Consider the following 57,671-nt stretch of genomic DNA (forward strand, 5'->3'; position numbering starts at 1 on the left):
TGCCGTGTGCATTCTTCGTTCCCCTGACCGGTCTGACCGGCGAGCCCACAAAATCATACAAATACCGGCTGCAATGTAAGGAATCATCGTAATGAGCCCAACCTGCGTGTTCGTGAGAATCGACGAAAATGATTTTATGATGGTAGGCATCCAAAATCCAATACCATACAAACCAATAACTAGCGTTAAGTAGATGAAAGAAAGTCTCCAAACCTGAGGATTAGTCAGCACATCACGAGCAGAATGGTGTTTGCTTCCTACTTTTTGCTCGTTTTCATGGCGAATTTCTTGAATCAGCCACTCTTTTTCTTCTTTTGTCAGCCATTTTGCCTCTTGTGGACGATCGGTTAAGTAATAATACGTAATAATCCCTATGATAATTGCGGGTATTCCTTCCAAAATAAACATCCAGCGCCATCCAGGCATCCCCGCCCAGCTAATCGTATCCATGATCCAAGTAGATAATGGGGCTCCAATAATATTGGAGGCGGCAAGTGCCGTCATGAATAAGGCAAACGCTCTAGCCTGCTCTTTCGCACGGAACCAGTAGGTAATATATAAAATGACGCCTGGAAAAAAGCCGGCTTCTGCTACGCCAAGCAGAAAACGTAAAATATAAAGATGTGTAGCGCTTTGAGCCCAAGCGGTTAAAATTACGACGATACCCCAACTGACCATGATGCGAGCAATCCACTTTCTCGCTCCAATTTTGTGGAGCAGAATATTACTTGGAATCTCAAACAGGAAGTAGCCGAAGAAAAAAATTCCAGAAATTAATCCAAAAGTAGAGCTCGCAAGTGCTAAGTCTTTATTCATATCCAATGCGGCATAACCCAGATTTACCCGATCAAGAAAAGCAACAATATACAACAAGAAAATAAAAGGTATGATTCTCCAAAAGACTTTTTTCGTTGTGCGCTCTCCAATCGTGGCAATTGGCTGACTCATAACATTCTCCCCTTTTCATTAAAATAACAGTATGATTGAAACGGTCTAGATTCCTCTCCCTCCGTCAACATTCATAATTTCACCAGTAACAGCTTTGGAGAGATCTGACGCCAGATATAAAGCCGCTTGGGCAATATCTTCAGGCTTGATCAGCGTTCCTAATGGAACACTGTCAATAAAGATCTTCTTTTTGTCCTCTTCTACTTGCTGAGCATCGCCAGGCAAAAATTTCCCTAGCATTGGTGTTTCAGCAGGCCCTGGATTAATGGCATTAACCCGTATTTTAAAAGGGGCTAATTCAAGCGCCAATGCTTTGGTTAACATAATTGCAGCTCCTTTGGATGCACAGTAGGCATTTAGTCCAGGCCGAGCCCGGATTCCTGCGATCGATGCGATATTTACAATCGATCCCTTTTCCCTTTTTTTCATATAAGGGACAAGATAACGGGTGGTTAGAAAAATGGACTTCGTATTAACGGACATAATCTTATCCCATTCACCGATGCTCATTTCTTCAATCGGGGTAAAGAATTGCGGCACACCTGCACAATTAATCAGGACATCTATATCATCAAAATGATTAAATGTTTCATTTACAAGATTCTGGACACTTTCATCATCTCCCACATCCGTTTGGATGACCAAAACTTGCCCAGAATGATCTATTTCTTGTGCCGTTTGGTCTGCAGCCTCTTTATTTAAATCCGCTAACACCACGTTTGCTCCTTGTGCGGCAAATAATTTGGCTGCAGCTTTTCCCATACCTGATCCCGCTCCTGTAATAATGGCTGTCTTTCTTTCCAGTAATCCGGCATTCACAGGTTCATCACCACCATTCGTTCATCTGTCATTTCTTGGATCGCATAATGGGGACCTTCTTTTCCAATCCCGCTATTTTTCACGCCACCATAAGGCATAACGTCATTACGGTAAGTGGATGCGTCATTAATAATGACTCCTCCGTATTGCAGAACCTTTGCTGCTCTCATCGCAAGCTGCAGGTCACGTGTGAAAATCCCAGCTTGTAAACCATAATCTGATTGATTGGCGGAGTGAAAAGCCTCTTCAATATCTTGATATGGGATGATGCAAACGATAGGAGCAAAGACTTCTTTACAAACCACCTTCATCGAAGGATTCGTGTCCACTAATACTGTCGGGAATAGGATAGCTCCTTCCCTCCTTATGGGAAGCAATGCTCTAGCTCCTTGTTCGACCGCTTCATTCACCCATTCCTCGGAACGAATCGCCTCTTTCTCACTTATCATAGGACCTACATCTGTTTCCGGTTTTTCCGGATCACCGACTTTCAGCTGTTGGACATACCCTAAATAGTTTTCTGTAAACTCATTCAATACAGATTGATGAACAAACAGGCGTTGAACCGCTATACAGGCTTGTCCTGCATTATGAAAGCTCCGGCTTGCAGTCAGTTTAGCAGCAAGATCCAGATCAGCGTCTTCATGAACAATATTCGGGGAGTTGTTTCCAAGTTCAAGGGCTACCGGCCGTAAACCGCTTCGTTCTTTAATGTGCTTACCTACTTCACCTGAGCCAGTAAACGTATACATCGCAATTCGTTCATCTGCTAATAACCATTCACCCACCTCACTTCCTGATCCGGTAATAATGTTCACATATCCTTTTGGCAGACCTGCTTCTTCCAAAAGTTCTACTAACTGAAAGGTAGCCAGCGGGGTTGCGGTAGCAGGCTTAATCACGATGGTGTTGCCCGCAGCGAGAGCAGGTGCAATTTTATGGACGCCTAATAACAAAGGGTAATTGAATGGGGTAATCACACCAATAACCCCTTTAGGAACGCGAATGGTAAACCCTAACCGGTTATCTGCCCCTTCTGTCGCCTGCAGTGGAATCATTTCTCCAGCAATCCGTTTCGCCTCTTCTGCTGACAAGCGGATCGTGTTAATCGTTCGATCCAGCTCCCCTGCTGCATCTTTACGGGTTTTTCCAACTTCTCTGACTAAAGAAAGCTCAAATTCCTCGCGTCGTTGTTCCATTAAATTTGCTGCTTTTAATAGAATAGTAGAACGTTGAAAAGCCGTTAACTGGTCCGATTGAAAGGTTCTTTCAGCTGCAGACACGGCTTCGTGCACATGATGTTTATCCGCTTTTGAGATGGATGCGATTAATTCTCCTGTGTACTTATGGTAAACAGGAATATGATGGTCGGTATAAATGGGTTTCCCGTTAATGTATAAAGGGTATTTTTTTTCATGTAAGAGAGAAGTTTTTGTCTCAGTCATCCTTTATTTCATCTCCTTAAATAAAATTTATACTTTTCTTGGTCATTTGCTGATGAATAGCTTCTCCAAATTCGCGGGTCGAATTTTTCCCTCCGAGGTCAGGGGTAGACACTTTTCGATCAATGAGGACCTCTTCAATCGATGATACGATCAAATCCGCTATATCAGAAAAACCAAGATGTTCCATCATTAAGCTAATACTCCAAATCTGCGCAATCGGATTGGCAATTTGTTTTCCGGCGATGTCAGGTGCAGAACCATGTATCGGTTCGAACATCGACGGGTAGTTTTTTTCCGGATTTATGTTTCCTGAAGGTGCAAGACCTAAACCGCCTACAATGGCTGCGCCAAGATCTGTTAAAATATCGCCGAACAGATTGCTTGCTACGACAACATCTAATTCTTCCGGTCTGGTAATAAAATAAGCTGCCAGTGCATCAATGTGATAGATGTCCGTCTGGATGTTTGGATGCTGCTTGCTCACTTCCTTGACGATTTCATCCCAGAATGGCATCGAGTGGTTGATTCCATTCGATTTTGTAGCTGCCGTCAACCTTCTCCCAGTTCTTTTTTCAGCAAGGGAATACGCATAATTGATGACTCGTTCCGTTCCGTATCGCGTAAAGACATTATTTTGGACCGCAAGCTCAAAGGGAGTGTTCTCATGTAAACGCCCTCCCATGTTGGAGTATTCTCCTTCTGTGTTTTCACGCACTACGATAAAGTCCAGATCTTTATGGGCTTTATAACGGAGAGGACTCTCTAAACCTCTTAATAGCTTAATGGGCCGCAGATTGATATATTGCTGAAAGGCTCGGCGAATTGGCAGGATCAATTCCCATACTGAAATGTGGTCAGGGACAGTTGGTGCACCGATGGCACCAAGCAAAATCACATCATAATCCCGGAGAATTTCCAGGCCATTATCCGGCATCATCTTTCCGTGTTTTACATAGTACTCACAATTCCAATCAAAAGTGTCGATGGAGAAATGAATGCCTCCGTGCAGTTCCTCAATTTTCTTTAATGTCTTTAACCCTTCTGCCATGACTTCGGGCCCAATTCCGTCTCCAGGTATGGCCGCTATTGAGAAATGTTGCAAGCTATCACCTCATTTTTCTGTTTGCTAATTACTAATGCAAGTTTCATGCCAATTCAGTTAATTTTAAATATTCTGAATTAAATAGGTGTGACAACTCATAAAAAAACAAAACTTCCTCTTCATTCGTTTCATTTTGCAACATCTGTTTTAATTTAAAACATTATAGCTTATATTCTTTGATTTTACGCCAGAGGGTCGAACGGTCTATTCCAAGAGATTTTGCGGCTTCTGATCTGCTTTTATATTGTTGAAGCGCACCTAGTATTAAATCTTTTTCATTCTCTTTTAGGCTCGCAGCACTAGCAGTAGTTTGGGACCTTTTCTTTCTAAGTTTAGGATAATAAAACGAAGCATCTTTAGCCCTTATGGCTGAACCTTGCTGAAGCAAGACGATTCGTTCTAAAACATTTCTTAACTCACGAATATTTCCTGGCCAGTGATAATCTTGTAATACTGAATAGAACTCTTTATCGATCTTTTCAATTTGCTTTTGATGCTGTTCATTAAATTGCTCAATAAAATGACCGGTAAGCAAGGGAACATCCTCTAATCTTTCTCTGAGCGGCGGCAGATCCAGTGAAAGAACATTTAAACGATAATATAAATCTTTTCTAAATTGTTTCTTTTCAATTTCGTCTTCGATGTTTGTATTGGTTGCTGCTATTATCCGTACGTTAACAGGGATGGTTCGTTGCCCTCCGACTCTCCGGATCGATCTTTCCTGCAGAACACGCAATAAATGAGCCTGAATTTGCAAGGGCATTTCTCCGATTTCATCCAAAAATAAAGTTCCGCCATGCGCCAATTCAAACAGCCCTTGCTTACCACCTTTCTTTGCTCCTGTAAAACTTCCCTCTTCATACCCGAACAATTCAGTCTCAAGTAAATTTTCAGGAAAAGCGGCACAATTCACGGCAACAAATGGACCGATTGCCCGGCTGCTTTCTAGGTGGATTCCTTGTGCAAATAATTCTTTTCCCGTTCCAGATTCACCTGTAATGAGTACCGTTGCATCTGTTTCCGCAAAGATCTTGGCCTGTTCTTTCGCTTCACGAATCCCTTGGACTTCCCCAATAATATCCTCCAGTCTGTACTTCGCTTCCAATCCGTTCTCATGTAGTTTTTTTCGTAGTTTCATTTCCATTCTTTGCAGGTCTGTAATTTCTTTAAAATTGGACACTGCTCCAACGACAGTGTTGTTAAGAATAACAGGGTATCGGTTAATAATGATTTGGCGATCTAGGATCTTTGCTACATCACCTATTTCTTTCTTACCGGTTTGCAGCACTCTCAGCATATCGGAATGTGGAATATATTCTGTAATGTTCCGGCCGACCACATCTCCTTCGAGTCCCAAATATTTTTTGGCATTATTATTGGAGAGTGTTATTTTCCCTTGCTTGTCTACCGCGATTAAACCATCATGAGCAGAATCGGCAATAGCCTGTACCTGGTATTTTTCTTTAAACATCTCTCTCGTCACTTCGGTTAAATTCATTGCCTGGAGTACTGCCGAAACCATAGTATCCATTGATGGATGAACATAAAAGATGTTTTCATTTATCCGTTTTGCAATGGGAGGATTACTATCCCAAGAAGGAACAAGAAAGATTGTGTTTTTATTCGCGTTACCGAGATTAACAAATTCTTTGCTGCAAATTTCAAAATGGTTATGATACATCAGAAAATTTTCAGTGTCTAACCACTTTTTTTCTTCATCAGATACCAAAATGCAGAGATTTTTTTCATGAAGATTTTGTTCTTTGATCGTTTTTTCGAAATCACTTAAATGAATGGAAAGGGGTACAATTGGGATAGAAAATGATTGAACTTCGTTTACATACGTTGAAGGAGTAATTAAAACAAAAGGGTTCATCATATGATCGATAATCGATTTTTTAGAATGGAAGAAAGCTGGTTGAATTCCATGTTCAATTAATAGTTGAGTAACGGTATCTTCTAGTGTTTTATTTAATTTATACAAAGCGATCATTTCCCTTACACTCCCTTCTTTGTTTTATAATTTAACATATAAATGCAAAAAAAAAAGAGGTTTGGTAAAGTATTCTTTTTATAAAGTCTGGCTCCTTGCCTAATGAGTACATCTAAAGCATCAAAAAAAATTATGTAATATTCTGGGCGAGAAAGATTATTTGACTATCTTTTTGCATAAAAAGGAAATTCAATGTATATTTTGGCTTATTTGCCGGATAAGCCCACATCGATGATCATAAACGGAATTTCTCCTTCCCTAACCAGTTGTACAAGCATATATATAAAATAATAGGAGGGAAAAAATGAACCATACAAATAAACTTGAATTGTCACCGTTCTTTGTGAACACTATTCCCAAAAGCGGTTCACACCTTTTAAGACAACTGCTGCAGGGGTTGCCTCAAGTTACACACGATTGGGATCGGCACTGGTACTTTGAAGGTCATTCCAATCAGATTCAAGAACACCAAAATCGGCTTCAAACATTAAAAAACAATGAATGTGCGTTTGGACATGTTTTTTATTCAGATAAGTGGGCAGCGATGTTGAACCAGCTCGGCATGAAGAGGATGTTCCTGTATCGTGATCCAAGAGATGTTGTCGTATCGTACGTATACTATGTGATGAATAAACTTCAAACGGATGTTTTTTACCCATATTTTTCTCGTTGTTCTACTCAACAAGATCGTTTCAGAGCCGTCATTGAAGGGTTCAAGGATGGGCCGTATCGACGGCCAGGCATAAACGAATGGTATGGGAGATTTATGAAATGGTCTAAAGATGAACATGCATTAGTTATTAGATTTGAAGATTTAGTTGGAGAAAATCGTACAAATGAGTGCGAGAAGATTATTAACTACCTGATTCCTTCTATAAAAGATGAATCAGCTGTCCGTTCTCTAATAGAAGGCATGAAAGCAAATGTAAAGCCAGAAAAGTCGCTAACATTCAGAAAAGGGAAAACAGGTGGATGGCGTGATGAGTTTGATGAAGAATTAAAGAATTTAACGAAAGAACATTGCGGGCAACTTTTAAAGGATTTAGGTTATGAAACAGCAGCAGATTGGAATTAAAAAAAGTCCCAGCTTCCAATAGTGAAGCGGGACTTTAATCATCTTTAAGGCTTCCCCTCTGCAGAATAATTGTTGGTATATTGGGGAAATCGCAGATTGTTTTAATTCCTTTGAATATGTAGGATCATCTTCTAATTCCTCTCCCAATGCCTTAACATTACAGGATTGGTCATGAACTCCTTAATATCCTGCTGTCTATTAAAGGAAGAAAATTCTGAAGGCTTTTGCTCCAAGGACTTAATTCTTCTTCCAGCTGCTTAGATGAAAGGGTTGAGTACCATTTGCATTTCTTTATCCATGCTTCAGTCCAATGAGCTTGATTTGCTCGAATACAGAGCCAGGCCAACCGTGCGTGATGATCAACAATCGTAATCAGTCGCCCAATAGTTTGCGAGTTTTTTCATTGTTGCGAGCTGCACGCCTTGCGATGTATCCTCAACTGTTTCCTGATCAGGTCATCTTGTAGCGTTTATGCGCCTTCGCAAATCTATAAGTTCCGCTTCTGGAACATTCACATGAAACGGATGGATGGCTTTTTCGTCTTTAGGTTTTTTTATATCCTCTTTATTAGCTTTGTATGTTTGGGGATTCTCTTGCGAATTCCCGTTTTTGGCACTGGCATTAGTGCCGTCTATTATTAATCCTAGGAACAGAGCAAAAATTATCGCCAAACGATCCAATATCTGCTACTCATAAACAGTAACACTCCATTCGGAAGGATTTTTATGGTTCTCTTCCTGTAGGTTTCATCCCGAGTGCATTTATTATTCCATTTCCTCAAACATTCCTAATTGGTCGAAAAGCTCCTTTGAAAAGTTGAATATTATGATATGTCATGAGAGATGTTTAAAATAATTTACATTTATCACTACTTTTCCCTTTTGGCATACAAAAAAGGAAGCAAAAGTGTAAATGAATACATTTTTTCTCAGCAACCATACTAAGTGTTGATACTGGTATAGGGAGAAACTTTGATGGTTAAAAATGATACAGATTCAGATACAAATACAAACCAAAAACCTATAGTAAATCACAGTACTTTTAAAGAAGTCATAGATGCTGCCAAAAAATCGAATGATTTCAAAGAGATCAGAAAAAACATCTCTACTTCCATGGTATTCATTTCATACTTTAATACATTAATTGATCGTGATATTATGCAAAAGGTTTTACTTCCCTATATCGCTGATTATGAACCAAGACAAAATGAAGTTTTAGACTTACATACATTTCAAAAAGACTTACCTCTTGAAGATGTCGTAAAGACGAGTGATATAAAGGAGATTGAAGATAAAATCTATAAAGGTTATGTACTCATTAAGTTGGAAAATGCATCAGATGAATGCCTTTTAATAAATGTAAGTAATTCATCTACAGGTATGAGACAATTTAATGAAACTGAGAACGAATTCAGTGTCACCGGACCAAAAATAGGTTTCGTTGAAAATTTGGATATGAATATATCTTTACTCAGAAAAAAATTAAAATCTCCCCTGTTAGTTACTGAAGAGCTGGTTATTGGAACACTGTCAAAGACAAGAGTTATGATGGTTTATTTAGACGGAATAACAAATGAAGAGCATATAAAAACGGTAAGAAAGAGACTATCTAATATAGACTTTGACATTGTCTGGGATGTATCTGCACTTGATCAAATCATTAGTGATAATTCTAATACTCCTTTCCCTCTTTACTTAACTTCGGAGAGAATAGATAGAATTTCTTATACTGTCTCTAATGGTCAGGTTGCTATTTTTAGCGATGGCTCCCCCTACGCAATTTCAGGACCATGCACTCTACTCGATTTTTTCATTTCTCCCGAAGATTATTATTATAACTGGATTATTGGTTCATTGTTTCGTCTTATCCGTATTCTGGGGATTTTCTTTTCAATTTTCACTTCATCTATATACGTTGCGGTGGTCACGTATCACTATGAAATGATACCAGGGGATTTGTTGGGACCGCTTATAAAAACCAGAGCAAATGTACCCTTTCCGCCATTAATAGAAGTGATTTTTTTAGAAATAACAATTGAGCTATTAAGAGAGGCGGGAGCTCGATTACCTTCTAAAATTGGTCAGACTTTAGGGATTGTTGGGGGTATAGTTATTGGACAAGCTGCTGTTGCTGCATCCCTGACGAGTAACATTTTGCTGATCATTGTAGCCCTTTCAGCATTGGCTTCATTTACAACGCCAATTATAACCATGTCCAACTCAATTCGTTTATTAAGATTTCCTTTTATCATTATGTCAGCCTTATTTGGTGGACTGGGCATCATACTCGGAATCACAATATTACTGTGCCACCTGTTTAATTTAAAATCGTTTGGTACTCCTTACATGGTTCCTTTATATCCATTTCGTATTAAAAATTTTAATGACAGTTTCCTAAGATTGTCTTATAAAAAAATAAACAAAAGGTCGGATTTTTTACACCCTAAACTTAAAATGAAATATTCACCTAAAGAAAGGGAAAAGAGAAAGGAGGATATCAATGACGAATAAGAAATTTGCCCAAAGAATAGGGTGTGTTGCTTTGTCTCTTTTCTTGTCAGGGTGTATACCCAAAAGCATTATTGATGAAGTCTCATTAATGCATTATATAGGCTTTGATAGAGAGAAAAAAATGTTAAAAGCAAGTGTTGTGTATCCCAATTATGCTACTGAAGGTAATTCTACTCTTTTAACAGCTGAAGCTAAAAATCCATCTAGTCTACAGAATGAGCTTGGTCATAAATCCCAATTCGAGTATGAAGTGGGCCAATTAAGGGTTATGATATTTGGCGACAAACTCAGTAGGTATGGTCTTGCAGACGTATTGGACACAATCTGTAAAGATCCTAAGATTGGTGTTATAAGAATTGTCATCTCAGATGGGTCTCCAGATTTAATCCTAAGAAAAACCCTGAATAAGAGTCCGCTATACCTAAAGAATTTAATTGATAAAAGTATTGAAGATGAAGGTATTCCAGATATTAACCTCCATGTAATGTATGATCAATACTTTGGAAGTGGAATTGATATGTCCTTTCCAAATCTTAAAGTGGATTCTAAAGGAGATATTAAAATCGATGGAATGGGAATTTTTAAAGGTGATAAATTAAAATTTAAGATATCAGATAAAGAAGCCTTCTTATTAAAATTAATGATGGACAGAAACAAAAATGGCGTATATAGCTTCAACTTAGACAAGAATGAACACAAAGGTAATATTGGAGTCAGAATTCTTTATGGAAAACATAAGGTGAAAGTCATCAAGGAAGGGAACCAAGAAAAAGCCAAGATGGATCTAACTTTAAATATAAAACTTGAGGGGTTGCCCAAGGGAGTCAAATTGGAAAAGGAAAGAGATCTTATTTTATTTAAAAAAGCCCTGCAAAAATCTATTTCAACCGAAGCGGAATCACTTCTTAAGGATTTTCAGGCAAATGGTGTAGATCCTGTAGGTTTAGGAAGAATATATAAAGTTAATCGCAGCAATTATTCTGAGCAGAATTTTTACAAAATGATTTATCGTAATATGAAATTTGATGTAAATACCAAAATTATAGTTAGACAAACTGGGGTTGGAAATATTGAAAGTTAACGTAGAAAAACATTTTCAAGTTTCAGCTTTTTTTACATTTTTTCTCATTCACTCTTCACAAACCGGTGTTGGAATTTTAAATTTCCAAAATCAAGTTATTAAAGGAGCCGAACAAGATGCTTGGATTTCTTTAATAATTACTGGTGTTATAACTCATATCATACTCTATATTATTTTTAAGCTTTTAGATGAGGAAAACAATGACTTAGTAGCGGTTCATCACTATTGCTTTGGAAAAACAATGGGTAACATATTGTCTGTCCTGGCAATGATCTATTTCTGGTTAGCTTCTCTAACTGTTCTACGCGCCTATATTGAGGTCATACAAATATGGGTATATCCTACAATAAAAACATGGCAACTTTGTATCGTGTTTGGACTTACATTTTATTACTTAATAAAAAGTGGCTTCCGTACTTTATCTGGTTTTAGTTTCTGGGGAGTTGTTTTACCTTCTTTTCTATTCTTTTTGATATATTTTCCAATGAAACATACCAATTATATTTATTTACTCCCAGCTTTTAGCCATTCCCTCAGTGAGCTATTTATATCTTCTAAGGCTTTTTCCCTGCTTTTTCTTGGTTTCGAGTGGATAGTGATTTATTATCCCTTCATTAGAAGGAATCCGAATTCAAAAAACATTTCGAAATGGGCATATTTTGGAAATTTATATACAATTATTGTTTATTTAATTGTAACTTTGATATCTTTCCTATACTTCAATCAAGAGGTATTACAGCAGTTACCATGGGCCACTCTAATGATGGTAAAAATTGTGCACTTTTCCTTTTTAGAAAGATTTGAATATGCGTTCATATTTATTTGGTTGTTAGTCGTTATATCCCCCATATGTATTTCTTTATGGGCCTGTACAAGAATAATAAAAAGAACTTTTTCAATTCCCCCAAAAGCGTCTTTAAAAATGCTTCTTCTTGCAGAGATGATTGCTGCTATTAGTTTGCAAGAATTTAAAAGTATTGATCATCTTATTAATCTTACTTCTAAAGTAGGAATTGGTTTTGTATATTTGTATCTACCGCTCCTTCTTATTATAAAATTGATTAAGAACAATTTTATAAAAAATAGGTTAAACAAAATCTAGTGAGAATCACGAGCATTGTTTTTGGGAGAGGAAATTCTCGCTTTTAAAATATTTTTCCAAATGCTTTTCTTAATTTTGAACTTAAAATCTTTATATTTCTTTTCTCCCATGTGTTTCTCAAGATGTGCTGTAGATCTTGTAAAACAGGTTCAGCAATTTTTGCCCATATTCAAAAGTATTAAAAGGAGGCAAAGTTGATGTGAAATATGAAATGAAAAGGTATCAGTCGAATATTCACATAAAAAGGTAGGATATGAAGGTTGATAAACAACCTTCATATCCTAAACTCTTTCATACTTTTTTAGTTTTTAGACTATTGATGAAACTTTATCTTTTGGTGCATAACGTTTCAATACTTTCACCATATCCACGCATTAACTTACTAATAGGTAAGTGTCCTTTGGCGAGATTTATTGTCTTACCTCAAAAGAATGATTTTTCAATGAACGTCGGTAGTAGCACATTAATAGATAAAATGGTTAATTTCGGTAATTAAATAACTGTTTAACATTCCTGTAACTACATAAACTATTTTCCATAAGAAACTTCTCAAGGAGACGTGTATTATGAAAAAAAAAGTAATGTGTATGTTTATAGTCATTGCTTCATTTTTATTTTTACCTGCTATTACGCAGGCACAAGTAATTTATGAAGTGAAATCTGGTGATACCTTAGACAAAATATCAAAACAGTACAAACTAAACAGAGACGAAATTGCAAAGCTAAATGGTTTAGCAAAAAATGCTCAACTCGTTTTAGGTCAAGCTCTTGTCATACCGGGCTCAAATTATTATGTGCAACCAGGTGAGTTTCTGGGAAATTGCTTACCGTCATTCCATTAACGAGGGAAACTTAATGCGAAATAATCAACTAAAAAGCAAAGTAATTGTCCCTGGACAAAAGCTAAAAATTCCTCACTCCAACCAAAAGAAAATTTGGACTGGAACTTATTTTGTTCCTAAGGATAAAAATACAAACCATTGGATTCTAAGTAATTACAGCAATACTCTATCAAGTATATTTGTTTTTGAGTATAAACCAGATTACTCTGGACGTATCATTGGGCTAGAAGAAAATGAAGCTCATAAGCTCGCATGGAAACAAAACCTGCCCCCTTACGCCACAATTTCAAATTTAAGTGAAAAAGGTTTTGATCCTGATTTAACCCATCATTTAATAAGTAATCCTTGGAGAAGACAAAATTTTATCAATAATATATATTCCCTTTTACACAGTAATGACTATAAAGGTGTAGTTATAGATTTTGAACAGGTAAGAGAGAAAGATCGTTCTAGCCTAAATCTATTTATAAAAGATTTAGCTAAAAGGCTGCATCCTTCTGGGATGGAAATATTGATGGCAGTTCCTCCTAAACAAGGAGATAAAGTGCCTCTTCATTCTACAGCATACGATTACAGAACACTTGGGAAGTTCTTAGATAAGATGTTTTTAATGACCTATGATTGGCACTGGCCTGGTGGTCCATCCGGTCCTATTGCTCCAATTGATAAAGTAAAGGAAACAATAAATTATGCAGTTTCTGTAGTACCACGATCAAAACTTGGTATTCCACAATATGCATATGATTGGACTATTTCTGAAGAAAAAAAGGTTGGTAAAGCTTACTCAACACAACGTGCAATAGATCTATATATAGGTTATCAGAGCCAGATTCATTACGATTTAAATGCTGCTGCACCATGGTTTCGCTATATCGATAAACAAGGAACTTTACATGAGGTGTGGTTCGAGGATCCCCGTAGTCTCTTGAAAAAACTTCGACTAATAAAAGAATATAACTTAGCTGGTATGGGGTGTTGGCATCTCGGTTTAACCATGCCCCAAACCGAAGAATTGGTATTAAATGAATTTAAAGTAAAATAAGTTAAAATCTATTATGGGTGATGATATAGACATCTCCCTTTTAAAACGAGGTGTATATGGTCATGAACCTAAATAGTTGCGACTTTTCACCACTCAAAGATCAGTTAATGGAAGGTCTAAAACTTGTTTCAGCTGAAATTAATAAAGGAATAAAATCATTAGAAAATGAAGAGTATTGTCTTTTAGGAAAATTAGAGGATATAAAAGGAAAATTTGAACAAATAGAAACAGTAGCTGCATCGTTTTATTTAAATTGTTATCTATCTCCATTTACTGACAAATATTTAGATTTATCTACCTGTATCCAACAACTATCAAATCAAAGACATGGTGCATTAATTGTAATTGAGGGTAAATATCAACTAGATTCTTTAATAAAACCGGGTACTCCTATTGGTGCAACTTTAACACATTCTTTATTAGAATCCATTTTTTACCCTGGAAATCCTCTTCATGATGGTGCAGTTTTAGTCCGTAATAATCTAATTTTGTCTGCAGCAAACGTTTTACCTTTATCAAACAGGATTGTAAATAAAAAAAAGCTTGGTACTCGTCACCGTGCCGCACTTGGCTTAACCGAAAAGAGTGATGCTCTTGTTCTTGTTGTTTCTGAAGAAACAGGAAGAGTTTCTTTTGCTGTTGATGGAAATCTTTATCCTATTATAACTACTAGCTCATTACTGGATTGAGTAACATTGCTTCTGATATTTTAATCTGACCTTAAATAACTTCATTAACTGAAAACAAAAGATGTTGCCTTTCATCCTCCCACCCCTGTTCTTGTATCTTCGGTAATTAAGAGCGATATGAAAAAATAACAAGAAAACGACCAAATTGTATGGTCGTTTTTCGAAAAACATTATTCCATTAAAGCAGCCGTTTGTTGAATAGTAATATTTTGCATTCAAGCTTTGTTCAATTCTTGCGCCCTATTACAGAAGATCAACAATATTATTAAGGTTAACACAATTGCTTTAACTCTTTTCTATTCTTTATTCCTCGCTAACTTGTACCAAACCTTTTAGCTGCTCTGACACGAGCACGCTCAGCTTCGACCTCACGATTGCGAGGTTCTGCACTGGTTTCCAGAGTGTCCAATAGATTCCTAGTAATCATTGCTACTTCATTTACTGTGCGATTAAACGCCTCTTCGTTCGCCTTTGAGGGCTTGTTATAGCCCGTTATCTTTCTGACGTACTGAATAGCTGCTGCATGAATCTCTTCATCGGTAGCTGGTGGGTCGAAATTAAATAATGTTTTAATGTTTCGGCACATAAATTTCTCCTTTTTGCTTTCATTTATCCTACATTCCATTCCACAAGGGATCCTTACTATCCTTTTCTACTTCCAATTTTTTTAGAAGCAGTAAAGTGTCCTGCACTACAAGGGCACCCGATTGTTGAATAAGTTTAATCACCTTTTTATTTTCTTTGCAATGAAAAAAATAACAAATATACCAATAGTAAGTAAAACTAAAAGAATTATATCTTTATCCGAGAAATTAAACTTTCCTTCATTAATAGTACCTTTTGAATTGTCTTCCACAGTACCGTCAAATGTATACTCCTTTTCTCTTACTGCTTTTTTATATTTTCCACTTTCATCTTCAACCGCTATTGATTCATCTGTACTAATATCTTTAATTGAATAATATTTAGTTCCTTTCCTATAAACGTTTGAGAAGTTTCCAGGGTACTGTTCCATGTCTGAATACTTCGAAACCTGCCCAATCTCCTTATCTATTTCTTTTACGTACTCATCTTTCAAAACATAAACATAACCGTCCCAAACGACAAACTTGTGAACCCATTTAATTGCAAATGATGTAGTTGGAAATATGAAGGAACATAAAAAAATAACTAATAGCAGGAAAGAAAGAATCTGCTTAATTTTTATATAAACTCCCCCTTAATAAGCTGTAATAAATGATTTTACGTTTCACTATATCTTATTCCGCTTTCCTGGCCGTTTGTTTAATAAGTTCAATAAATTGAGCACTTCTTCTTCTTGAATAACTGCACCCGTTTGTGGAATAACCATTACAATAAAAAAGAGCCCACAAACAGCTCCTGGTTCTTCAACTAATGCATTCGTTATTTGAAGATGTTAGAACAATATTAAAATAAATCTTTTGGATGCTTTCTGTTTCTTTTCTTTGCTCGATATAAGTAAATTATTATAAACAGCAAAACAATGATATATGCTAAATCAAAATAATCTGTATATCTTTTAAAGGAAAATCGACCAAGAACTACAATACCTAAAACGACCAGTAGCCATGAATAAAGATTGATATCTTTCCTCAAAATTGAAACTTCCCTTTTTGTAAAAACCATAATTCTAGCTTAAATTTATTTTATCATTCTTTTTTCAACAATACTTTTCTTTAGTGCAATAAAAAAAGAGCTAAAATCAGCTCCAGGATCTTCAACTACCCGATTGTTGAACAAGAGATTATTCGAATCTTTTTCTTTGGTTTTAACTCCATGTTGGCCATAACATTCGTCAACAAACCATACCAGGTGTTTGCGAAACTCAGCTGATTGAATATTTACTGGCTCGTATGGCAGAGTCATAAAGTTACTTCTGCACTATCTGAATAAGGTTGCCGCATGTATCGTCGAAGGCAGTATCAAGCAATCTTAACAAGTTCAATTCACATAATAGTAGTTTGAACCATTATAGAAAAATATTTAGATAAGAAGGTCAATTTTAAAGGTTCATTTTTTCATAACTGGAATCCACACTTCAGATCTGTAGCCTTCAGCCTCAGAATTACCTGGGGTATAAACCTCGATTTCGGGCAGTCCGGCATGCTGATATTCGGTTGCAGGAAACCATTCTTGATAAATTTGACGAAATCCATTCTGGATAGCTACGGGAAGCGGTCCAACACATGGGAAGACAGCCCAGGTGGAGGTGGGTATCTCCTGCAGTATTAATCCCTCCGTAGGGACCGCTGCCTCTTCTTTCTTTCCAATCATGTATGTAAAATTCTCATTAAAATTCAACGTTAGGCCGAGTAAAGGCGTATCTGTTTTCTGGGAATATATTTTCGCAAGTGTCCCGTCCCGCTGACATTCTCCCCAAAACCATTGTCGAGTGCGGCCTTCATTTCCACATGTTAACGAAGCGGATTTTCCGATTACGATAAACGACTCTTTTTCCTCAATGAGATAATCCACTTCCTTTTCTCCACGGATCGTGAGTTGGAACGAAATGCGGGGAAAAGCTTTTAATGAAACACCTGAACGTCGAGCTTCAGATGGTGAAATACCATGGATTTTACGGAACAATTTGGAGAATGATTCCGGCGAATTATATCCATATTTCAAAGCTACATCAATCACTTTCGAGGAGGATACGGCAAATTCTTGTGCAGCTAACGTCAATTTGCGTTTTCGTACATATTCGCCTACGGTCATTCCAGTTAACATATGGAACATCCGTTGAAAATGGAAGGGGGAGGAACAAGCAACCTTCGCGATCGCTTCAATATCAAGCGGTTCGTTCATCTTGCTCTCCATGAACTCCAAAGCGTCTTCCATCCGTTTCAACCAGTCCACACTTTATCACCTCTTTTATCCTTGTTAAATTACTTAAAATACGAATCTGGTCCAGCATTTTGGATAGATGTTATTACATTCTACACCGATTAGGTTCCAACCTGCTCTTTACGATGATATTGGTGATCTGTTCAGTAAAAGCACGGAATAACAGGATTCATACTATTGGCGTTTATATAATGAATGTAGGAAATCGAATAGAACAAGGAGGTAATTAAATTGTATGCTTTCGATACTCATGATACGAAAATAAACTTATATTTAAGAATGATAGACGAAAGGAGAGGTATTTAGATGAAAAAAAAGATATTTAGTTTGATGACTATAGGGGCGCTTTTTTCGAACAGTTCAGCAACATTTGCTTATCTTCCATCCGATCAGAATCATGAATATGTAGCATTAGGTGATTCGATACCGGCAGGGATGACCCCCTCTGGTTCATATGACCTCAGCTATCCAGATTATCTAAAAAATATGTTTGATGGATCCAGTTCAAAACTCGCGGATTATGATAATTTTGCTGTTTCCGGTTATACCTCTGAACAATTAAAGTACGATGTTGAAAACAACGAAACGATTCGGCAAGAACTAAGTGAAGCCACTCATATTACAATTACAATCGGTGCTAATGATCTTTTTCAAAAACTGCTCACTAATCCATCCACTGTTCACCAGGGTATAGCCGCTGCCAGCACAAACTTAGACTCTATCCTTACCACAATCGACACCTTAAATCCAGATGCCGATGTTTATGTAATGGGATATTACAATACTTTTGCCTATTATCCAGAACAAGTTCAGGATTTCCTTGTCCCCCTATCGAACGCACTTAATAACGAAATTGAAATGCGTACTGTAGAAAACGGTGATACTTATGTGCCTACAGCCCATGTGATCGATCAGAAATTTGAAAAGTACATGCCTAACCCAGATGATAATCATTTGAATGTAAAAGGATACAAAGTAATAGCAAAAGAATTCTGGAAGACAATTAAGCAAAACAGGTAGAAAAGCATTAAAAACGACTCGTCATAGACGAGTCGTTTGTCTTTACCGGAGCTGCCTATCTTCCACTATAGCACCCGTTTGCTGAATAAGAACCAAAGTACTATCATCAAGCTACTAAATCAAATGAACTACCAGCTTGTATGCAGTTCCCTACCTTGTAACGACCAATAAAGAAACACAACTCCTATATTTTATGCTTGCGCCCATTCTGAAAGACGGCGAGGGTCACGCTTTTCTGGTCGAACCCAGAACCTCCAAATAGTGCTGATTGTACATAATGCCTAGGATGTTCCCAAAGGGATCGACCACGGAAGCAGTGACGAACCCCTCGCCGCGCTCTGTGGGTGCCTCGTACTCTTTCGCTCCCATAGACAGCAGCTTCTTAAAAGTTACTGTTACATCGTCGACGTGCCAGTACACTATTGTACCGGCAGGGCCGGTTGCTGAACCATCGGGCGCATAGCTGCTATCGATCAGGCCCAGCTCGTGCTGGTAGTCGCCGAGGCGAAACTCGGCATATCCTGGACGTTCGAAGTATGGTTCGATACCCAATAGCTCGGCGTACCACTTCTTTGCAGCTGCTAGATCGTCTGTCCAAAAACTAACTGTGGTGAGCCCTCGTAATGTCTGTGTGTCGCTCATAATCGATTTCCTCCTTAATGTTGAGTAGTACGTCCCTATGCTCAAAACTAAATAACATCTTTGATTAACTTCGATTTACTTAGAATAATCCCTTCTCATATTCAAGAAAATGTCCCAATTTATAAAAAGAGTGCATATCTTGTTACAGATATGCACCCGATTGTTGAAGAAAAATATTTCTCAATCATTCATCTAGATTAAATTTGTTAGGATTTTGTTATCCTAATTAGAGGTTTCGCTGTATTTTTTAAAATTGTCTAGAAACGCCTGCCAACCAGCTTCTTGCATTTCAATGGAATTGGTGGCTTCTGCTTCAAAAGTCTCAATTACTTTAGTGTCGTTTTCTTGGTTTATAAAAGAAATAGTAACTTTTCTTCCATCATCAAGAGTGTAAGAAATAAACTCGTTTATTCTTACATCATCATAAACACCACCAAAATCAAATCCAAAGCTACCATCCTTAGCTTCCATTCTCGTAAGAAATCTTCCCCCAACTTTTAGATCATTTTCGGCATTTGGCGCATGCCAATCATCAGAAGCATAACTCCATTTTTTTATATGCTGTGGCTCAGTCCAAAATTTCAAACTTCTGCAACCGGTTTATGAACTGTTGTTTCTACGGTTATTGTTACTTTATTACTTGTCTCCATTTTAATTATCCACCTCACTATAATAAATTCATTTCTGTGGGAGTTCAGCCTATCTTGGTATTACATAAATATCATATTCAATAAAAAGATGCATTTCTCCTTCTTGAAGAAATGCACCCGATTGTTGAATACAACTATATTAGTTCATTACAATAAAAAGCTGCGAAAACAGCCCTTTGCTGGTTCTTCAATTAACGCATCAGTTAGTTGAAGAAGTAACAATTTATTATAACGAGTAACGTTTTGATAACTTCTTTTTATGTGAAAGAAACACATCTTCTAAAGGGATCTCGTACTTGTTTGCAATCACTATTAAGTTACCTAAAACATCACCTAATTCTTCGGTTAACTCCTGTTTATTATCCTCGAAAGAGCCAGTTACTTCATCAGGTCTATTCCTTCCAATTTCAAGAGCTCTTATAGCTCTGGCCACTTCTCCTGTTTCTTCTGCTAAAAAACCAATACGAATAAAGATATCTAAGTCTGACCATCCACGTTTTTCATAATATGCTTTAACCCAGTGTTGAAATTCTGTTACATTCATTTTTTAGCCTCCTTGTTTATCACTACTAAGTTTAACAAATCAATATTTTCTTTGTTATACTATTTTACGGTGGTTAAAAGAGGAGGAAGTACAACATGAGAAGTGTAGCTGTCTTTTGTGGATCAAGTAACGGAAAGTCTAGTATTTATGTAGAGGAAGCTGCTAAATTAGGTGAAGAACTTGCAAAACGTAATATCGGACTTGTATACGGTGGAGCAAGTGTAGGTGTTATGGGTGCTGTTGCGAATTCTGTCTTGCAAAATGGTGGTCATGTTACTGGAGTGATGCCACGCTTTTTGGAAGAAAGAGAAATATCACATAAGAAATTATCTGAACTAATTGTTGTAGATTCCATGCATGAAAGAAAAGCAAAAATGACTGAATTAGCCGATGGTTTTATTATGTTACCTGGCGGCCCAGGAACTTTGGAGGAGTTTTTTGAAATCTTCACGTGGGCACAATTAGGACTTCATCAAAAACCTTGTGGGTTCTTAAATATTAATCAATACTTTAAACCGCTAATATCTCTGTTTGATCATATGACAACAGAAGGTTTTCTACAGGATAAGTATAGAGGAATGTCAATCAGTGCCGAAAATGCTAACGAGCTTCTTAATAAGTTTGATAAATATGAACCTCCAACTGTTAAAACTTATATTACTGATCAACAAACATAAAAAAGTCCGAGCCTTTATTGGCTTGGGCTTATTCATCTAGATACATTTCAACTAACGCACCCGATCGTGGTATAACACTAATCAAAAAAACACATTTAGTTCCTAAAAAAAATGAAATCATACATAGTAAATTCATACGGATGTATCTACTTACTGTTCGACCAATGGTACCATCACGATCAAAAAAAAGCTATTATATCAAACACCACCAACTTTGTATTTTACAATTTTCCCTTAACTACAATTAAAAAGTGCATTTCTCCTCCTTGAAGAAATGCACCCGTTTGTAGAGCGAGTCTTATTGACTGACAATGCCTAAATAAACTTGAATTCTCTCCGCTTTTTCTCCATTCAATAAACGACTTAACCTATACTATCTGCACTTTATCGGGAGGATTCCTTAAAGAGCGAAGTATTGGCGTATAAAGATGAGGCTCCGCCAGAGTGCACGAAAAGGATGTTATCGTCCGGCTTAAAGGTGCCTTTTTGAATTAAATCAATGAGTCCTGCTGCTGCTTTACCTGTATATACCGGATCGAGCAAAATTCCTTCTGTTCTTGCCATGAGCTTGACAGCTTCCACCATTTCAGGCGTAGTTAAAGCGTAGCCTGGTCCGACGTACTCGTCAAAACAGGTAACAGCCTCACGTGGGATTGAACTTGAAATGCCAATGTGTTCAGATGATTCCTTAACAAGCTGAAAAACTTTCTCTTCTTGCTCTTGTTTTCCTCTGCTTACGTTTATTCCGATTACCGGTATTCTGCTTTGATTTCCATAAAAGCCAGTAACCAAACCTGCATGCATTCCCCCGCTGCCACTAACACAAACGACCGCATTTATTCTGACTCCTTGATCAAAGGATTGTGCCAAAATCTCTTGAGCGCAAGCAGTATATCCCGTGGCGCCGATGACATTAGATCCCCCAACAGGAATGATGTAAGGTTTATGCCCCTCATCCGTTACTTCTTTAGCTATTTTCTGCATTTCCTTCATCAAGTCCGTCCCATTCGGTACCACCTTGACTTTTTCAGCACCCAGTAGATGATACAAAAAATAGTTGCCATTAAAATCCGGCTCAGCATTTGTCAGGCCTTCTTCTAATACGAGGATACACCTCATTTTCTCTTTAACGGCAGCGGCCAGTGTTAAGCGGCAATGATTTGATTGAATGCCCCCGCATGTAATTAACGTATCCGCTCCTTTTTCTAATGCATCGGCAACAAGGAATTCTAGTTTTCTTGTTTTATTTCCACCAGCCGCAAGCCCCAGTAAATCATCTCGTTTCATATAAATGGAAGGGCCTCCCAGTACTTCAGAGAAGTGAGGTAGTTTCTCAATAGGAGTAAATGTTGGTGTATATCGCTGTCTTGGGAATTGTGCTAAATTCATAAGTATTCTCCTCCTGTATTTCTCTTTTTCAATAATTATTAATTAAATCACAGCAACCGCTTCGATTTCAATCAAAGCATCTTTAGGTAAACGAGCAACTTCTATCGCGCTTCTAGCTGGATAATTCTCGGAAAAAAATTCTCCATAAGAAATGCACCCGATTGTTCCAAAGCACCACGATGTCAATGATTCTCCTAATTCGAATGCTCTTCTTTTATGATTAAAATGTAATGAATTATAGTAATTCTATATACCCTTCTGCTCCATTCACCCTGATCCTTTGTCCATCCTTGATTAGCTTGGTAGCATTTTCTACACCGACAACTGCTGGCAAGCCATATTCACGTGCAATAACCGCTCCATGGGTCATCAGTCCACCAACTTCGGTGACTAGGCCTTTTATGGATACAAACAATGGTGTCCAGCTAGGGTCAGTAAAGGCAGTGACTAAGATATCTCCATCTTCTAGATCAGCATCTTCCATTTTTAAGATGACGCGAGCTCTGCCCTCTATAACCCCGGAAGAAACCGGTAGACCTACAAAAGCTTCAGCTGGTAGATTTTCTCGTTTGTATTCACCTACAATGATTTCACCATCAGACGTGATAACACGGGGGGGGGGAGTTAGTTTTTTATATAGTTTGTACTCGTCTTTTCGTTTGCTGATGATCTGGTAATCTAGTTTATTTGTGCGTACGACTTCGTGAAGTTCTTCAAAAGTGAGATAGTATATATCTTCTTTTTCATGAATAACGTTTGCTTTTACGAGTTGTTCGGCTTCTTTCAGTAAAGCCTGCTTATAAACGAAGTAGCGATTAACCATGCCGTATTTTGGATATTCCCGATAACCCATGAAATTCCGGATTAGGTCGATCATTCGTTTTGTTTCTTTGGCTTTTTGTTCACCATCCGGTAATTGCTTTAATCGATCTAATAACTCTTGTTCTTTTTTCAAAGCTTCCTGTCGCCCTTGCTCAAATTTCCGATTGCTAGCATTAGGCTCAGAGTTTTTGATATTACTAAGAATCATGGGGACGAGTGTAGTTGGTTTTTCGCTCCAACGAGTTTTAGTAATATCGATTTCTCCGTTACATCGCATCCCGTATTTGCTGAGATAATCATAGATAGCGTCTTGGGTTTCCTCCCCACCATCAAACTTTGCTAGTTCATCCAAAAAGTTATCATCTTTTACATGTTGTAAATAATCAATTACTTCAGGATAAGGACGAATCACATCTGCGACATCCAGTAGCGCCAGACCCATTTCCGAAGTGATATTGTTTGGTACAGATTGAGAAAGCGTATCTGCTACATTTTTGTCACCTAACCACTTGTTCATTTTTTCATTGATCCATGATGAAGCATCCATAGCAGCCATAATCACACCCAAACTTTGTGGATCAAATAAAATCTTCTTTAATTGCTGGATATCTTCTTTAATAAAATCAAATAAATCTGATCCAGATTTCATTTGGATGTTTTGCTTTAACTCTTCTATCGATGTTTGACTACTCTTAATCAAATCAGAAACGATTGTCGGATCGTTTTCGATTTGTGCTTGAAAACCCGCAGACGACATACCTTTATTTCTTTTACCGGGACTCTGTTCTTTTTTATCATTCGGTAACGATTTTATAAAATCTCCTCGCTTAATTATGGTCATAAGTGCGTCTTTTATGAGCGGATCGGATTGTCCCAAGGTATCTAATAAAATTTCTCTGCTTACAGGTGAAGCCAGATTATGTGTAATATCAACAAACAACCTTCCACCAGCTTTACGCATGGGTGCAAAAGTCGTTAACAGGAAAAAAGATAATCCCAATGGTTTCATGGGGTCGGTCATCATTTGTTGGTGACCGACAGATACATAAACGTGATTTTCCTGATCATTTACTTCAGGGATGGGGTATAAAGTAGTGATTGGCCGACTCTGGACAATATAAAATGTATCATCAACCAAACACCATTCGATATCTTGTGGGCAACCAAAATAAGCTTCAATCTGTCTTCCGATGCGTGCCAGTTGTAAAATTTGTTGTTCAGTAAGTGTTTGAGCCTTTTGTTGATCAGGATCGATCTGCTTTGTCTCCGTTCCGCCTTCTTTTCGTCCATAGATAGCCAATTTTTTGGTTGCTATCATCTTATCGACGATTGTATCTTCTTGAACCTTATAGCAATCGGCAGATACCAAGCCGGAGACAAGTGCCTCTCCTAGTCCAAAGCTAGCATCGATCGATAGCAGCTTTCGATTGGAAGTAATTGGATCAGCTGTAAATAAAATTCCTGAAGCGTGTGGGAATACCATCCGTTGAATGATAACGGATAAATGCACTTGGCTGTGGTCAAATCCGTTTTGTATACGGTAAATCACGGCACGATCCGTAAATAGGGAAGCCCAACATTTGCTAATGTGCCGCAAAATGGCTTCTTTTCCGATGATATTTAAATAGGTGTCTTGTTGACCGGCAAAAGAGGCATGTGGTAAATCTTCAGCAGTTGCACTGGAACGCACTGCATAAGCATGTTCATTGCCAAACTGTGAGAGATAGTGAGCAACAGCTTTCACAACATCTGAAGGAATCTCTACGTCCATAATGATTTTCCGAATCTTCCTGCTGATTTCACCAACTTGATCTCGATCCTCTACTTTTAACAGTGTTAGTTTATCCAACAAAGCCTGAAACGTTTCGTTTTGTTCGATGGCTTTTTGATATCCTACTGTTGTAATACAAAATCCTTTTGGTACTTGTATTCCTTGAATTTTTGATAATTCCCCTAAATTTAACCCTTTTCCGCCAACAAGCAAAAGCTGTGTTTTTTCCATCTCCTTAAGACCGAGAACCAAAGAACTCATTCTACATCTCTCCTAACCATTAAGGTTCTATTGATTTTAGCAGTAGTAAATGAGAATAAAAAGTCTATATTATCCATTTTTTACATGCTATAATTAAATTAGGAAGAGTTCAAAAAAAATAAAAATAGCTAGGCCTTACCATAAAGTAAGCTGATGCACCAGTTCATTCCCTCAAAAGCTCATTTTTTAACCCACAATAGGATCTTGATTAAAATCAACTTTTTTCCATTTAATCTGTTTATTTTCCCTAAAATATTGTCCTTATAGTCCGAATATTAAGCTATAAAAAAGAATTCACTAATAGTGTGTTCAACAACAAATTTAAACGATTCTTCATTTTTTTGAAATTTTACAAAAATTGCATGGAATGGATTATCCCCATTGAACGGTTAGTTGAACAACAGAAAAACCACACTGCTCGTTGAGTGTGTGGTTATACAAATTTTTTAAGTGTTTATCGAAACGACCATAGAAATGTTATCTTACATTACTTGATATCATTCAAGAAAGAATTGCCGATCGTCCCCACTCGTCTGATCTCACCATTGAGCTGAATGTTAACCTTTAAGTCCTCAAAGTTTTTATCCCAATCCTTTTTCAGTTTGCTCCATGCTTTTGGGTCGGTCCGATGGATCGCATCTCCAAATCCGAAGATATCGACTTTGTATTTTTCCTGGATCTGCTTCACACTTTTAACTAAAATCTCTTTCTTTTCTTTTTCATAGCTTTTCTCTAACATGTCGATCGTTTCTTGTTTCGATAGATCGACCTTACATTCAACTTCGCCAACGTTTCCCTCGACCTGTATATTAATATCGATCTCGGGTCTGCCGTTCCTAATCTTTCCCTTTACTTTTGAGTCTGATTTTGTCACTTGGTATACCGCTTTCCCGCCATCAGGACACGGTATGTTGACCACCGTACTTACCTCTTTATTCGTGATGATGTTGTACGTTTTGCTTTGATTCTCATTCAGCCAACCAATCAGTTTATCTTTCTTGAACACAGCTAACTGGTTAAAGTATATTTTAGCTGGAGTATCGATCAACTCTACGTTCTGCTTGCTTAAAGTTGTTCTTTTATCTCCCTTTATGTCTGCTGTGATCCCAGTTAATACCGGTTGTTTTCCAGGACTGACCATATCTGTGATCAGTTCATCTAACATAACGGCACTTGTAGCCGACCAAGCCTCCGCAGAGACTTCAAGGTTATCGAACATCTTATTGGCTGGTGTCTTCTCTAAAGAGGTAGGTACTTTTAATACCTCTTCCGCCCTAACACCTTTAGAGACAGCCACATAAAAATCCGAACGGAGTTCCCAGTCTCTTGAGAGCAGATCTAACGGTTTCCCGATTCCTTTTTTTGCTAACGATTCACCAATAATTAACATGCGAAGATGAGAAGGATAGATTTTTCTAGGTGATTCCTTTGTCATCTTCCGGATGGCCTCAAATACCGTCTCCCCTTTCTCCTGGTAGATGACCACCGGTGAATCACCTCCACCGCCGCCTTTATCCCCTGCTATCTCTGAAGGATTGACGACTTGGGCAGTTACCAGGTATTTCCCGTCCTTCGTAAGGTCTAATCCCATCGCTAACGTAATGGCGAGTTCATTCAGCTCGCGGCGATTCCAGCATCCTGTAGTAAGTGATAGCAATAAAGTTAGTACAGTAAGGATGGTTATTATCCGTTTCATGAACGTTACTCCTTTTTTGGCTGCTCCTTTAATCTTTAATTGTTATTATTAACATTTTTCACCATTATGAGATAAACCATTCTTTTGAGCATTTGAACTAAGCCATCCTTTATGAGGAGAGTGGCCTATCTATCGACCCGCTTTCTGATCCTGGCTGCTACGAGCAGCAATAATGGCATGAACAGACCCACGATCGACACGAAAGGGAGCCAGATATCTTTGTCATACGTGCCTGCAGCTTGGATGTTAGGATATAGAATCAAGGATAAGACAACCATAATCATACCGAGTGGTGAACATAGGTGACGATAATCTTTCACTTCAAATATGTTTGAAAAAACGACGACCGATACATAAAAATAGACCACCCCTCGTATGAATACGGTCATAATCCAGAACAAAGCCAAAAAGGACTCGATACGGGTTATGAAGTTCCCAATGTTGATCTTCCTCGCCAAGGCATAACTGGGAGCGATGTTTCTGGTCGTTAGATCAACACCTAACACCAGGATGTTAAGGCCCATCACAACGACAAGTATGATCCCTGCATAAATCGTGCCCTTTAAAAAGCCTTTAGCAGCCTTTTTCCTCTCGGTTACAAGTGAGGGATAGATCATCAAGAACATGACAGTAGACAATGAGAAAAAACTTACAAAGACTAATGCTGCCCGTATGATGGGTCTGATTCCGACTTCTAGTACAGGCTGAATGTTCATCCATTCTACTTCTGGGACGATGGCGATGATCAAAATAACAAGTAATAAGGTAACAGGCAGGAATAATATTTCCGTTAACCGGCTTATGGGTTCTATGCCGAGTCTTACTGCCAGAATAACAATGAAAGAAAACATGATATGTATAGCAAAAGAAGGGGTTTCCGGCATCCAGAAAGTTGCAACAAAATCACCAATATAAAAGACGATTTCTGACGAAGACACAAAAGCCCAAAAAAAGAAGAAGATGTTGACCGTCTTTCCGATAAATTTACCAAATAACCTTTCGTTCAATCGATCTAGTGAGAGGGATGGAAATAGGTTCCCGACCTTTATGTATAAACCCGTTAATAGGATTCCTGCTCCTGCACCGATGATGGCTGCGATCCATGCATCTTGCTTTGCAAAATGGGCCATGAGAGATGGTGTATGCAGGATCACAGTGCCGATGGAATATAAAAAGACAAGAATCATTAGTTGGTGGGAAGATACTTTTACGTTATCTATCATAGTTTCACCTTTTCATTCTTAATATGGCTATTCGCGCTTTTGTATCAATTGAGGATCATCCTTATTCTCATTTTTTCTCTTCCGTATCGCATGTACCAGCAATAATAACAGCGGTATGAAAAGGCCTACTGTGATGGAATAAAGAATCGAAGCCTTAACATCAAAATTCTGCTGCTTGACGACGTCTTCAAACATGAGTATTGATAGAGCTCCAACGATTAACGCCATAGGTAAGGTTAGAGGCCGGTAATGTTTCAAATTAAAAATTTGGGAAACACCTAGGACGGATGCAAAAAAGTAGAGTACCATCTTAAAGTAGATCGTTATAAACCACATGACCGCAATCACGCCCTCCGTCCGTTGGACAAAGTTACCCACGTTTATTCTTCTGGCGAGTATAAAACTAGGATATGCTTGTCTTGCTGTCGAGTCTGCTCCTAGGACCAAAATACTTAACAAGGTGATGACAATGATGACCGCTCCCCCGATGAAGTTTCCAATATAGAAGGATTTTATGGCATCTTTATACCGAGTAACTAAAGGAAAGATCATCAATAAGATCACAGAATTAATGGTCGATGTGACGACTAAGTTAATTGAAGCACCAAATATGGTGTTTATCTTTGACTCGAATACAGGCTGTATGTTCTCAAACTCGATGTTTGGCGAAACAAAGATGACAAGAAAGGCAAAAAGGATAAAGAAGAAAACTAGGAAGATCTCACCTGAACGAGCGATCGTTTCGATCCCGAGGCGCACTCCCATCGCTACGATGACCATCATCAACATGGTTAAGACCGGAAGTGGTGTATCGGGCATGATATGCGAGGTAAGAAAGCTCCCGTTGTAAATCATAAGTATGGACGTATAGATGAATGGTAATGAGATGAAAATTAGAGAAACAATTTTACCGATCCATTTTCCAAACAGTTTTTCGTTCATCTGAATGATTGTCATCTCCGGATAGCTGCGAACTAGAGCATGATAAATACCGATCACGATAAAACCGATTCCGGTTCCTACTATGGAAACAATCCAGGCGTCCTGTTTTGCTGCGGCAGCTAACCCTGATGGCACCACTAAGATGGTAGTTCCTATCGTGAATAACGTTACTAGAACAAGAAATTGATGCACGTTGATTTTTTCATTTATCAACTTAATCTACCCCACTCTTTCCTATCCTCCTTAAAGGACTCTTATAATATTCCGTCTTAAACAAAAATGAATCATCCATTCTTCCTTCTAATAAAGATGCCAGGATCGCTAAAAGATCCTTACCCTATCTTCACGATAAGTTCTGAGAACGGTTTAAAGATCCAGGTGATAAAATCCAATGGGTTTGGGATCTGGACACCTCGCGCCAGTGCTATACTTAATGCGGTCCCAAATAGGAGCAGAGACGAAAAAATCGCAAGTTCCTTCTTCCTTTTTTTCCTAACAAGAGGTGGGACATCAATCGCGATAATCACGGCGGATATGATAAGGATGCCTACAACTGCCATAACGACTACTCCCTTCTCTATCGATAAAAAATATGATCTCCAGTTATCTCATAAATTAAATATTAATTTAGATGTTTCCGTCACTCATTTCCTTCTTTTTGGGGCTTTGGAGCCTGGACATTCTCGCGTCTATTGTTTCTTTGACTGATAAGACGTGGACGGGAGACCATTGCCCATCGAGGTACTCTAAAGAATGTATCCTTCATGTCTTCGCGTATATGGGGACCCATTGGACTCATATACGGAACACCGAACGAGCGAAGGGTGCACAGATGGAGAACCAGTGCAATGAATCCTACAAATATCCCGAACAGGCCGAATGAGGCAGCTAACACCATCATCGGAAACCGTAACATTCGGATGGACATAGACAAGGTGAAGGCAGGAAGCACAAAGCTTGAGATGGCTGTCATCGCCACGACGATTACCATGGCCGCAGACACGATCCCCGCTTCTACGGCTGCGGTACCGATTACAAGTGTACCTACAATGGAGATCGCAGAACCGATAGCTTTTGGCATCCGTAGACCCGCTTCCCGCAAGATCTCAAACGCGGTTTCCATCATTAGGGCTTCAATGAACGCCGGAAAAGGGACTCCTTCACGTTGAGCGGCCAAACTAATCAGAAGTCCAGTCGGCAACATCTCTGCATGGAATGTGGTGATGGCGATATATAAGGATGGTGCGAGCAGAGCGATAAAGATAGAAAGGAAACGGACCAGGCGGATCATGGTGCTGATGTCAGCCCGTTGATAGTAATCTTCTGGCGACTGGATAAAAGATACGAACAGGGCGGGCACAACCAGTACGATTGGCGTTCCGTCCACCAATATAGCAATTTTGCCTTCCAACAGCTCAGCTGCGATGACATCGGGTCGTTCTGAATAATAGACGGTTGGAAAAGGACTGTATGTCTCATCCTGAATCATTTCTTCAATATAACCACTCTCAAGGATTCCATCGATATCGATTCGATCCAGGCGCTCGTGTACTTCTTTTAGGACTTCGTCATTTACGATTCCATTTATATACATAATACCTACATCGGTTTGGGTCTCCTTGCCAATCTTTTTGGTCTCGAGCCATAGTTTCGGTGTCTTGATCCTTCTTCGGATCAATGCCGTATTAGTACGTAGGTTCTCTGTAAATCCCTCTTTAGGACCTCTGACGACGGTTTCCGTTGTGACTTCTGTGACACCCCGGTCTTTTCCGCCACGCATCCCGATTTTCAGCCCCTGCGTACAGCCATCCAGTAAAAGAATGACGTCTCCTGATAGAAGGGGAGTTAATAGAGAACGGAAACTTGTAACCTCCTGTATATCTCCGACCTTTAAAATATGCTCTTTTAGAAAGGACAGAACATCATGTTTTGAGGTGATTGTTCGTGTCTTCTCGGCATGGTCACTCGATAATAGCGATTCCATAATAAAGTTTTGGATAGAATTTGTATCGACCAGTCCATCGGTATAAAAAATACAGGCCTTTATACTTTGCGGTAGATCGATTTGAAACTCTCTAACCACGATGTCGCTACTATTACCTACTAATAGCTTGATGTTTTCAATGTTTTTATTGAGGTCTTTAAGCAAAAGGTCAGTATGGTTGCCTTTGTCTGTTTGGGCTTGCTCGAATGAGATCTTTTTTTCCTTTTTCTTTTTCTTAAAAAAATTCATACACACCCTCTCTTCTTCCGTTCCTTCGTACTCATGTTTTCATCATTTCTTTTAGTTTGGTCATACAAACATAAGACTATGTATTCCAAGTTTTCTTCTCTTTCGTTTCGTGCTCGTTTGCTGAATAATAAAAAAGCCGCCCGATTTGGCGGCTTAAATATTCAAAAAATACTATTACTCAGCATCAATCGATGAGCTATAACATTTTGCTGCAATCGCACCCGATAGTTGAACATCAACCACCAGCAGATTTCTTTATCCCTTACTCTTAATACAGCAAATCTTAACGGATTGGAATATTATATTTATCGCAAAAATCACAATAACGATTTTAAACTGAAAAAATATCATCTTGTCCAATCACTTGGTCTTCTTCATCAAAATATTGGCCTCTGCATATCGCCATTGACCCTGAATGTTAAATCAAATTACACTTCCGCATGTATGTCTGTGACGAGTTAATGTTTGTCCATTTTTTTATCCTAAATAAGTATGTCCAACTGCCTGTTGTGAAATCAAAACGAATAGTTTTAAAGTGACAGTTCATTCCTTCTTCAACTCTTAACCGCAATTTTTAAGGCAGGCGTGATGTATTATTTCCGCCAAAAATTCGTATATTCTGCTTTATCTTGAATATTAAATTCAATCATTTTCTCAAGCAATTCGTAATTTACCGGCTCATTCCACGGAATTCGAAACAAGCCTTTGGTAGCACTGTAGCCAGCTTGTGCAATGTCATCGGCAAAGTGAGCAATGCCTACTTCTTCGGGTGAAACGCTCAAATGATGCTTCGCTGTGGAAAAGCCGATGATAAATGTGCCGTGATCGGAAAACATTGGCGTATTCCACTTGATTTGCGGTTCCAAATTTGGGAACTTATTAGCAACCCACCTCAAAATTTCCCCTGTTCGGTCGCGGTGGTCAGGGTTATCGATACCTGCTAAATATTTTGCAAAAACTTCCATGTTTTCCTCCTTCGATATTATGCTATTGCCGCCAAAAATTTGAATTCTCAGCCTATCTTTGATTTTAAATTCAAATATCTTCTCTTGCAATTCGTAATTAACTGGTTCAATCCATTGAATTCGGAACAAGCTTGAAGAAGCGCTGTAGCCAGCTTGGGCGATTTCATCGTCAAAATTCACCATTGTCTCTTTCGGGTAAATGCTCAAATGATTCTTTGCTGTGGCAAAAGATGACTCCCCCTGAACTGGAAGCTCTTCCATTCTCTATATAAAATACTACCAGAATTTCCAGTAATCAAGGCACCAAATACTTTATAAAGTCAAAATGTTACTCAACAATCTGGCCTGTTCGTATTATAAGGTTAACCAGTTCGATCTGGTTAGCCTATTCAATAAAAATTAGCAGCTTGAACAGCTCTTTTGATCTTCAACTTATGCACCCGTTTGTGAAATAACTCAATACTGGAATGCTGCTCTTTAGTTTAGTAATGGTCTGCTATAAAGGAAAGTTCAAAATGATAAATCATAGGACATCACCTTAAAAATTTATCAGGTCCAACGAATCGGTCACCATTTTCCTATTTAAATATGTTTTAGTAAAAAAATATAGGTTGATAGCATTATTTACCTTGGAATGTATTGTAAGTAAATTTTTTATGTAGTAATCTTACAGCGATTTAGATAGCAAACATCATAATGATTTAGTCCATTTGTTGTAAGAGTACTCTAATCCAAAAATGAGGAGGAATTTTATTGTCCAGGGTATACAAACATTTTATTCCAGTTATCCTTCTGTTTTTTTTAGCCTCAGGTTTCATGACTCCCTTACAAGCCCAAGCTGCTACCAACGGTGGAGGATACTGGCTCCCATATGACAAAGACAAAATTGAAAAAGCAACCGAGCTTATGAAGCAAGGGAAGTCCATAGGAGAGTTTGGAATCAAGCAAGATCAGCTACAGAAAAAGGAAGGATTTCAGACATTAGAAGAATTGAGAAGGCAAGCCCAACAAAGTAAGGCAACATACAAAGTAGATATGCGGCCGCCGTTGAAAACTACACAGGGCTGGGTACCACCGGAATTCGATTATGATCACATCCTAACCTCTGAAGAATGCCAGCAAGGCCCAGGAAGTGGTTCAGAATCAGGGTTTATTAAAAATCGTTATTCTTTCTGTTGGTCCCATGTAGCAACTTATGAAATACCGGTAAAATGTTATCTCGGTGTATGTTTTTACGAAGGAGTCCAATTCCAATTCACTGAAATAGGGTACGGTTCCAATCAAAGCCGGAAAATGAGAGTTTTTTATACCATCGAAGATATCCTTGTGACCGATCCTTCGCTTAACGGAGCTAAGCTAGAAGTAAATATCGTATGTGAAGCAAAACTGAACCCGGGTGACTGTAAGCCTGATCCTGATACGCCACCTACTGAAAGAACGATTGCCCAATGGAAAAACACGAACTTCGGAACTGAAATTTTCCTCTCAGATGCACCTCCGGCAACAGATAGCAATCCTGATCGTTTAGGGTACATGGATTTTTGGCCAGAGCTCACCATAAAGCATGCACCAAGAAAATTCACAAAAACCATTGATGGCATTAAACAAACGGTGCGTTTCGATTCAGCGAGTTACATGTTCGCCTTCCCTGATCAACATTTCTGGCAAGGTGCTGTATTCAACAAAGCGACGCCAATCTTTAATGTTCCGATCACAAAACCTGAATTTTCGATGTTATCTGAAGCTGGGCAGCATTGGAAATCCGCAATGGATAACCCAGAACAAACGAAACCTCAGATGATAGGAAAACAAATTCCCGGAGCAGTAGGTGACGCCCCACTGAAACGAATGTATACGAAACGTCATCCAGAAGAATACGCCCAAAACCGAGCGAAGACAAGAAGTGCTTGCAACCGGGAATTTAAAGATGACGACCGAACTGGCAAGCAGTGTGACGAGTACCCGTTTGCTTCAACCTGGCAAGGTTCATCCACAAATGGATCAGACAATTTTTCAATCAGACTCATTTCAGAGGAATCGAATAGTGCTTCAGGAAATTGGCTTGGAACCTGGTACGCATATGACCGCATTTTAGACTATGATCCTTTTCACGTAGAAGTCGAAGCACCGGAGAAAATAGCGACGATCCGTTCTGAAGGTGAACCTCAGGAAGGGCAAGACAACCGCTCAAGTGATAACTTCTCTATTAAAAACATACCGTCCTATGCGACCAAATTACAGTGGAAAATTATTGACGGACCTACTGATGCACGATTCGATATCATGCATGACGATAGTTTTGGCATTGATGAAACTATTTTCTATGACCTTCATGATGGCTCCGTAACGGAAATTGAAACAAGTGATGAATTTTATATCGCTAGACCAAAAAACACGGATGGGGAAAGCTTTACAGTCGAAGTTTATGCAATCCCTTAGTTACGGATGTTTAGTTTAAAAACGAAGACTGGAAAAAAGAGCTTGGATTAGAGTCTCAAAGCTCTTTTTTCTTGTTGTAACAAATGGCTTATCCAATAATCCCCCGTTTAATTAGTAAAAAGGAAAATTTGACAGATTTTCATCAGCACTATCCCTGTATGCTCGTGACCGTTACTATCGTAATACAAATTCCTTGTTACTCTCCCTCCATTCTTCCGTTAAAAATATTCGTCAAAAATATACATCAATGTCATTCATCTTTTATTTTTGAAGAAATGCACACGTTAGTTGAATAACAAAAGAGGACAGAAAAATTCTGCCCTCCTGCTTTTACATAGATTTTTTCTTTTGTAAGGTTACTATAACAACACCTGTCATAATTAAGAAACTACCAATAAAAAAGTTCACGTCTAACTTTTCTTTTAACAAGAGCCAACCTAAATAAGAACCTACAAGTGGCTGGAAAAAGAAAAACAATGAGCCTATTCCTGCATCCATTAATTCCATACCTTTATTCCAAAGAAAAAATGCTCCAGCAGTTGAAACTACCCCAAGATAAATAACACCGAAAATGATTAAAATGTTTTGATAATATACATCATTAGATTGAAGTTCCCATATCATTGCGGGCGTAGTAAAAACAAGTGCAAATAATACCGCATAAGTCGTTATCGTTAATGATGAAAAACGTTTAGAAGCAACCTTTACATAGACTGATAATAACGCCCAAGTAATTGCCGCTCCCACCAATATGATACATCCTACTAAGTAGGTTCCCACCTTTGTATCCCAACCAATTACAATAACAACACCTAATGTTGCTAAAAAAACTGAAGTAATCTTTCTAACGGTCAGTTTTTCCTTTAATATTAATCTTGCAAAGACTACAATAAAAGCTGGTGTAGCCGATGTAATCAAAGCTCCAGTGTGTGCATCAGATAATTTTGTACCAATGAATTGAAAAGCAATAGAAACGAAGTAGCCAATAAAACCAATCCAAGCTAATAGTAACCAATCACTTTTCTTAATAACTGTACGATTACCATTTTTTATATGAATCATTTTTAAAACAACAAACAAAAAAACAAATGCTATAACATACCGCACCCATACTAACGTTAAAGGCGGAATATAATCTAATACATATTTACTGACTACATACATACCGTCCCACATACTTGCGGCTAATGATAAACAAATTGCTCCAATAAAATTTTGCTTCATCAATAATACTTCCGTCTTTTTTAAGGGAATTTTAATAGAACTTTCCCTAAGACGAGGCATGACTTTTATATTTACTATTCATCCCTCGACTTAGGAATGAATAGCTGGTTGGTCATTTTCAAAAATATCTAAATATAATCTCATTACTTAATCCCCCCCTATTTATATTTTCTTATTTTTAACATATTTCTATTTAGTAAAATTATTCACATTTCCTTGTTCCACATTACTGCCTTTTGTTCAATAAAAAGATGCAGATCTCCTTCTTAAATTAGTTGAAAAAATATCAACCTTCTTTCACAATTTTTAACTCCTCAGAAAGAACTTCAATCAATATTAAAGATAAAGCTATGAAGAACTTGGAGAGACTCCATTTGTATTAGCATCAGAGTCTCCTGGATTCTTACCCAGAAACCTTTAACCTAATGAGTTTGTCTATACAAATGTTTTTTTTGAACATAACTTAATTAATAGGAACTTTCCTACACTGTATAGTGATGACAGACTAATATAAGCAACGATTTTCCTTATTGATTTTACAATCCTGCTGTATTCTAGTGATTATTGGATAATTCCAATTTTGTCTATTAACTAGGGCAACGTACTCATTTTATTTTAATAGCTTCTCTCTGTTCGTGGCAGTAGAGGTAGAATAACTTCAATAAAAGAAGCCTTGTTTTCGTTTATTGTTTTAATGTTAGAACTCGTAACGCCCGAGTTTTTATAAACTTATAAATTTTAAAAAGGAAGAGATTGAAAATGTCAAACGGATGTAATCAAAATCCAATTGGAGCTTGCTCAGAAGCCGAAGGATCCAGCACGATAGCGAATGGTTTTGCTTCTCATACAGAGGGATACCAAACCCAAACCAATGCAGGTGCAGCCCATTCTGAAGGTTTCCAGTCAAGGGCAAATGGTTCTGCGTCACATGCCGAGGGATATGACACACAGGCTAATGCAGACGCCTCTCATGCCGAAGGAGGACAAACAAAAGCAAACGGCTTGTATTCCCATGCCGAAGGAGCATCAACAACGGCAAGTGGAATGGCTTCTCATGCTGAGGGAAATCTGACAACAGCCTCTGGCATTGCGTCCCATGCAGAGGGAGAAAATACGGTCGCTACCGGGCTTGTTTCTCATGCGGAAGGACAGGGTACGATGGCTCTTGGAGAATCTTCGCATGCTGAAGGCGACCAGACGGAAGCAAGCGGAAGAGCGTCTCACGCGGAAGGAAACTTGACAGTAGCTAGCGGCATTTTTGCGCATGCGGAGGGGCAGCGCACCGTCGCTTCCGGCGATCTTTCCCATGCAGAAGGAAATCAGACTCAAGCGCTCGGCCAAAACTCTCATGCCGAAGGCGCTCTTAACATTGCCAGTGGATTTACTTCGCACGCGGAGGGAGTAAACACGGTTGCTTCCGGATTTTTTTCCCACACAGAGGGACAAGCGACGAATGCGAATTCTTTGGAAGGGGTTCATGTCATGGGTAAATTCGGTGCTGCAAACGAGCTGCCGTACTCGTGGTACCTTGCTAATGGTATCGATGCCTCGACTCCGGGTTTGGCCGCTAAAATATTAAGCAACGGCAACATTAAAATTGACGGAACGGTAACTAGCCCGGCAGCAGATTATGCAGAAATGTTCGAAACGACTGATGGGAAAGCGATCGAATTCGGCTATTTCGTCACGCTGGAAGAGAATAAAGTGCGCATAGCGAATGGTCAAGACGATTATATATTGGGCATTACAAGCGCAAAGCCGGCTTTCTTGGCCGATAGTGGAGAGCTAAGATGGAAGCATAAGTACTTAACTACCGAATGGGGAGAAATGAAGTACGAAACCATAACCGTTCCTTCAACATCAGATGCTGGTGGCTATTTGATCGTACCGGAGAGATTAGAGTATAGGCCGGTATTGAACCCTAAATGGGACTCTTCTAAGGAATATATCCCACGCTCCAAAAGACCGGAATGGGTTGCAGTTGGTTTAATAGGAAAACTTCTAGTTCGTGATGATGGCACATGTAAGGCAGGTAGTTATTGCAAACCAAACCATGAGGGGATTGCAACTGCCTCGGATCAAGGATACCGAATACTTGAGCGTATCCATCAAAATCAAATCTTGGTTTTGATTACTCCAGACTATCGAAGGTCTACTAAAAATAACGCTGAACAACTTGAAAAACTAGCAAAATTAAAAGAACAGGGCTACCTTACCGAAGAGGAATTTCAGAGAGAAAAACACAATCTATTAAACTCATAAAAATCTAGATTTTGGTCTTGCTAGCAAGTTATACTTGCACTTAATATCTAGCCCGTTTGCTGAATAAAAAAAGAGCTCACCGGAGATGAAAAAAAGTAACTGACATACAAAAAGCCCTTCACAGATGAGAGGGCTTTAATTGCACTTAAGTTCTCTTCTAGATAATAATTTTAAAAAAGGTGTTCAAAAATTCGGGCATCTTCGTTTAAGCACCAACATTAAAGCAGTGGATTACAAAATCTCACTGCTTTTTTGGTTGTATCCTTGCTGAAATGCTAACTTATTAGAGTATTGTCGCAAACAACCCTTATCACTTTCCAAACGAAGAGAGAAACTTAACCCTGTCTCCCATTGGCGGAACATTATTATCTGTTAAAACGATCTCTAATATAGAGGGCCCTTTTTTACTTTCTAAAGAACTAAATAGATCGATGTTAATCTCATCTAACCTTTCCACCCGGACACTTGGAATCCCAAGAGCCTCTGCCATTTTTGATAAGTTTGTTGGCTCCTGTTCGAAACTCGGGTGTGAACGATTATACTGAAGGGTATGACCATGATAAACCATACCGAGCCGAGCGTTGTTTATGACCACGAATAGGATAGGCAGATTGTATTCTTTTGCGGTTAACACTTCCATACCGTGCATAAAGAAACAGCCATCCCCTGTTATGCAGGTTACCGGACGGTCTGGTTGAGCGAGTTTCGAACCTAAAGCAGCACTGATACCGCTTCCCATTGCTCCAAAATGAACATTGATATCAAAAGTATCAGAATTGAAAACTTTCATATGGTGTATGACGTACGACATGAACTCACCGATATCGATCGTATACCGGTTTGTTTTCGGAAGGTATTCTTGTAATCTTAACAGTACGTTCTGTGTGTTGTAATCTCCATCCGATTGCCTTTCCTTTTTTGCTCTCCATTCGATCGGTGTTCCTTCCATGCCAAGTCGCCTTAATTCCTCGTTCAAGACATTTAAACTTACATCAACGTCCCCTAGGACAGGAAGATCGACTTGATATTTTCTATTAAAGACTGTTTGATCGTTGTCGATCTGAATAACCTTCCTGTTTCTTGTTAGGTTCATGTTCCAGTTGTTAGTAGCTGTTTCTCCAAGGCTTGAACCGATCACCAAAAGCGTTCGACCGTCCCCATCGTTTATCAGTTGGGACGCACTCTCATGACCCGCAAAGCCAAACACTCCCTTATTTAGGGGATGATCTGTTGGTATGAAGCCTTTTGCCTGAGGGGTCGATAGAATCGGCCATTGAAGCAACTCTGCAAGTTCCATTAATAACTCTACAGACCCCCTTATCCCCTGACCGATAAAGATATAACCGCCATCTGATTCATGAAGCATTTTCGCCACATTTTTAATAACTGAAGATTCAGGGACTAAGACCTCTCTTATCGGGAAAGACGGTAAATCGGTTTGAGTAACATTGTCAAGTTGAACATCTATCGGCATGGCTACATGGACAGGGCCAGGAACACCTGATAAAGCAATCTCCACCGCTTTTGCTACCTCATTTAGAAGCACCCTCGAATCTTTTACGGTCACACTGTATTTTGTGACAGGTCGGAACAAAGGCTCCGCATCGAGTTCTTGTGAAGCATTCAGGCCCTCTGTGTTTACTGGCACAGCTCCTGTGAGAAACAGGACCGGAAGATGTTCCCTCATTGCGTTCGCAGCACCTGTTATTAAGTTCGTCCCACCCGGGCCGCTGCTAGCTATACAAACCCCTAAAGAGTTTGAGTACTTTGCATAAGAAGCCGCCATGTATGAAGCAGCTCCTTCATGTTTCGTAATGATGGGTTTGATTTCCGGCATATCATAAAGTTCATCGAAAAAAGCATTGACTGAACCCGCCGGTATCCCAAAAACGTACTCAACACCACCTAATCTTAAAAATTTTAATATCGATCGAACTGCCTTCAAACAAATCACTCTCCTTTTAAATTTTCTTAGAGGAAAGAAATAAATTTTCTACCTCTTCTTTGCACACAGGGGGACTAAAATAGTAACCTTGCATAAAGGAACATCCGTTCGATAATAAAAAGTTGATTTGTTCATGTGTCTCTACACCTTCTGCAATTACATTTAAGTTCAAGTTCTGTGCTAAAGAGATGATGGTATTCGTGATAGCAGCGTTATTCTTGTCTTGTACGATATCCTGAACAAAAGTCTGGTCAATTTTTAAGATATCGATCGGAAAGTTTTTCAGATATCCGAGTGAAGAATAACCTGTACCAAAATCATCTATCGCAATTCTTATACCTAGTTCTTTTAATTTTTTCATGATACATAATGTTGATGCTGTTTCTTGAATGATTGCGTTCTCGGTGAGTTCTAGGACAAGAAACTCAGATGATAGTCCTGTCTCATGAAGCGTTTGTTGGATCAGAGAACTTAGAGTTTTCTGATTAAACTGTTGTGCTGCTATGTTCACAGATAAGTAGACTCTTGGAAATCCTTTGTCATGCCATTCTTTGATCTGCTTACAAGCATTCTTGAGAACCCATTCACCAATCGGTACAATCAAGCCTGTCTCCTCAGCAATAGGGATGAATTCTAAAGGAGAGATCATTCCTCTCGTCGGATGGTTCCAGCGTAATAAAGCTTCAACCCCGACTATTTCTTTGTTTTGTAAATCTACTTGTGGCTGATAGAAGATAACAAACTCGTCATTCTGTAACGCCTTGTTCAGATCACTTTCTAGCCTTATGCTATCCAGGGATTTGAAGTCCATGCCACTTTCATAGAAACAGTAGTTACCCCCAGAGGATTCTTTTGCTTTATACATGGCTGTATCAGCGTTCTTTATTAAAATGTCTGAGGTGCCGCCGTCTCGAGGGTACAAACTTATACCCATGCTCGTCTTTATAAAGACTTCGTTGCCGTCCAAGTCAAAAGGACTTGAGAAGGACTCCAAGACTCGTTCTGCGAATCTTCTTACTTCATCCTCATCACTCACCTTAGGTAGAATGATCGTGAACTCATCTCCCCCTTGACGAGAGACCATACAATCTTTCGGTGTGAATGATACAAGACGTTCTGCTACTTTTCTTAACAGTTCATCGCCAAAACTATGTCCCATGGAATCATTGATTGTTTTAAACCGGTCAAGATCCAAAAACATAACCGCCAGTTTTTCATTATGTAACTTAGCCTGAAGGAGCTCTTGTTTTAATTTGTCCCTGAATAGGACCCGGTTCGGAAGGTTGGTTGAACTGTCATAATAAGCATGATATTTAATCTTCTCTTCCATCTTTTTACGGATCGTGTTGTCTTTGAAGGTTATGACATAACCTACAACTTCATTTTCTTCTTTTATAGAAGATGCGACGAACTCTACCGGAAAAGGAGCTCCATCCTTCTTAAAGAAATGTTTATCCGTATACAAGCAGTTCTCAGGTAGGATAAACTTCTCTTCTTCATTATGGATCATATTTTTATAGATCTTGTTGAAAGATTGGCCGATCAGTTCTTCTTTTGACTCATACCCCAGCATGCTAGCCGCAGCTGGATTGCAGAAAGTAAACTGTCCCTCAAGGTCTAATCCAAATATACCTTCTCCTGCTGAATCGAGTATCAGTTCGATCTCCCTGCTCAACCGTTTCAGCTGACTTACTGCCTCGTTTAATTCATCATTTTTTTGCATGAGCTCAGATGTACGTTCTTGTATGATGATCTCTTGTTTTTCAAAGAATAGAAGGTTGAATAGAGCAAGTGCAGTAGCATCCACAATAGATTGAGCGAGTTGAAGATCCCATTCAGAATAGACACTATTGTTCTCGTCTAGATTGACCACGGGAATGGTTCCGAGTACCTCCCCCATGGCAACCAGTGGCATCATGTATAACCCTTTTATTCCAAAGTTCCGGCATGCATCATGGTTAGGTCTTGGATCAGAGTCTACATCAGGGATATATACTGCTTTTTTTGTCGTGATCACTTCCTGAAAAAGTTTATCCTTCTTATAATCGATCTTTACTTGGCCATGTGTTTTTTTCCAGTCTTCTTCTGTCCAATCGCTTTCCTTGCTTAAACTTGCGGGACGTAATTTTCTTTCTGCGATCGGATCGATGATGTGCGCTCCGATATTTGAGTTGCCCAGAACCTTACCAACATAATAAAAACATTTGTCTAAGACTTCTTGCATGGTCGAACATTGGGATAGTTCTCTGTTAACATCTAACAAAAGTTGCTTTTCTCTTAGCAGTTTTTCTTTTCTGTTGAGACTGTTTGCGTTTCTAATCGCGACAGCGGCCATATTAACAAAAGCCTCAACGGTCTGTATCTCAGATTGTGATAGATTCATTGGAACACCATAATCAAACAAGAATACTAGTCCATACGTCTCCTCACCGTTGAAGATAGGTACACACAATAACGATTTGATGCTGAACGCATGTATTGGACCAGGATCTGGCCTGTTATCTTTTGAAGTATCTGGGATATAGATGGCTTCTTTCGTAGCTAAGACTTCCTTAGCCAACAGATCAACGTTTGGATCGATGATGAGCTTATCTAACGTTATACCGTTTATAACATCAGGCTTTCCTACAAAACCCTTAAAAGTGCCATCACCCTGAGGGAGATAGATACCTATAGAGTCACATCGTACGATCTCTTCAGAGATAGCAGAGACAACATGTTCTAAAACATCTTTTAACTCAAGTTTTGTATTGATCAACTTTGTAATATATGCTAGCCGAGAATATCTTGATTGGTTCTCTGACATAATATTCCTCCAAGTATAACGTTCTTATTTCTTAAACTTTTTTAAGGTGTTAATCCTTTTAATTTATCGGACTACAAATCATTATTTAAATAGAGATTAAGAAATTTAAATATTCATAAAGAATAGATTTTTATTTATCCTTCTTAAAGAATTCAAGAACTGTATAAAGATGAATGATATTAATGGAGGGTTTACTTTCTTTTCATTTTTAGATTTCTACTGAGATTGTTAATTCAATAAAAAATGCACTCCTCCTTAATGAGAATAAGCACAAAAATTTGTAGGTAAGTTGTAGGAAAATTTTTTTCATCAAAAAAGTGCACTTCTCCTTTTTAGAGAAATGCACCAGTTTGAATAAAAACAGTTTAAAAAAGCAGCTATAACTACTATTTTGATAAATCTCTTGTTTTTGTGACGACGTTAATTTAAATTTCAAAGCAATTGAAGCGATAATACTGGACATCCCTATTAAGAGGAACAGATAGAGTGTATTGAATAATAAAAGTCATAACATTTCCTTCCATTAGGTCGTTATTATAACCACATTTCACCATAAACGGATGACACTGCTTTTAAAATTTTACCTACGCTTTAACTTCAAATAACTATTAAATGGACATGTCCCTCCATATCATTTATTAAGATTTCTTCTTTTTATAGAAAAACCCAGAAAGAAGGATTAATGAATATGCCCATAATAACCAAGAACCAAATATTCTGTCAGTCTCTGGTTTCAAGTTTGTAAAAATGTCGGAAAAAAAAATTAAAACGATCGTATCAAGTAACATTCCAGGTAATGCTATGAAAATAGCTGCTTTTAATTGTTGGTTTGAATTTAACTTTTTCCACCGATAAATAGGTAGAGTAAGGACAATTATTAAAGGAATAACAAGAATATAAGAAACAATTAATAAAACTGGACTAGTAAGGATAAAGAAAAATTGACCAGTCAACCTAAATATCGCAGAAGCACTTAACCAAACTAAAAATCCCCAAAATAGAAAAAACATCTTTTTCACTCCATACTATTTATGTGATTAATATAGTTAACAATCTCTTTTATTCATTATATATGTTCTATAACTTCTTAATTTCCCCTTCTGTTTTTACCCAGTGAAAAATGATTTCTTCTTTCACAAACCGGTACAATTCAAAAACACATATCTTTTTACAGATATGTAATTGAAAGGATCTTCCATACTTACAAAAATGCCTCCGCAGCATTTGCTATGGAGGCACAACCTACTAAATAAATATTCTTATTGGTTCAGTGTTCTTGTTAAGGATACAGCTCCTGCGCTTACATCAAAGAAGTAATTACCTGAACCGCTGTAGGAAGAAACTCTAATCTTATAGTTTCCGGTTACAGTAGGTTTAAAACTGATGGTTTCTTGGCGTTTCGTCCCTTCAGCTTTCGATACGAGTGTCCCAGAAGGATTGTAGACATACACGTCAAAGTCAGGACTTGAAGAGAACCAGCTAGATGTCCAATTCGGCATTATCGTAGTGATGGCAATGGGATAGGAAGTGGTGTTCACGCTTAACAAGAACTCATCTGCTTTGCTTTTACCTGCAAGCGAGTCAGATGTAAATAAATGATTAGGCACCGTTATGTTTGTGCCGCTATAGCTTCCCGCACTTTTGATCGCTTCATAGCCATCGAGCCTGCCATTTCCGTAATCGATGTCTTTTCCTGCCGGTCCAAAATCGATAGCGGTACTATAGAGTGTGTTTGCAACTTGAGAGGGAGTAAGGTTTGGATTGGCATCTAACATCAAAGCGATCGTTCCTGCTGTAAATGGAGTCGCCATACTTGTTCCGCTGTAAGCAACATAACCTGTTGTTGAATTAGCTTGTGGTGCTGTAATATTGTAGCCTGGCGCGACGATGTCCGGTTTGATCCGGTTATCAGCGGTGTATCCCCGACTTGAAAAATCAGCAAGAAAGAATCCGTTCTCTCCTAGATCAGCCGCAGCTCCGACCGTTATTGCTTTATCCGCTGCGCCTGGAGATCCGATTGTATACCGAGCTGGACCTGAATTTCCAGCAGCTACTGCTACAACCAAGCCAGCATTAACTGCATTATTTACAGCTACTGAAGTGGAGTCTGTTCCGTCAGAACTTTGGCTTGTGCCAAGGCTTAAATTTAGTACCCGAATTCCGTAAACATCCTTATTTTGTACCGCCCAATCGATTCCAGCCGTTACATTGCTCATACTTCCGCTTCCGTTTGCATCTAATACTTTGATGCCTACAAGCGAAGAACCTGACGCCACTCCTTTATTTGCTGGAGTGACTTCACCTTCCCCAGCGATAATTCCTGCTACATGTGTACCATGTCCTTGATCGTCATAAGCTGTAGTACGATTATTTACAAAATCTTTGAAACCGATTACTTTTCCATTATCTAAATCTCTATGTGAAGCGTCGATCCCTGTATCTATTACTGCCACTGTAACGTCATTTTTAGTATAAGAATTGGCATTGCCATCTCTGTCGCCGTTTAATCCGAAATCTGTTCTTGCTTTCTCTGTACCAAACCATTTATTTGCTGTACTCATTGTCGTTTTGAACTCAACATCTAGCTCTGCGGTTTTAACAAAAGGTATTTTTGCTAATTTGTTCAGTTGTTTTTTTGAAAGAGTTGCTGCCATCCCGTCAATGATCGAGTATTCATATTTTATCTCAAAACGGCCAATTGCCTTATCCAATGCTTTACTTCCTTTTTCTGAAAGTTTACTTGAATCAAATTGGATAATAACATCAACCCGATCTTCATCCTTCATTCCTTTTATTTTCTTTTCCAAGTTGTCAAAGAGCTTATTTTTGTTTTGATCGATTAGTGAAACCTCAGGTTGCTTTTCTTGTACATACTTCTTGATAGGAGCGCTTTCTTTTCCTTCCGCATACACGGGAACTACGAGTAATGCTGCAATCATAGGTACACTGATCCATTTTGCTTTTTTCAAATAAAATCCCTCCAATAAGAAAAATAGCGTCTGTCATTTTCTCGTGCTGAATGGGAGAAAACACAAACGCTACTACAAATATGTTTGAAAATCTAAATTTATTTGGGACCAATTGCAGGTTTATTTTCACTTGATTTTCAGGTCTTTTACCACGTGCGAAATATAAAAAGTTGATACATTAGATGGGTCTATTGTTTTAGAAGAAGCATTCTTTTGGTGAAACCCGTTTGTAAAGAGTAATTATGATTATATCTATGACTTATTCGCAACTTTATCAGACTCAGCAACCGTGTTCGTTTATTGAAGAAGTAAACATCTCTTGGATATTAACTATTTACTATGATATTAGATTGAAACCAAGCTCTAAGCTTATCAGCATGCGATAAGCGTTCAGAGGGATCACTTAAACTGCCATGGGTCAAATAAAGATTATCATTGAAATATCTAGGGTATACATGCAGGTGGTAATGCCAAACATCCTGACTTCCACCGGGTTCATTATGTTGTCTTGTTGAGATACCATCACATTCGTAACACTCCTTAAGTGCAAAAGAGACCTGCTTGGATAACGTATGAATTCTAGTGGCTATATCTATTGGTAAATCAAATATATTTTCATAGTGATCATTCGGTATGATAATCACGTGACCTTTATTATTCGGCCACCATAATGTAGCGATCAATGCAGTTACGTGATTGTCTTTATAAATTATATCTTGCTGCTTAGTCTGAACTAACTTGTTATCTTCGTCCTCTTCCCCTTTAACAATCAAACAAAAAGGACAAGTGTAATTAGAAGGCATATGTTTATACATAAATTTTTTTCTCCTAAAAGTAATGTGATTATTAACTTTTCGATAGTACATAGATAATTCCTTTAAAAACCTAGCCACTTACTTTAATAAAAAAATGCATTTCTCACTCTTGGTTGAATATCATCTTAGACATCCACATTGCATTGATATATTAGAAAGCCCTCTTTTTTGAATTTACCTTCGTTAAAGGAATCATAGGTTTTTAACTTGAATAATAATGGGTGAGGAATCTTTCAAGTAAGAGGAGGCTTTTCGTATGAATAACCAAGTAAAGGAAATGTATGATTATCACACCTGGGCCAACGGAAAAATCTTTGAACGACTAAAAGAATTACCAGAGGATTTATACAAAAAAGAATTGAAGCCAAGTATTTTTCCATCTATTCAAATGGTGATGATCCACATTTATCTTACTGATACTTTATGGTTGGAGGTGATGTCCGGCAAAGACATGAAGGAAGTCTGGGGTGCTAATGACCAGGTAAGGCTGCAGGCTGAGACCTGTACGCTGGTGGAAATGGAAACGAAGTACAATGAACTCAGCGAGAGATACAATGCCTTCATCCAGCAAAACGATATGGAAAAAGTATTCACTGTTGATAACCCATACGCTGGCCTCCTAGACACCACGCCAACCGAAACGATTTTCCATATCTCCACTCACGGCAACTATCACCGTGGGAATATAGCTGCCATGTTAAGGCAGGAAGGGCATGCTTCTGTCATGCAGGATTACGGATTGTATTTGTATGTGCAGAGAAACGGGTTTAAGAGTCCAGTTTAATAAATCGTGCAGCCCTCTTTTTTAGGGGCTGCTTTTTTTTAAAACATTTTTGTATTGATAACTTAAATTATCTCTCTAACTGATTCTCTTCCTTCCCAGAACCTTTTCTTAAATAAAAAAGCATTTCTCCTTTCTTGAAGAAATGCACCCCTTATTCCGTTTCTTTTTAATAGGAATTGCTTTATTATTCTTGTGTTTCAAAAGCTAACTTTAAACCCAAACCTATATAGACTAAAGCTACGGCTTTCCCAACCCACTTTAAACTTTGATTAGTTTTAGTAAATAACTTTTGACCTATTATGCTCGTTAGGAATGTTATGAAAGTTGTATAAATTATGCTCATCAGTACAAATGTTAGCCCAAGTATTAAAAGCTGAATTGTAACTGGGTAGCTGTCGCTTCGAACAAATTGCGGTAAGAAAGCTAAGAAAAAAAGGGCTGTCTTTGGGTTTAGTAATTCAATCAATAAAGCCTGACGAAAAGATACATTAGGATTCACCGTTTCTACAGTAGGTTTTTTAACCTTTTTTGTTTTATTAATCAAAGCACTTATTCCTAAATAAACTAAGTATGCAGCACCCATATATTTAACCACTTCAAAAGCAAATGCAGAAGTCATTAAAATTGCAGAAAGCCCAAGAACTGCCGCGAAAGTATGGATTAAATCACCAACAGCAATACCCAGACCTGTAATAATTCCGATCTTCTTACCACCTTTAATAGTCTGAGATATTGTTATAAAAACAGCAGGACCTGGGATTAAAAATAATAGTAGGACAACAAAAATAAAAGTCATCATGCTTCATCATTCCCTTCCGTATTGTATATTCAATTAAACTGTCCTTTAATTCAATAAAAAGTTGCATTTCTCCTTCTTGAGGAAATGCGCCTGTTTGTTGACTACTAATAAATAACTATATTTCTTTATAAAACTACCTTATGAATGGATAAAGAAAATAAATATTGTGCAAGAAAATAGGTAGACATCACTAAATAGTGTCTATACTTTAGAGGTTTAATGAACCGATCCCAAGCAAGTGCTGCATCTGAAAAATAAAAAAGAGAAGCAGCCATTATTATGAATGGATTTTCTGTCAAAATAGAAACCCATACCATACTAGTAATAAATACTACGTAAATAAACACTGCAACCATTAGAGGATATCCCCCTTTAAACCGTTTTCCTTTTACTAATTGAATAAAAAATAGAAGGGCTACTGTTAGTAAACAAACTGTAAAAAATACACTCACCTCCACTTGCTGGGGTTGTATTTGAAGGCAGGCTATAATGTAACAAACATGAGCTACAAGGAAAGATACAAGGCCATGGAGGAATCGATCGTGAGGGACCATTAAAAATATGTCACCTATTAATGACAAAAGTAAACCGATGATAATCCACCATGCATAGGACGAAGGAGTACTAGTCAGTGCCAAAAGAATGATCATGAGCATTGTACCTGGTTTGAGAATATAAATAAGAGTTTGATTGTTATGTTTAATTGCAAAAAGGTAAGTTAAGGATGAGAAAAGAATGATTGAAGAAAAAATATTAAAAGTCATTGTAATTCCACTCCTTATTTATTGTAACCTCGTCAATAATCTTCCATATAGTTCAATATAAAAGTGCACTTCTCCTCCTTGAAGAAATGCACCCTTAAGTTGTAGAATCTTTATTTGTTAATTAACCAAGATACAATTAGAAATATTGCAATTAAAGCCCAACTAATGGAATATCCATATTTTTTCAAAAAATTACACTCCTTTTAAGAATTAATAATTCATTGGAGAGAAGTCAAGAAGGAAAAAAACAAAAAACTCGCCTTATTTTACCATAAATTTCAATTTAGTGAGATTTTCTTATTCAACAATTTGGCTGTTTGTTCAATAACTATTTTCATCTACTTTTTCTATAAATGAACTCATAAACAGCTTTTGTGAATTGTATACGAAAGAAGCCATCTAATTCATATGCAAATTAGATGGCTAATTGTATTACTTTTTCTGTTTTGTATTCCTTGAAAACATTAATTCACCCTTTATCTTTAAGATTGGGTTTACTGATTTCCTTTCTTTACCCAATCAGCAACATTCACTGTACGTTTGGCTTGATGTTTAACAGCTGCTTGTACATCCTCAATCATTTTTCCGCTCTGATCTACTGTTACACTTGTTCCATATGGGTTACCACCTGCCCCAAAAGTAACGGGATCTGTATAACCTGGTGTTGCAACAATCGCACCCCAGTGATACATAGTGGTATATAGAGATAATATAGTAGCTTCTTGACCACCATGAGGATTTTGAGCAGAAGTCATAGCACTCACAACTTTATTAACAAGTTTGCCGTTAAACCAAAGGCCCCCTGTAGTATCTAAGAATTGTTTCATCTGAGATGGCATATTGCCAAAGCGAGTCGGAACACTAAAGATAATGGCATCTGCCCACTCTAGGTCTTTTAAACTAACTTCTGGAACATCCTTAGTTGCTTCGACATGGGCTTTCCATACAGGATTACCTTCAATCGCTGATTGTGGAGCGAGTTCAGGCACTTTTAACACCTTCACTTCCGCACCAACCTCTTTAGCCCCTTCCTCTGCCCATTTTGAAAGTTGATAGTTGGTTCCACCCATACTGTAATAAATGACCGCTAGATTTACATTTGACATAGTTTCTGTCTCCTTATATAGAAATTTAAAAACTTTGGATATTATAACCATTTCAACATCCTTCTTATAGTTTCCTTCTAAGGGTAAATTAATAACACTTTAGTGCTACCGCTAATAAAGAGAATAATTTGATTTTAAAATAGTGCCCATGGAAATATAAAAAAAAGAGCACACATGTCATTTGTAAATATTTTGTGTGTTATATAAAAAAAGAACTGTTCCCCTCCTAGGGAGCAGTTCAATAGAAATTTCGTGATTACTTGTGTTTCATATACCCACTATGCTTCAACCGGTTTTATATTCTTCAATCTCTTGTTCTCTCCATTAATTGTGAAAATCCATTGATTAAGTAAAAAAGACAGACAGTTCTTGAATAAGAACACATCTGTCTTTTGATTAACCTTTTATAAGAAATTCGTTACCTTCTTCATCGCTGAATGGTGCATATGTACCCCATTGCATTTCTTTTGGCTCTTCTTTAAATTCTACTCCATTTGCTTTCATCTTTTCATATGTTTCTAAAACATTATCACATTCAAATACAATGGATACTTTCTTATTCTCGAAGTCTTTCATCATTGACTTTGGATAAATAACTAAACGAGTTTTAGCATTTTGAGGGGCGACTTCGAGCCATACTGCTTCTGGCCCCATTGGGTGCTCGGAAATTACCTCAAAGCCTGCTTTGTTTACCCAAAATTCCTTTGCTTTTTGTTGATTCTCAACATATACTGCAACAGTTCCTATATTCGTGATCATCAGAGATCCTCCTTAGTTAGTTCAATTAAAAGAAAACTACTTAATTACAACTTTATTTACCTTTTATTTTTCATCAAACTCAAACTTGTCTGCTATTCTTTTTAATTATTTCCTTTACACTTTTTGTAATTCGATAAATGCTTGGTGAAGATTCCCTTTAACTTTTAACTTATCGGTATTCAGCCCTAAGGAAACCATGGTTTGTGCGACTTCCGTACGAATACCTGTCAGGATTGTTTTAACCCCTAATAAAGATAACGCATCGATTACCCTAAACAATTGATCCGCCACCATTGTATCAATAATCATAACTCCCGATACATCTATGATTAAATGTTCTAATCTTAATTTTATTGCTTGATTCAAAGTCTCCTCCATTAACAATTTAGCTCTTTCTGTATCAACGTTACCGATTAAAGGCAATACGCCTGTTCCTTTCATTAAAGGAACAATTGGAACCGATAACTCTAGAAATGCTGACTTTGCTTGTTCAAGCACTTTCTGATAAGATTGAACATAATTTAAACTAAAATGATAAACAGCGTGATCCAAAAGTGGATCGAAAATTTGAATAACATCAAAAATGGAAGCAGCCGACAGGCCTCGTGCCATAGCCTCTTCTTTAAGGACTTTCCAAATTAATTCGCGGTAATAACTCGTATCTTTTAACGCTTCATCAAGGGGAGCTCCCAGCTTAAACAGGTATTCTCCCGTCTCTTTACCCCATCGCTTTACTTTTTCGATAGAAGAACTTAGATCTAGATTGTTAATTAATGCTTCCCCGAAAAGAGAAATAAATGCAGCTCGCATACTCAAAATCTGTGGCTCGATTTTCTGGAATTCTTCCTTTTGAGACTGGGTCATGAGCACTCCAGCCATCCGTTCCATATGGATTCGTTCTGCGAGTTCATGCTTTCTGTTTATAATTATTTCCCCGAGTTGGTGTAATTCACTCATATTCTTATTCCTCCAAGGCCGTCTTAACCATTTTATAAACATTATATCCTAAAAAATTACATAGACGCTATAAGTTAATATGCGGTTGGAGAACCATCGCTTTAAGAAGTAATATTCATCGACGATTACACCCTAAACCTGACGGAACTACAATGAGGGATTATACTTAGTACTTAAAAGAAAAAACTCTACGTTGAATTTAGGGGATTTTTGGTCTGTTTAAATCAAGTATATTAAAAACTGGTTTAACGAAGAATATCAAATCTTAGTAAGAAACAAAAAAGACTTTCAACCATGTTGAAAGTCTTTTTATATTTAACGATTCATATCTCCTAAACCAGGACTATGTTCGTTTGGCATTTCTGGCATTTCAGGCACTGGAAAGCCCTTAGGCGGTTCACTCACGAATAAATTGCCTTCATTTCTACTTGGTGATTCGCCTTGGAAGACTTCTGCGATCCGTGTGTGATCCAGTCTGAAATTAAACTGAGCATTATGGTATCCCAGCTCCACGTATTTACGACATTCCGGATACTTATTAATATCATAATTAGGTACAGGGAAAAGTTTTGCCCAATCCACTCCAAGGGTTTCTAACGCTTTCGCAAAAGCGTTCTGATGTGCATTATCACGGACGATTAAAAAAGCAAGAGTCTCTCTCATCGTTTGGTTTGAGCTCATCTCATAAATTCTTGTCTTTTGAAGAACACCCGTTGATTCCAATATTAAGTTGTTCAACAGATCCGCAATCAAGTTTCCATGATTATATACCCAAGAACCATTCCATGGATTACCGCCTGCGTCCACAGGGAGTGAACTCTGAGCTCCCATGATAAAATGATGTGGATTAGCATGCTTGATTGCCTCATCAAGCGGAGCTCCATCAGAACCTGAATTACCTACTCCTGGTTCACCTGAACCATTAAGCAGTTGGTTAATCGTATTCTGAACCAGTTCAACATGGCTGATTTCTTCTAAGAATACTCCTCTTATTAAGTCGCGGTATTGTGTTTGTTTTCCACGAAAATTTGAACTTTGGAAGAAGTATTGCATCATGGTACGCATCTCACCGAATTGACCGCCGAGTGTTTCTTGTAATACTTTTGCGGCAGCTGGGTCAGGTCGGTCAGTCTTAATCTCATTGATTAATTCTTGTTTGTAATAGTACATTAAAGAACCTCTCTTTTTTCATAATAGCTTTCAGATTAGAGTTTCTCCTGTACTCTTTGCCTTTATACCCAAATTTACCATATACTGATACACACTTATATTTTGTGATACGTAGTCAAAATTGATAAAAAAAATACCCATTTATTTAAAAATGGGTATCTGAAAAATATAAGTCTAAATTAGCTCTAGATTAGTCTTTTCTGTCATCTCTTCTTCTTCTGCCTAATAATCCAGCTAGACCAATTAAACCGAGCCATCCCCAATCCATATCATCATCGTTCTCATTATCATTTGTAGCAGCCACATCTCTTGTCATATTTGTATCAGTGAGATTGTCATTATTATCCGCTGCATTATTCCCATTAGTATTACACCCGAACAAAAGCCCAATTGAAAGAATAATTGAAGTAATTACTAATAATTTTTTTCGTAACATTTTTTTAAATCTCCTTTTATTATTTTTATATTGCAGCATTATTCTTTCTTTTTTTCCAATTTTTTATACTAAGGATTCTCAAATGTAAGGTATACGAATGAAACAACAATCAAGGAATAAGTACAAATATATAAACTAATACTAATACCTGTGTTCTTTATCCTTTTTAAAGGAGTAAATCATGAATTATCAAAAGAAGATAAGGAGAGTTGTTATGGGAATCTTAAGTGGAAATCCAAAGGACGAACCGATGCATTATGGTGAGATATATGGAGCTTGGACACACCTTCTTACCAACCATGGGATGATCGCTGGCTATCAGGTATATGTTAATCACACAGGGGATAGCGATCTGAAAAAATTAGTTGAAGAAGCGATTGAAGGACTTCAAAATGAGAATAAGCAGATCGAAGAATTACTGAAGGCAAATGGAATTGGATTACCACCTGCTCCGCCTGAGCGTCCGGTAGCTAAATTAGAAGATATACCTCCTGGTGCAAGATTCCTTGATCCTGAAATCAGCGCATCTGTATCAAAGGATGTAGCAGCTGGTCTTGTGGCCTGTAGTTCGATGATTGGTCAGAGCATTCGTGAAGACATTGGGGTTATGTATGGTCAATTTCATTTAGCGAAGGCACAATTTGGTGTAAAGATGCTAAAGTTAAACAAAGAAAAAGGCTGGTTAGTACCCCCGCCTTTACAAGTAAAAGCAAGGGAATAAAAAATCACGGAAGCAAAAGGTCTTCTTTGCCCTTACTTCTATCTATACTTTTCGGGTAACCAAATTCTGCCCGCTATTCTGCAAAATATATGGAGCAACGGACAGTTGGAACGATAATGGTTATTCAGCTTGAACAACTGTGGAAAAAGAAATAAACCTCATCAAGATGATGAGTAAACAAACAGACCCCTTCTATTTGAAAGAAGGGGTCTGTTCTATTATTAATAGTTAGTCTTGTTTGATGGTAGAAATTTGCCATTCAACACCGTATTTATCAGTAACTTGCCCATATGATGGGCTCCAGAATGTTTCTTGAAGCGGCATTCCCACTTTTCCGCCTTCTGAAAGTTTTTCGAAAACATTCTTTGCATCTTCTACGGTATCAATATGAATGGCAATATTTACTTGTGATCCTAGATTATACGGCATGCCAGGAAATGTATCAGAAAGCATCATAATCGTATCGCCTACTTTAAACTGAGCGTTCATCACTCGATCTTTTGCTTCACTAGGAATAGGGTGATTAGGATCTTCAGGCATATCCCCAAACGTTTGCATAGAAATTACTTCAGCATTCAATGCTTTTTCGTAAAATTTTACCGCTTCTTGTCCATTTCCGTTTGTAACCACATAAGGATTAACTGCTACAATCATCTTTGCACCTCTTCGTCTTATTTTTAGAATTAGGAACACTTGTTCGGTTCGATCTTATCATGAATCATCCATGTTGCGCAATCTACTATTTAGTTCTATATATCATGTAGATATCCTTCGTACCATTTTCCTAAATTAATCATAAAAAAAGAGAGCTATTACAGCCCTCTTTTTCTTCTTATCTTAAATCAATATTGTAAAATCCAAACCCTTTAGCGTCTAATCTATTTAGATAAGTAATCTTACCATCAGGACTTGCATACTTTTCGCCGTTTGGAGATGAAGTAAACGTTACGTTCGGAGTCCCGCTAACCGGTGCGATCGACCAGTTGTTATCTGCAGTCGGTGTAATTACTTTCATCTCAGTAATGTAATCCATTAAGATCTGACGGTTTTCATCAGCTGAGTCCACAACGTACTCGCTCCCTTTAACTCCCGGGAAGTTTCCGCCACCGCCTGCTCGGTAATTGTTTGTAACTACAATAAAATCTTGGTTCATATCTACAGGTTGTCCCTTATACGCTAGGTTGAGAATACGGCTGCTTTTTGGATTAACAACTGTGCCGTTTTTATCGTACTTGGCAGGTTGAGTCACATCAATCTGATAATTAACGCCATCGATTACATCGAAGTTATATACAGGAAAACTGGAATCAAGCAATTCTTGTTCTTCTGTTTTACTTGGATCTATCGTCTTAAACTTGCCTGCTGACATTTCTAACCATTCTTTAACAACTGATCCTTTTACTTTAATAGCTTTAAGGGTGTTGTCGTATAGGTAGAGGTCACCAGCACTACGGATAGTTAAATCGCCTTTTTGAATCTCTGTAAACTCTTCCGCTCCGTTTCTTCCTGCTTTAAAAGGAGCACCAACAGATAGGATCGGTAGTTCCTTATATTCAGGTTTGTTTAAAGCAATATACTTTTCCACATACCACTTCTGTGCATTAGTTACAACTTGAACAGAGGGATCATCTTGAACTAGTGCAAAGAAACTATGGATATCATCGGTTGTTGTTCCGATTGGCGTGTTTACATATTTGATAGTTGCTTCGTGAACACTTGTTACAGCATCAACTATTTGCTTATCGGGGGTAATACCGGTTTCAGTTACATTCCGTACTGATGATTGAGAATTAACGACCTTCCACTCACCTTTTACCTTTTTAAGTGTTAAGTCGATTAGTCCGAGCGAACCGCCGCCATAACCTGCTTGTACAGCGGGTACACCGTTTATGGTTCCTTTGGTATTATCTACTCCAGGTAGTACGTTGCCGCTTGCATCTTTAAACAATGCATCTAAACTCTTTAGATCTGGAGCAGGAAATACCTTGTGTGTATGTGAAAAAGTAATCGCACTGATTCCTTCTACTTTACTCAAACCATACACAACATCTTCCGTGTTTGAAGTGCTTCCGTTAAATCCAGAGTGAGCTTGAGCGATAATAAGATCTGCTCCTTCTTCTTTCATTAGTGGAATAAACTTTTCAGCACTTTCAATTATATTTTTTGTAATGACTTTTCCATCAAGATGCGATTTATCCCATTCGTTGATTTGAGGCGGCACAAATCCGATATATCCAATCTTAATCACTTTTGTTCTGCCATTTTCGTCTTTTACTTTCTTATCCACAATCTTATAAGGTGTATATTTGTTAACATCATTGGTTGGGTCATTATCATGGTCATCCACATATACGTTAGCATTTACAAAAGGAAAGTTTGCATCGTCATACGTTTCATCCAAAAAATCTAATCCATAGTTAAACTCATGGTTTCCTAACGTTGCCATGTCATAGCCCATTAGATTCATAGCTGTAATTGCCGGGTGAACTTCACCCTCTTTTAACGGCTCTACCTTTGCTTTATATGTACCGAGCGGGGTGCCTTGAATAAGATCTCCGTTGTCAACTAAGACACTGTTTTGGCTGAATGTTAAATCAGCACGTGCTGATCTAACGAGTGAAGCTGTTTTAGCCAGTCCCACTTTTTCCGAAGCTGCATTTTTGTAATAATCAAAGTTAAGAAGATTCGTATGAATATCAGTAGTCTCCATGATTCGAAGATTTACTTTCCTATCGTTTTTAGCCGGATTTTTTGCGTATGCAGTTCCAGCAATCGGTGCACCTATTAAACTTATTGCTAACGAAAGAGAAACTATTTTCTTATGATTTATATTCATGCCCTCTAACCCCTTTACAATAATTGAGACTGAAGCATCAGACCCCAAGTTATAATACCATTTCCATATTTTTTCTAATATAATCCAAAGTACCTAAAATGGATTCTGCTATAAGTTTGAACCATACTACACCACTTATTCTATTAAGCATATAAATATGGTATATTATTCCTTGTGAAGGTTGCTTATTATAGCAATTTCATTCATATAAATAAATAGGAGGAACCCCCCAATGGCAAAAACAAGATCAAAAAAATGGAGAGAAAAAATGATTCGTGAAGGTAAACGCAATCCTCATGCAGATCGGAGTACTTATGCAGCTGCAGAAATGTACAAAATAATGGCTACCAAAAAAACGAAGACAAAGAAAGATAAAATGAATCAAAACAAACATAAAGGACGGTTATCATATGCTAGATATAGCGATGGTAGTAACCGTTCTTTTTTTATGGTCTGTGCAACATCCACCAAAATCCCCTTCTAAAAAGACCTCCACAAATTCTAAAAAAGCCTTATTAAAAGCCTCCTCAT

Annotated in this window: 49 protein-coding genes and 2 pseudogenes (1 of these 51 only partly in view); 14 read left to right on the forward strand and 37 right to left on the reverse strand. The window is 38.0% G+C overall.

Going from position 1 to position 57,671, the window contains the following annotated elements:
- The 5 genes from IEV52_RS09700 to IEV52_RS09720 all read right to left on the reverse strand — a co-directional run.
- Positions 1–948, reverse strand: partial view of an MFS transporter gene (locus tag IEV52_RS09700; protein ID WP_188402367.1) — the 5' portion only. The gene continues 378 nt to the left of window position 1, outside the view; the window shows 948 of its 1,326 coding nt (coding positions 1–948); the start codon lies at positions 946–948; its stop codon lies off the left edge, out of view.
- Positions 949–993: 45 nt separating this feature from the next.
- Positions 994–1,767 (reverse strand): SDR family oxidoreductase, encoded by a 774-nt coding sequence (locus IEV52_RS09705; RefSeq protein WP_188402368.1) that lies wholly within the window; start codon positions 1,765–1,767, stop codon positions 994–996.
- Positions 1,764–3,212 (reverse strand): aldehyde dehydrogenase family protein, encoded by a 1,449-nt coding sequence (locus tag IEV52_RS09710; RefSeq protein WP_188402369.1) that lies wholly within the window; start codon positions 3,210–3,212, stop codon positions 1,764–1,766. The genes IEV52_RS09705 and IEV52_RS09710 overlap by 4 nt, the downstream gene beginning before the upstream one ends.
- A gap of 16 nt (positions 3,213–3,228) precedes the next feature.
- On the reverse strand, positions 3,229–4,314 hold the full coding sequence (locus IEV52_RS09715) for a tartrate dehydrogenase (RefSeq protein ID WP_188402370.1): 1,086 nt from the start codon (positions 4,312–4,314) through the stop codon (positions 3,229–3,231).
- Between the two features lie 160 nt (positions 4,315–4,474).
- Positions 4,475–6,307, reverse strand: coding sequence for a sigma-54 interaction domain-containing protein (locus tag IEV52_RS09720; protein WP_188402371.1), 1,833 nt, complete (start codon positions 6,305–6,307; stop codon positions 4,475–4,477).
- Between the two features lie 304 nt (positions 6,308–6,611).
- On the opposite strand from IEV52_RS09720, the gene IEV52_RS09725 reads away from it, so the two are divergent.
- The gene (locus tag IEV52_RS09725) at positions 6,612–7,382 is read left to right on the forward strand and encodes a sulfotransferase domain-containing protein (RefSeq protein ID WP_188402372.1); all 771 of its coding nucleotides are present in this window, start codon (positions 6,612–6,614) and stop codon (positions 7,380–7,382) included.
- A gap of 455 nt (positions 7,383–7,837) precedes the next feature.
- Here the strand turns inward: IEV52_RS09725 and IEV52_RS22300 are convergent, their stop codons facing one another.
- Positions 7,838–8,062: a hypothetical protein gene (locus IEV52_RS22300; protein WP_205724019.1), complete on the reverse strand. Its 225-nt coding sequence runs from the start codon at positions 8,060–8,062 to the stop codon at positions 7,838–7,840.
- Positions 8,063–8,356: 294 nt separating this feature from the next.
- Here IEV52_RS22300 and IEV52_RS09735 point away from each other — a divergent pair, with 294 nt between their 5' ends.
- From IEV52_RS09735 to cdaS, 6 genes are all read left to right on the forward strand, one after another.
- Positions 8,357–9,892 (forward strand): spore germination protein, encoded by a 1,536-nt coding sequence (locus IEV52_RS09735; protein ID WP_188402373.1) that lies wholly within the window; start codon positions 8,357–8,359, stop codon positions 9,890–9,892.
- A complete protein-coding gene (locus IEV52_RS09740; RefSeq protein ID WP_188402374.1) occupies positions 9,882–10,973 on the forward strand; it encodes a Ger(x)C family spore germination protein in 1,092 nt (363 codons plus the stop codon). The genes IEV52_RS09735 and IEV52_RS09740 overlap by 11 nt, the downstream gene beginning before the upstream one ends.
- Entirely contained in the window at positions 10,963–12,075 is a 1,113-nt protein-coding gene (locus IEV52_RS09745) for a GerAB/ArcD/ProY family transporter (RefSeq protein ID WP_188402375.1), read from the forward strand. Before IEV52_RS09740 ends, IEV52_RS09745 begins: the two co-directional genes overlap by 11 nt.
- A gap of 566 nt (positions 12,076–12,641) precedes the next feature.
- A complete protein-coding gene (locus IEV52_RS22305) occupies positions 12,642–12,917 on the forward strand; it encodes a LysM peptidoglycan-binding domain-containing protein (protein WP_229754251.1) in 276 nt (91 codons plus the stop codon).
- Between the two features lie 13 nt (positions 12,918–12,930).
- Positions 12,931–13,959, forward strand: a complete 1,029-nt coding sequence (locus IEV52_RS09750; RefSeq protein WP_229754252.1) for a glycosyl hydrolase family 18 protein — start codon at positions 12,931–12,933, stop codon at positions 13,957–13,959.
- Between the two features lie 62 nt (positions 13,960–14,021).
- On the forward strand, positions 14,022–14,648 hold the full coding sequence (gene cdaS, locus IEV52_RS09755; RefSeq protein ID WP_188402376.1) for a sporulation-specific diadenylate cyclase CdaS: 627 nt from the start codon (positions 14,022–14,024) through the stop codon (positions 14,646–14,648).
- A 313-nt stretch (positions 14,649–14,961) separates the two neighbouring features.
- On the opposite strand, the gene IEV52_RS09760 is transcribed toward cdaS, so the two are convergent.
- From IEV52_RS09760 to IEV52_RS09775, 4 genes are all read right to left on the reverse strand, one after another.
- Complete coding sequence (locus IEV52_RS09760) at positions 14,962–15,234, reverse strand: DUF2277 domain-containing protein (protein WP_188402377.1); 273 nt, start codon at positions 15,232–15,234, stop codon at positions 14,962–14,964.
- Positions 15,235–15,372: 138 nt separating this feature from the next.
- The gene (locus IEV52_RS09765) at positions 15,373–15,726 is read right to left on the reverse strand and encodes a hypothetical protein (protein WP_188402378.1); all 354 of its coding nucleotides are present in this window, start codon (positions 15,724–15,726) and stop codon (positions 15,373–15,375) included.
- A 584-nt stretch (positions 15,727–16,310) separates the two neighbouring features.
- The gene (locus IEV52_RS09770) at positions 16,311–16,535 is read right to left on the reverse strand and encodes a hypothetical protein (RefSeq protein ID WP_188402379.1); all 225 of its coding nucleotides are present in this window, start codon (positions 16,533–16,535) and stop codon (positions 16,311–16,313) included.
- Between the two features lie 144 nt (positions 16,536–16,679).
- A complete protein-coding gene (locus IEV52_RS09775) occupies positions 16,680–17,525 on the reverse strand; it encodes an AraC family transcriptional regulator (RefSeq protein WP_205724020.1) in 846 nt (281 codons plus the stop codon).
- Between the two features lie 294 nt (positions 17,526–17,819).
- Between IEV52_RS09775 and IEV52_RS09780 the strand changes: the two genes are divergently transcribed.
- Positions 17,820–18,533: an SGNH/GDSL hydrolase family protein gene (locus IEV52_RS09780; protein WP_188402380.1), complete on the forward strand. Its 714-nt coding sequence runs from the start codon at positions 17,820–17,822 to the stop codon at positions 18,531–18,533.
- Positions 18,534–18,758: 225 nt separating this feature from the next.
- Here the strand turns inward: IEV52_RS09780 and IEV52_RS09785 are convergent, their stop codons facing one another.
- From IEV52_RS09785 to IEV52_RS09795, 3 genes and pseudogenes are all read right to left on the reverse strand, one after another.
- Complete coding sequence (locus tag IEV52_RS09785; protein ID WP_188402381.1) at positions 18,759–19,175, reverse strand: VOC family protein; 417 nt, start codon at positions 19,173–19,175, stop codon at positions 18,759–18,761.
- Positions 19,176–19,397: 222 nt separating this feature from the next.
- Positions 19,398–19,825 (reverse strand): annotated as a pseudogene (locus tag IEV52_RS09790) (SRPBCC family protein).
- 226 nt (positions 19,826–20,051) lie between these two features.
- A complete protein-coding gene (locus IEV52_RS09795; protein ID WP_188402382.1) occupies positions 20,052–20,369 on the reverse strand; it encodes a MazG nucleotide pyrophosphohydrolase domain-containing protein in 318 nt (105 codons plus the stop codon).
- Positions 20,370–20,464: 95 nt separating this feature from the next.
- Here IEV52_RS09795 and IEV52_RS09800 point away from each other — a divergent pair, with 95 nt between their 5' ends.
- Entirely contained in the window at positions 20,465–21,046 is a 582-nt protein-coding gene (locus IEV52_RS09800; RefSeq protein ID WP_188402383.1) for an LOG family protein, read from the forward strand.
- A 384-nt stretch (positions 21,047–21,430) separates the two neighbouring features.
- Here the strand turns inward: IEV52_RS09800 and cuyA are convergent, their stop codons facing one another.
- From cuyA to IEV52_RS09845, 9 genes and pseudogenes are all read right to left on the reverse strand, one after another.
- Entirely contained in the window at positions 21,431–22,435 is a 1,005-nt protein-coding gene (gene cuyA / locus IEV52_RS09805; protein WP_188402384.1) for a D-cysteate sulfo-lyase, read from the reverse strand.
- A gap of 42 nt (positions 22,436–22,477) precedes the next feature.
- Positions 22,478–22,582, reverse strand: a pseudogene (locus IEV52_RS09810) (Rid family hydrolase); the annotation flags it as partial.
- Between the two features lie 88 nt (positions 22,583–22,670).
- Entirely contained in the window at positions 22,671–25,289 is a 2,619-nt protein-coding gene (gene ppsA, locus IEV52_RS09815) for a phosphoenolpyruvate synthase (protein ID WP_188402386.1), read from the reverse strand.
- Positions 25,290–25,776: 487 nt separating this feature from the next.
- Positions 25,777–26,985, reverse strand: a complete 1,209-nt coding sequence (locus tag IEV52_RS09820) for a Ger(x)C family spore germination protein (RefSeq protein ID WP_188402387.1) — start codon at positions 26,983–26,985, stop codon at positions 25,777–25,779.
- Positions 26,986–27,110: 125 nt separating this feature from the next.
- Positions 27,111–28,208, reverse strand: coding sequence for a GerAB/ArcD/ProY family transporter (locus IEV52_RS09825; protein ID WP_188402388.1), 1,098 nt, complete (start codon positions 28,206–28,208; stop codon positions 27,111–27,113).
- 27 nt (positions 28,209–28,235) lie between these two features.
- A complete protein-coding gene (locus IEV52_RS09830; RefSeq protein ID WP_188402389.1) occupies positions 28,236–29,363 on the reverse strand; it encodes a GerAB/ArcD/ProY family transporter in 1,128 nt (375 codons plus the stop codon).
- 119 nt (positions 29,364–29,482) lie between these two features.
- On the reverse strand, positions 29,483–29,710 hold the full coding sequence (locus tag IEV52_RS09835) for a hypothetical protein (protein ID WP_188402390.1): 228 nt from the start codon (positions 29,708–29,710) through the stop codon (positions 29,483–29,485).
- A gap of 80 nt (positions 29,711–29,790) precedes the next feature.
- Positions 29,791–31,383: a spore germination protein gene (locus tag IEV52_RS09840; protein WP_188402391.1), complete on the reverse strand. Its 1,593-nt coding sequence runs from the start codon at positions 31,381–31,383 to the stop codon at positions 29,791–29,793.
- Positions 31,384–31,976: 593 nt separating this feature from the next.
- Positions 31,977–32,348 (reverse strand): iron chaperone, encoded by a 372-nt coding sequence (locus tag IEV52_RS09845; RefSeq protein ID WP_188403864.1) that lies wholly within the window; start codon positions 32,346–32,348, stop codon positions 31,977–31,979.
- 753 nt (positions 32,349–33,101) lie between these two features.
- Here IEV52_RS09845 and IEV52_RS09850 point away from each other — a divergent pair.
- Positions 33,102–34,787 carry a NucA/NucB deoxyribonuclease domain-containing protein gene (locus IEV52_RS09850; protein ID WP_188402392.1) on the forward strand — a complete coding sequence of 562 codons (1,686 nt, stop codon included), beginning with the start codon at positions 33,102–33,104 and terminating at the stop codon, positions 34,785–34,787.
- A 330-nt stretch (positions 34,788–35,117) separates the two neighbouring features.
- Here IEV52_RS09850 and IEV52_RS09855 read toward each other — a convergent pair whose 3' ends face one another.
- Positions 35,118–36,011 (reverse strand): DMT family transporter, encoded by an 894-nt coding sequence (locus tag IEV52_RS09855; protein WP_188402393.1) that lies wholly within the window; start codon positions 36,009–36,011, stop codon positions 35,118–35,120.
- A 759-nt stretch (positions 36,012–36,770) separates the two neighbouring features.
- On the opposite strand from IEV52_RS09855, the gene IEV52_RS09860 reads away from it, so the two are divergent.
- The gene (locus IEV52_RS09860; RefSeq protein ID WP_188402394.1) at positions 36,771–38,273 is read left to right on the forward strand and encodes a peptidase G2 autoproteolytic cleavage domain-containing protein; all 1,503 of its coding nucleotides are present in this window, start codon (positions 36,771–36,773) and stop codon (positions 38,271–38,273) included.
- 310 nt (positions 38,274–38,583) lie between these two features.
- On the opposite strand, the gene IEV52_RS09865 is transcribed toward IEV52_RS09860, so the two are convergent.
- The 5 genes from IEV52_RS09865 to IEV52_RS09885 all read right to left on the reverse strand — a co-directional run bounded on the left by IEV52_RS09865 (position 38,584) and on the right by IEV52_RS09885 (position 46,808).
- Positions 38,584–40,218: a thiamine pyrophosphate-binding protein gene (locus tag IEV52_RS09865; protein WP_188402395.1), complete on the reverse strand. Its 1,635-nt coding sequence runs from the start codon at positions 40,216–40,218 to the stop codon at positions 38,584–38,586.
- A 16-nt stretch (positions 40,219–40,234) separates the two neighbouring features.
- Positions 40,235–43,024 carry a bifunctional diguanylate cyclase/phosphodiesterase gene (locus tag IEV52_RS09870; protein ID WP_188402396.1) on the reverse strand — a complete coding sequence of 930 codons (2,790 nt, stop codon included), beginning with the start codon at positions 43,022–43,024 and terminating at the stop codon, positions 40,235–40,237.
- A gap of 638 nt (positions 43,025–43,662) precedes the next feature.
- A complete protein-coding gene (locus IEV52_RS09875; protein ID WP_188402397.1) occupies positions 43,663–44,034 on the reverse strand; it encodes a DUF5367 domain-containing protein in 372 nt (123 codons plus the stop codon).
- Positions 44,035–44,283: 249 nt separating this feature from the next.
- Positions 44,284–45,993: a S8 family serine peptidase gene (locus IEV52_RS09880; RefSeq protein WP_229754253.1), complete on the reverse strand. Its 1,710-nt coding sequence runs from the start codon at positions 45,991–45,993 to the stop codon at positions 44,284–44,286.
- 326 nt (positions 45,994–46,319) lie between these two features.
- Positions 46,320–46,808, reverse strand: coding sequence for an HIT family protein (locus IEV52_RS09885; RefSeq protein ID WP_188402398.1), 489 nt, complete (start codon positions 46,806–46,808; stop codon positions 46,320–46,322).
- A 256-nt stretch (positions 46,809–47,064) separates the two neighbouring features.
- On the opposite strand from IEV52_RS09885, the gene IEV52_RS09890 reads away from it, so the two are divergent.
- Positions 47,065–47,592, forward strand: a complete 528-nt coding sequence (locus tag IEV52_RS09890; RefSeq protein WP_188402399.1) for a DinB family protein — start codon at positions 47,065–47,067, stop codon at positions 47,590–47,592.
- A 184-nt stretch (positions 47,593–47,776) separates the two neighbouring features.
- Here IEV52_RS09890 and IEV52_RS09895 read toward each other — a convergent pair whose 3' ends face one another.
- The 7 genes from IEV52_RS09895 to IEV52_RS09925 form a co-directional block, all read right to left on the reverse strand.
- Positions 47,777–48,391 (reverse strand): LysE family translocator, encoded by a 615-nt coding sequence (locus tag IEV52_RS09895; RefSeq protein WP_188402400.1) that lies wholly within the window; start codon positions 48,389–48,391, stop codon positions 47,777–47,779.
- Between the two features lie 125 nt (positions 48,392–48,516).
- Positions 48,517–49,155, reverse strand: a complete 639-nt coding sequence (locus tag IEV52_RS09900; protein ID WP_188402401.1) for a lysoplasmalogenase — start codon at positions 49,153–49,155, stop codon at positions 48,517–48,519.
- Positions 49,156–49,649: 494 nt separating this feature from the next.
- Positions 49,650–50,261, reverse strand: a complete 612-nt coding sequence (gene wrbA, locus IEV52_RS09905; protein WP_188402402.1) for an NAD(P)H:quinone oxidoreductase — start codon at positions 50,259–50,261, stop codon at positions 49,650–49,652.
- A 396-nt stretch (positions 50,262–50,657) separates the two neighbouring features.
- Positions 50,658–51,020, reverse strand: coding sequence for a VOC family protein (locus tag IEV52_RS09910; protein WP_188402403.1), 363 nt, complete (start codon positions 51,018–51,020; stop codon positions 50,658–50,660).
- 114 nt (positions 51,021–51,134) lie between these two features.
- Entirely contained in the window at positions 51,135–51,977 is an 843-nt protein-coding gene (locus IEV52_RS09915; RefSeq protein ID WP_188402404.1) for an STAS domain-containing protein, read from the reverse strand.
- 315 nt (positions 51,978–52,292) lie between these two features.
- Positions 52,293–53,147: a manganese catalase family protein gene (locus IEV52_RS09920; protein ID WP_188402405.1), complete on the reverse strand. Its 855-nt coding sequence runs from the start codon at positions 53,145–53,147 to the stop codon at positions 52,293–52,295.
- A gap of 190 nt (positions 53,148–53,337) precedes the next feature.
- The gene (locus IEV52_RS09925) at positions 53,338–53,583 is read right to left on the reverse strand and encodes a WGxxGxxG family protein (RefSeq protein ID WP_188402406.1); all 246 of its coding nucleotides are present in this window, start codon (positions 53,581–53,583) and stop codon (positions 53,338–53,340) included.
- Between the two features lie 214 nt (positions 53,584–53,797).
- On the opposite strand from IEV52_RS09925, the gene IEV52_RS09930 reads away from it, so the two are divergent.
- Entirely contained in the window at positions 53,798–54,304 is a 507-nt protein-coding gene (locus IEV52_RS09930; protein ID WP_188402407.1) for a DUF3231 family protein, read from the forward strand.
- 228 nt (positions 54,305–54,532) lie between these two features.
- Here IEV52_RS09930 and IEV52_RS09935 read toward each other — a convergent pair whose 3' ends face one another.
- Both IEV52_RS09935 and IEV52_RS09940 read right to left on the reverse strand, forming a co-directional pair.
- Positions 54,533–54,958 carry a VOC family protein gene (locus tag IEV52_RS09935; protein WP_188402408.1) on the reverse strand — a complete coding sequence of 142 codons (426 nt, stop codon included), beginning with the start codon at positions 54,956–54,958 and terminating at the stop codon, positions 54,533–54,535.
- Between the two features lie 178 nt (positions 54,959–55,136).
- The gene (locus IEV52_RS09940) at positions 55,137–57,140 is read right to left on the reverse strand and encodes a bifunctional 2',3'-cyclic-nucleotide 2'-phosphodiesterase/3'-nucleotidase (RefSeq protein ID WP_188402409.1); all 2,004 of its coding nucleotides are present in this window, start codon (positions 57,138–57,140) and stop codon (positions 55,137–55,139) included.
- A 232-nt stretch (positions 57,141–57,372) separates the two neighbouring features.
- Here IEV52_RS09940 and IEV52_RS09945 point away from each other — a divergent pair, with 232 nt between their 5' ends.
- On the forward strand, positions 57,373–57,624 hold the full coding sequence (locus tag IEV52_RS09945; protein ID WP_188402410.1) for a hypothetical protein: 252 nt from the start codon (positions 57,373–57,375) through the stop codon (positions 57,622–57,624).
- The last annotated feature ends 47 nt before the right edge of the window (positions 57,625–57,671 follow it).

The sequence above is a fragment of the Fictibacillus barbaricus genome (genome assembly GCF_014635025.1).
GTDB classification, from domain to species: domain Bacteria; phylum Bacillota; class Bacilli; order Bacillales; family Fictibacillaceae; genus Fictibacillus; species Fictibacillus barbaricus.

Bases quoted from the DNA above. Each gene is read 5' to 3' on its own strand.
- IEV52_RS09710 (WP_188402369.1), bottom strand. From the start codon at position 3,212: ATGACTGAGACAAAAACTTCTCTCTTACATGAAAAAAAATACCCTTTA.
- IEV52_RS09720 (WP_188402371.1), bottom strand. From the start codon at position 6,307: ATGATCGCTTTGTATAAATTAAATAAAACACTAGAAGATACCGTTACT.
- IEV52_RS09725 (WP_188402372.1), top strand. From the start codon at position 6,612: ATGAACCATACAAATAAACTTGAATTGTCACCGTTCTTTGTGAACACT.
- IEV52_RS09735 (WP_188402373.1), top strand. From the start codon at position 8,357: ATGGTTAAAAATGATACAGATTCAGATACAAATACAAACCAAAAACCT.
- IEV52_RS09740 (WP_188402374.1), top strand. From the start codon at position 9,882: ATGACGAATAAGAAATTTGCCCAAAGAATAGGGTGTGTTGCTTTGTCT.
- IEV52_RS22305 (WP_229754251.1), top strand. From the start codon at position 12,642: ATGAAAAAAAAAGTAATGTGTATGTTTATAGTCATTGCTTCATTTTTA.
- IEV52_RS09750 (WP_229754252.1), top strand. From the start codon at position 12,931: ATGCGAAATAATCAACTAAAAAGCAAAGTAATTGTCCCTGGACAAAAG.
- cdaS (WP_188402376.1), top strand. From the start codon at position 14,022: ATGAACCTAAATAGTTGCGACTTTTCACCACTCAAAGATCAGTTAATG.
- IEV52_RS09760 (WP_188402377.1), bottom strand. From the start codon at position 15,234: ATGTGCCGAAACATTAAAACATTATTTAATTTCGACCCACCAGCTACC.
- IEV52_RS09770 (WP_188402379.1), bottom strand. From the start codon at position 16,535: ATGACTCTGCCATACGAGCCAGTAAATATTCAATCAGCTGAGTTTCGC.
- IEV52_RS09780 (WP_188402380.1), top strand. From the start codon at position 17,820: ATGAAAAAAAAGATATTTAGTTTGATGACTATAGGGGCGCTTTTTTCG.
- IEV52_RS09785 (WP_188402381.1), bottom strand. From the start codon at position 19,175: ATGAGCGACACACAGACATTACGAGGGCTCACCACAGTTAGTTTTTGG.
- IEV52_RS09795 (WP_188402382.1), bottom strand. From the start codon at position 20,369: ATGAATGTAACAGAATTTCAACACTGGGTTAAAGCATATTATGAAAAA.
- IEV52_RS09800 (WP_188402383.1), top strand. From the start codon at position 20,465: ATGAGAAGTGTAGCTGTCTTTTGTGGATCAAGTAACGGAAAGTCTAGT.
- cuyA (WP_188402384.1), bottom strand. From the start codon at position 22,435: ATGAATTTAGCACAATTCCCAAGACAGCGATATACACCAACATTTACT.
- ppsA (WP_188402386.1), bottom strand. From the start codon at position 25,289: ATGAGTTCTTTGGTTCTCGGTCTTAAGGAGATGGAAAAAACACAGCTT.
- IEV52_RS09820 (WP_188402387.1), bottom strand. From the start codon at position 26,985: ATGAAACGGATAATAACCATCCTTACTGTACTAACTTTATTGCTATCA.
- IEV52_RS09825 (WP_188402388.1), bottom strand. From the start codon at position 28,208: ATGATAGATAACGTAAAAGTATCTTCCCACCAACTAATGATTCTTGTC.
- IEV52_RS09835 (WP_188402390.1), bottom strand. From the start codon at position 29,710: ATGGCAGTTGTAGGCATCCTTATCATATCCGCCGTGATTATCGCGATT.
- IEV52_RS09840 (WP_188402391.1), bottom strand. From the start codon at position 31,383: ATGAATTTTTTTAAGAAAAAGAAAAAGGAAAAAAAGATCTCATTCGAG.
- IEV52_RS09845 (WP_188403864.1), bottom strand. From the start codon at position 32,348: ATGGAAGTTTTTGCAAAATATTTAGCAGGTATCGATAACCCTGACCAC.
- IEV52_RS09855 (WP_188402393.1), bottom strand. From the start codon at position 36,011: ATGAAGCAAAATTTTATTGGAGCAATTTGTTTATCATTAGCCGCAAGT.
- IEV52_RS09860 (WP_188402394.1), top strand. From the start codon at position 36,771: ATGTCAAACGGATGTAATCAAAATCCAATTGGAGCTTGCTCAGAAGCC.
- IEV52_RS09870 (WP_188402396.1), bottom strand. From the start codon at position 43,024: ATGTCAGAGAACCAATCAAGATATTCTCGGCTAGCATATATTACAAAG.
- IEV52_RS09875 (WP_188402397.1), bottom strand. From the start codon at position 44,034: ATGTTTTTTCTATTTTGGGGATTTTTAGTTTGGTTAAGTGCTTCTGCG.
- IEV52_RS09885 (WP_188402398.1), bottom strand. From the start codon at position 46,808: ATGTATAAACATATGCCTTCTAATTACACTTGTCCTTTTTGTTTGATT.
- IEV52_RS09890 (WP_188402399.1), top strand. From the start codon at position 47,065: ATGAATAACCAAGTAAAGGAAATGTATGATTATCACACCTGGGCCAAC.
- IEV52_RS09895 (WP_188402400.1), bottom strand. From the start codon at position 48,391: ATGATGACTTTTATTTTTGTTGTCCTACTATTATTTTTAATCCCAGGT.
- IEV52_RS09900 (WP_188402401.1), bottom strand. From the start codon at position 49,155: ATGACTTTTAATATTTTTTCTTCAATCATTCTTTTCTCATCCTTAACT.
- wrbA (WP_188402402.1), bottom strand. From the start codon at position 50,261: ATGTCAAATGTAAATCTAGCGGTCATTTATTACAGTATGGGTGGAACC.
- IEV52_RS09910 (WP_188402403.1), bottom strand. From the start codon at position 51,020: ATGATCACGAATATAGGAACTGTTGCAGTATATGTTGAGAATCAACAA.
- IEV52_RS09915 (WP_188402404.1), bottom strand. From the start codon at position 51,977: ATGAGTGAATTACACCAACTCGGGGAAATAATTATAAACAGAAAGCAT.
- IEV52_RS09920 (WP_188402405.1), bottom strand. From the start codon at position 53,147: ATGTACTATTACAAACAAGAATTAATCAATGAGATTAAGACTGACCGA.
- IEV52_RS09925 (WP_188402406.1), bottom strand. From the start codon at position 53,583: ATGTTACGAAAAAAATTATTAGTAATTACTTCAATTATTCTTTCAATT.
- IEV52_RS09930 (WP_188402407.1), top strand. From the start codon at position 53,798: ATGGGAATCTTAAGTGGAAATCCAAAGGACGAACCGATGCATTATGGT.
- IEV52_RS09935 (WP_188402408.1), bottom strand. From the start codon at position 54,958: ATGATTGTAGCAGTTAATCCTTATGTGGTTACAAACGGAAATGGACAA.
- IEV52_RS09940 (WP_188402409.1), bottom strand. From the start codon at position 57,140: ATGAATATAAATCATAAGAAAATAGTTTCTCTTTCGTTAGCAATAAGT.
- IEV52_RS09945 (WP_188402410.1), top strand. From the start codon at position 57,373: ATGGCAAAAACAAGATCAAAAAAATGGAGAGAAAAAATGATTCGTGAA.